Consider the following 57,671-nt stretch of genomic DNA (forward strand, 5'->3'; position numbering starts at 1 on the left):
GAACAATCGGCCGAGAAAACGACTTGGATTTCTCACCCCATTAGAGTATATTTCTAGGCAAGTTAAACAAATTTACTTGGCGACTTAAATTCGCCACTGAAAACTTATTCGCCCTATCGGATATGGGGAAAAATGGAAAAATTGGATGTCCTGCTGAAAATTATGTATGTCCGTCTGATATTTAAGTAGCTTGAAAAATTCTGCGATTATTGATTCGCAGGGTTTTTATATTTTTAAGTTGTTTGGAAATTTCTAGGGAGACTTGGGGGAGATTCATGACCAACGGTATGATTTATAAAATAGCTCTATGGGTTGCGCTGTCTGTGTCGCTGTGTTTTGCGGTAGAATCGCCTGATTCCGATGAATTTGATCCGGTTTTTGCCAACTTCTGCTTTTACAAGGACACGAGTGTCTTTGTAGGGAGCGATAGCGGATTTGTGTTGACGTATTATGAGATGCTGGATGACATCTCCTTTACGATAGAAGGCCGAAGTGTAAAGACTTTTGCTTCTTTTGAAGCGGATTTGATTGGTCTTGATATGAGTAAAATTCAGATAAATCCTTTTGCTGGTACATCGGGTTCTCGTTGCTTAAGAAATGATGCTTGTTCTTTTTCTTTATCGGTTGCTCCGTATGATTTGATTGATTTTTATTTTAAGGGGAGCGATTCTCTTTATGTGCGCGCTCTTTTCGGTGTAACTCAGAGAATGAAATGGACATATGAATTGGATATTGGAAGGCAAAAACAGATTTTTTCTGGTGAAAACGATATCAACATATCCGGTCTTTGCGACAGGGAACAGCTGGAGATGATCAAGAATCGAAGGAAATCTGCTTCCACGAAAGAACTTATGAAAGTGAAAGAGTGAAAATGTGAATTCGCCTTTTGCTTCATTGATTGTTCTTGCTGCCTATGTTATGGAGAGGCGGCGCAACATAAAAGGGGCTCGGTCGTTAATGACCGGGCCTCTTTTAATATTTCTGTCGGAGCTTCTTATTTCACGATCACCTTGGTGATGTTGTAGCTGGCAGCAAGCTTGCCAGTGATATTGCCGATGAAAGTAGTGCTTTCGGAACTTGTGGCGACGATGGCGCTGCTGTTGGTACCGGCCTGGAGCTGGCCGTATTGACTGACGGGGCCGACTCGCCCAAAAGTGCCGGGTACGGCTGGCTATGGCCGGACTGATAAGGGACACGTTTTCCATACCAAGGATGGTGTAGACGCATATAACGCCATCGATGCCGACCTGGTCTGCACCAAGGAAGGGGAACTGTGGATGGCTTTCGGTTCTTTTGGTCTAGGAATTCAGTTGATTAAATTGGATGAAAAGACCGGTTACCAGGCCGAGGATGACAAGACTGTCTACAACATTGCCCGCCGCACCAGTAAGGCCAGCGGTGGCGCTGAAGAAGGCCCCAGCCTTATTGAACATAACGGTCCGTATTTCCTGTTTACTGCTTGGGACTATTGCTGCCATCAGAAGGATGAAATTGAACAGACCACCTACAAGACTGCCTATGGTCGCGCCGACAAGGTGACTGGACCTTATGTGGACCGTGCCGGCTACTCCATGTTGAACGGCGGTGGAACTCTCTTGCTGGAACGCTATGGCCGTTATGTGGGTCCAGGCGGTGGTGAAGCCTTCCAGGACTTGAACCGTATTCGTTTTGTCCATCATTACTACGACAATGCTGGTGACTCGCGGTACCAAGGCCTCCGGCAATGAATACCTGGGCTATATCAATACCAAGGGCTCCAAGATTCACCTGCCCATGAACATTATGCAGGCTGGCGATTATCTGCTGCGCTATCGTTACGCCAACGGCGGTACGGGTACCGCTACGCATAACGTAACGGTCAACGGCGTGGCTCAGGATGTTAAGCTTCCTGCAACTGGTGCCTGGGGAGAATTCTCGGAAAAGTCTGTAGTGTTGATTCCTGCCACACTTAAGCGTGGCGGCAACTTCATTGATGTAAGTCCTGTGCCCAATGGTTCCAACTTTGCGGAACTGGACCGCATCGACTTCCTCCGCGTTATCCGCGATACCATTCCCGGAAACGGCTTTGATAATGGAATCCGCATCCGTTTGAACGAAAAGGATGAACTCGCCATGAAGGATGGCGGCTACGCCTTGTTCGAAAATGTGGTTACTGATTCCATTGCCAGCAATTCAGTTCGCGTTCAGGTGAAGGGTTCTTCTGGTAAGTTGACTCTTCGTTCAGGCTCCAAGTCCGGTACCGTAATTTCTGAATGTGACTTGGGCAAAGGAATTGCATCTGCTGGTGGCTGGAATGAAGTGGAATGTTCCGCTCTTGGTGGCGACGAGAAGCTGGCTGGCGTGCAGGATTTCTTCCTTACTGCAAGTGAGGTTTCTGGCGAAGTGGCTGTGGGAAACATCATGTTCAAGTCGAAGGCGGTAGAATCGGAATCCAGTTCTAGTGAAAACGCGGAATCTGGCAACACCGAATGTGTTGTTGATGATGGCGAGTGTGGAGGTTCTGCTATTCATGCGAAGGTTTGGCCGGTGGAAGCTCGCTATACGGTTGCCCGCATGGGTGATACTTATAGCGTTCGCTTGAACCGCAATGGTTTCCAGAATGTCTACCTCTTGAATTCCATGGGACAGGTGAAGTAACCTGTTGCCGAGAATTTTAAGATTTCCTAATTTTAAGCTATACGGGAGCTGGTTAAACCGGCTGAGAGGAAATTTCGCCTGGTAGCCGAGTTGGCGCCGCGTAGATTTCGACCGCACCTGATTTGGATAATGCCAACGGAGGTATGATGATTAAAGTAAATGGTATTGACATCGAAGCAGACGGAACCGTTTTTGCTGGCAAGACCGTCGCGGAATACCTTTCCACCACAAATTTCGACTGCAAGCGCATCGCTGTTGAAAAGAATGGCGATATTGTGCCAAAGGCCAAGTATGGCGAAACTCTCCTTGCAGAAGGGGATTCTCTGGAAGTTGTCAGTTTTGTGGGAGGGGGCTAGTTTGGAACCGCGCATGCCCTCACGAGAGGAAATGCTCTCTGCCTTGGTGGAACGTCAGGGGGCGGAAAACGTCCAGAAGTTGCAGGCGGCAACGGTTGCTGTTTGCGGACTTGGCGGTCTTGGTTCCAATGTGGCTATTTCCTTGGCACGTGCCGGCGTAGGCAAACTTATCCTTATTGATTTTGATTGCGTTGACGTGACCAATTTGCACCGTCAGCAGTACAAGGCTTGTCAGGTGGGAATGCCTAAGCCTGTTGCCTTGGCAGAAAACCTTCGTGAAATTGCACCCTATATTGAACTGGAAGTTCATCAGGCCCGAGTGACGGAAGAAAACCTGATGGAACTGGTAGGGAAGGCCGACATCGTTTGCGAGGCCTTTGACAATGCGGAGTGCAAGGCCATGTTGGTGAACGGTGTTCTGGAAAGCAACGCCGAACGATCTGCAAATGCTGCGGAAGGTTCTTCGCCAACTTCGAAGAGTGCTGCGCAGTTTCTGGTGGCGGCCTCCGGAATGGCTGGCTTTGGGGATGCCAACAGCATTCAGACCCGCAAGGTTTCCAAGAAGTTTTATTTGTGCGGCGATGGCGTCAGTGATGTAAATGATGGGGTAGGGCTTGTGGCTCCCCGCGTCATGGCCTGCGCCGCCCACCAGGCGCAAACCGTAGTGCGCTTGATCTGTGGAATGGAGCCAAAGTAGTCCCACTTTTTTATTTTTCAAGAAAAATGTTGAAGTGTAGCTGGTTTCGTAACCCTCGCACCTCGAAGCTGCGAAGCAGCGACCTCAAACCTCAAAGCGCCTTTGGCGCGCCCTAATATATGGAAAACGATAAACTTGTTCTTGGCGGTCATGAGTTCAACTCCCGCTTTATTCTCGGTTCTGGTAAGTACTCCCTGAAGCTGATTGAGGCTGCGGTGCAGTACGCCGGTGCAGAAATCATTACCTGCGCCGTTCGCCGTGCCAATACCAAGGAACACGAAAACATCCTGGATTACATTCCCAAGAGTGCAACCCTTCTGCCCAATACTTCTGGCGCCCGCAACGCCGACGAAGCAGTCCGTATAGCACGCCTTGCCCGCGAACTGGGCTGCGGCGATTTCGTGAAGATCGAAATCATGCGCGACTCCAAGTACCTGCTGCCGGACAACTACGAAACCATCAAGGCTACTGAAATTCTTGCCAAGGAAGGCTTTGTGGTGCTGCCTTACATGCACGCCGACTTGAACGTGGCACGCGACCTGGTGAATGCCGGTGCTGCCGCAGTGATGCCTCTGGCCGCTCCCATTGGTTCCAATCGCGGTCTTTCCGCCAAGGATTTCATCCAGATTCTCATTGATGAAATTGAACTGCCGATTATCGTGGACGCAGGCATCGGTAAGCCCTCCCAGGCTTGCGAAGCTATGGAAATGGGTGCCGCTGCTGTCATGGCAAACACGGCTCTTGCTACCGCCGGTGACTTGCCTCGCATGGCCGCCGCCTTCAAGTCTGCCATCGAAGCTGGCCGCAACGCCTACCTCTCCGGTATGGGCCGCGTGCTGGTTCGTGGTGCCGCCGCCAGCGATCCCCTTACAGGATTCCTGAGAGACTAACAGGTACGAGGTCGCTTCGCTTTCAGGTATGAGCACGTTCGCATCCTGCGGATGCTCACTTTGAGCTTAAAGCAAGGCGGCTTCGCCGCGATTATTTATCTCACAACTCATAGCAGCGAAGCTGCGGGCTGATAACTGATAGCTTATGAACAATTATCACGACGAACGTTATTTTATTGATTCCGATACCTTGTCTCCCGAGGCATTGGCCCGTAAGCACCGTATCGAAACAGATCCTTCCGCGCGCTCCAACCATATGGAATACATGAAGGGCATGGAAGTCATCAAGTCCGACATCCACGACAAGGTCATGGGTCATGTGGATTCCGTAGACTTCAGTAAGTACACGGCCCGTGATGTGCTAGCTGCATTGGACCATCACACTTGCACCGTAGAAGATTTTAAGGCGCTCCTTTCTCCTGCCGCCGCTCCTTTCCTGGAAAAGATGGCCCAGAAGGCAAAGCTGGAAACAAGCAAGCACTTTGGCAATACGGTGTACTTCTTTACTCCGCTGTACATCGCCAACTACTGCGAAAACTACTGCGTCTATTGCGGCTTCAACTGCTACAACAAAATCAAGCGCATGCAGCTCTCCATGGAGCAGATCGAACACGAAATGAAGGTCATCGCCGACAGCGGCATGGAAGAAGTGCTGATCCTTACGGGTGAAAGCCGCGCCAAGAGCAGCGTGGAATACATTGGCGAAGCCTGCAAGATTGCCCACAAGTACTTCCGTATGGTGGGTGTCGAAGTTTACCCCATGAACACCGACGAGTACAAGTACCTCCACGAATGTGGGGTAGACTACGTGACGGTCTTCCAGGAAACCTACGACAAGGACCGCTACGAACAGCTTCACCTGCTGGGTCACAAGCGTATCTATCCGTACCGCTTCGACTCTCAGGAACGCGCCCTTATGGGAGGCATGCGCGGCTGCGGTTTTTCCGCATTGCTTGGCCTTTCCGACTTCCGCAAAGATGCCCTGGCCAGCGCCCTCCACGTGTTCTATCTGCAGAAGAAGTATCCTCATGCAGAAATGAGCCTGTCCTGCCCCCGCCTTCGCCCCATCGTGAACAACGACAAGATCAATCCTCTTGACGTTCACGAAAAGGAACTTTGCCAGGTACTGTGCGCCTACCGCATCTTCATGCCCTTTGTTGGCATTACCGTCTCCAGCCGCGAATCCAAGGAATTCCGCAACGGCATCGTAAAGATTGCCGCTACCAAGGTTTCCGCAGGTGTATCCACAGGCGTTGGCGACCACGAGGAAAAGTACAAGGACAGCGACGACGAGGTTAAAACCAAAACCGCCGACGTAAACGCCGGCAAGAAAACCTCCGATGCCGAGGGCGATGAGCAGTTCGAAATCAACGACAACCGTAGTTTCAACGCCATGTACAAGGATATTAGCGGCGAAGGCCTCCAGCCCGTGCTAAATGACTATTTGTACGTGTAGTTTAAACCATCGGGATGCCGTCGACTTGATTTTTATTTAGATTATTTGCGATGGAACAGGCGCTTTACTGGATTGCTTCTTTGACTTTCGCCATAATTCTGGCGATTTTCTTGTGGCATGCCTATACCTACAAGAACGAAGCCTCGCCTGTAGATAAGGCTTATCGAATTCTTGTTTCCTGGTGCGTGTTCTTTTGCTTGCAGGATGCCCTGTGGGGAATTGCGGCCATGCCCGAAGTTGGCCATCCGTCGCTCCTTTTTGGGATCACTACCGGATTCCATATTTTTACGGTAATCACGGCGTACGTCTGGCTTCATTTTGTTCTGGTTTATCTGGGCAGCGAAATTCACCACAAAAGGCTTTACCGTGCGCTGGTTCTTTTGGCGGTTGTTTTTCAGACAGCCTTGGTAATAAGGAATATTTTCGTTCCCACCATCTTTACCATTGGTCCCAATAACGAATACCGATGCGAAGCCTTTAGGCAGGTTGCGTTCTTTAACCAGTACTTTATCTATGTGTTGATTGGCTTGATTACTGCAATTTCTGCTTTAAGTAAGAAGGGGGATACCCGTAAGCAATATGCCGCCGTCTTTGTTTTCGTGTTGGCTCCCATATTGTGCGGCATATTCCAGTTTTTCTTCCCCAACGCACCTTTCTATGCTGTTGGCTATGCGGTAGGCTGTACAATCATTCACGTATTCATTGCATCAAGGGAGCATAACGATCGCCTGGTGCTTGCATCTACTACCGATGAACTGACCCAGGTGTACAATCGACGCTCCTACGAAGAAGACCTTAAGCGATACGAGGATCATCCCATAGAAGATGACTTGATTCTTTTTTCTGTGGACTTGAATAGCTTAAAACAGGTTAATGATACCCTAGGTCACCTTGCTGGCGACGAACTGATCCAGGGGGCCAGCCTTTGCATTACCAACGCTTTTTCCGGCAGCGGCAAGGTTTATCGCGTGGGTGGCGATGAATTTATTGTTGTTGTACATTCCGATGAATCCGGCAAGAAATATAAGGACAGGCTTGAAAATGAAGTTGACCAGTGGAAAGGCCAGAGAATAAAGGACATGTCTCTTTCTGTTGGTTATGCCGCCAAACGGGATATGCCTAACGCCAGCCTGATGGAATTGAAAAAGTCTGCTGACCAGATGATGTATCATGATAAGGAACAGTATTACAAATCCAAGGGCGTAGACCGCCGAGGACAGCGCGAAGCCTTTGATGCCGTCTGCAATTCCTACACCAAGATTTTGAAGGTCAACCTGACGGCTGATTCCTATGGAATCATCAAGATGAACCAGGATGAGAAAACAGAACAGAAGGGCTTCTCCCATAAGATTTCCGAATGGCTTCATGGCTTTGGAAAGTCCGGGCAGGTTTATGCCGAAGACTTAAACGGCTACCTGGAAAAAACTTCCCTGGAATTCTTACGCAGTTATTTTACGGAGGGTAACACCTCTCTGAGCATTTTCTATAGGCGACTTTCTGCCGATGGTTACCGCCGTGTGATGATGGAAATGATTCCCTCCGATGATTACACCGCAGAAAACCAGACCTTGTATTTGTACGTAAAGGATATTGGCGCAGCCCATGAATCTTGATACCACCCTCTACTTTATTACCGACAGTTCTACCGTTCCCGCCGAAAAGTTCTTGCCTTCTGTGGAGGCAGCCTGCAAGGGTGGCGCCACCATCATCCAGCTTCGCGAAAAGAACAAGTCTACTCGCGAATACATGGAGTTGGCTGCCGCCGTTCATGAAATCACCAGCCGCTACAACGTGCCCCTGATTATCGATGACCGTGTGGACGTTGCTCTCGCCATCGGTGCCGAAGGTGTTCATGTGGGCCAGACCGACATGCCGGTGGCTACAGCCCGTAAGCTCATGGGGCCGGATAAGATTGTGGGTGCTACCACCAAGACTGTGCCCCAGGCTCTTGAAGCTTACGAACAGGGCGCAGACTATTGTGGCGTGGGCGCCATTTATCCCACAACCACAAAGGTCGTCACCATCCTCACTTCCGTGGATACTCTGAAGGAAATCGTGAAGGCGGTTCCCATTCCCGTGAATGCTATCGGTGGCCTGAATAAGGATAACATTGATGTGCTGAAGGGCTCTGGAATCGCAGGCATCTGTGCCGTTTCCGCCATCCAGAAGGCCGCTGATCCCGAAGCTGCCGCCCGCGAACTGAAGGCTGCCTTCCTGGCGCTGTAACCTATTGACGCGGCAGAACTGGCCCGACGAGTCCCGCATCTAGCCCGACGCATCAGCACTTAACCCGACGCTCCTGACTCCAAACTGATATTATGTTTAGACTTTGGCTGACCACTTGTCCCGATGATTTTGCCGGTGAATATGATGACATCGAAGAGATGTTCAAGCGAGGCCTTACCCGCCTGATCCTTCAGAAACGTCGCAATACGCCGGAGTCCTATGAACGTTGGCTCCTGTCCTTGTCCATGGAATACCGCGACCGAATCTGGGTGCGTGGTACTCCCGATCTGGCGGAGCAGTTGGATGTCCGTGGTTGCGTGGCCGAGGCTCAATCCCTGATGGGACCGGTTCCCGAATCCTGGAAACGCGTAAACTGTATCGCTTACTGCCGCGACCTGGAGCAGCTGGCCCAATTGCCCGAATGGGTGTCTGGAGCTCTTGTTGGCCCGATTTTTCAACCTTTATCCGGCCTTGAGCCGGTCAAAACGGTTGGACTAGACCTCCTGCAGTCCCACCTATCTTCTAATCCTCCCAAGTGCCCGGTTATCCTTTTTGGGGGTATTGACGAGGAAAATGTCCACCTTTTCAAGGAACTTCCCAGGGAATTTGGGGTGTCTGGCGCTTCTGTAATCGGTGGAATTTGGAACTACGCCGACTCCATAAATGCCTTTATTAAGCTAAACAGACTGTGCGTTTAATCACAGACTTTGTAAAAGTGTTTACTAAATAATTACAAAATGCGTTTTTTAAGCGAATTTCGCGAAAAATGTTCCAAATTGGAATAAAATAGATTGTTCTATTTGAAATTCTAAACATATATTATGGAACATGGAACGAGCAAGAGCAAAGATTTTAGTTATTGATGATACCAAGACGAATATTGAAGTCCTGGAGGGCATTTTATCTAACGACTATGATATTTTTGTTGCCTTGAACGGAAAAAAGGCTCTTGTTCTTACAGAAAAGGTTAAACCTGACCTGATTTTGCTGGACGTAATGATGCCCGAAATGGACGGTTACGAAACATTACGCCAGATGCATGCCCTAAATTTGGTGAATAATACTCCTGTTCTGTTCTTGACTGCCAAGGCAGATGCCAAAAGTGAGCAGATGGGACTGGATTTAGGTGCCGTCGACTATATTACTAAGCCATTCAATCCTGATTTGGTACGTCTCCGTATCAAGAATCAGTTGGAATTTAAGCAACAGCGTGACCATCTTCATGAACTGGTTGACGAGAAAACCAAGGATCTTCGTAAGACATTGAAGGTCATGTTGACCAGTTTGGGTGCCCTGGCTGAATACCGCGACCCGGAAACCGGCGCTCATATTAAGCGTACCCAGGTGTTGGTCCAGATGCTGGCCGAGAAACTGCAGAACCACCCGAAGTTCAGTCACGCTATTACTAGCAAGGAATATATTGATTTTTACGCTACGGCTGCACCACTCCATGATATTGGCAAGGTGGGTATCCCCGACGATATTTTAAGAAAGCCGGCTAAGCTTACCGATGAAGAAAGGTTGGTTATGAGTACCCATGCCCAGATGGGTTATGACGTACTTCTGAATGCGACCAGGGAACTGAGCAATCATCCTCTGGTCAAGATTTGCGCAGATATTATTTTGAACCATCATGAACGCTGGGATGGCGAAGGTTATCCCAACAAGATTAAGGGAGAAGATATTCCTGTGGGGGCCCGCCTTATGTCTGTGGCGGATGTTTATGACGCTCTTGTATCTCGCAGGCCTTATAAGGAACCATATCCCCATGAAGTTGCCGTGGCCGAAATCAAGGCCGGTAGGGGAACTCAGTTCGACCCCGATGTGGTCGACGCCTTTATGGAAATTGCAGACATTCTTCCCGGTATTTACGAACAGTTCAAGGATGGCGCTCAGTAAGGAGTAGCTATTGACTCATAGTCCTTTAAACGCCCAGCGACGTAGGCTCAGAATCCGAATTCTGACGGTTTTTGCCGTCCCCGTGATTATCGCCTCCATTCTATTGGTCTTCCTTTTCTCATTGACCGTCAAGGAAATGATGATTGATTCCGCATACGCCAATACGGAATCGGCTTTGCAGGACAAAGTTCTCTCTGAAGTGGAAGCCTTGCTGAAAAACGACGAAGATAAATTTGTCGCTGCGGCGAAGCGTGTTCAGAATGCCAAGGAATCGGGAATTCGCTCCATTCTCTACAGGGTCTTGCAGTCTAGTGAAGATCTCGTGGATGTCTACTATGGGGGCAATGAAGGCGAATTTATATCTGCTAGGGGTGTAAAGCTGGAAAGTGGCCAGGCGGAATATCGTACCAAGGCCTGGTATCTGGAGTCTTCCCGTAAGAGGGGGCTCGCTCTAACTGGCCCTACAATCCGTAAGGATTTCGGTAAGCAGGTCATGACCATTTCTTACCCGATCTGGGATAAGAATCAGAAGTTCCGCGGCGCTGTGGCTGCCGATATTGACTTGCACAAGGTTCGACTTTCTCTTGGTGCTGTAGCCAAGGAAGAAGGTGGCATTACCCTTTTGGCCGGTAATGACAACGATAACCTGTTTACCTATTTCCCGTATGAAACCAACCGCGGCAAGGTTCTGCAGGATAGTGTAGAAAACCTGCTTCTGCTTGCCTTGAGCGAGTTTAAGCCCGATACTCTGATGGAAGGGAAAGTTGTCCGTTTTGAATTGACCAACGACCATCGACAGCGTCTGGTGTTCATGGTGGCTCCCATCAAGAAGATGCCCTTCTATGTGGTTCATGTGAGTCAGCAGAACAAGATCGTTGCCGGCGTAGACGAAAATTCCTCCAAGACCTTCCTGTTGGTGGCTCTGGTGGTGCTCCTGTTGATGGGTGGTGCCGCTATCGTTTCCCATACACTGTTTACCAAGTTCATTCAGCGGGACTTGAACGAAAGTGTCAGCTCCAGTACCCTTTTCGATACGCTTCTGGGGAGTGATAATTTTAGGATTATCCTGACGAACGATACCTTTGATATCTTGCATGCCAGCGCCTTTATTGCGGACTTCCTGAATGGTGGTGAAGATTTGAAGGGACAGATCCTGTTCAAGTTCTTCCCGTCGGACCAGTTCAATAAATTTGTGCATCGTGTGGCCATGGGTGGCGAAATGCACGCCAGCGAACGCAAGATTCTTGTGCCTGTGAAGAGTTCTTCCGGGGAAGTGGCGTGGTGGGGCATTTTCTTCCAGGTCCTTGTGGAAGATAACGGCGAAATGCGCTATCTGTTCATGATCAACGATGAAACTAGCGGCATCCAGAAGGATACCATTTTGGATACCATTATGCTTTCCGCAGACCATTCTATCCTGGTGATTTTTGATAGAGCCAAGCGTGTGAAGTACATGTCTAAGCAGTTGGCAGACTTCCTGGGCAAGGAATGGCGCAAGATGATCGGCCTGTCTCTGGATGAATTGAAGGAACAGGGACTGCCTGAATCGGTGATTACATCCTTAAAGGATACCTTTAGCAGGCGTGAAATCTGGAAGGATTCCTTCGTGCTTAAATCCCAGGACGGCAAGAGTGAAACCTGGTTCCGTGGGGAAGGCTGTACATTGATGGTGCAGGGGTCCGTCGTGGGCTACATGCTTACCATGATCGACATTTCTGAAGTGGTGGCTGCCCGTGAAATTGCGGAGCAGGCTACCCAGGCCAAGAGTGAATTCCTGGCCAACATGAGTCATGAAATCCGTACCCCCATGAATGCCATTATCGGTATGGCGCACCTGATTTCAGAAACCCAGTTGGATGAACATCAGAGAGGATTTGTAGACCGTGTAAGTACTGCGGCCAAGTCCCTCCTTGGAATCATCAATAACATCCTGGATTTCTCCAAGATCGAGGCCAAGAAGCAAGAACTGGAAATTACCCAGTTGGTGCTTCGCGATGTGGTCAGCGATGTGGCTGCCCTGGCCGAAGTCCGTATTGCCGGACGTCCCATCGAACTGATTGTGAATGTGGATCCGGAAATTCCTGAAATCTTGATGGGTGACCCGCTGCGCCTTTCCCAGATTTTTACGAACCTGATTAACAATGCTACCAAGTTTACCGAGAAGGGCGATATTTCCCTGATCGTTTCCCTGGAATCCCGCACCGAGAACAGCGTCAAACTGAATTTCTCCGTGAAGGATACGGGTATCGGCATGACTCCGGAACAGCTTGGACGTCTCTTTAACGCCTTTACTCAGGCTGATGGCTCTACGACCCGCAAGTACGGCGGTACTGGCCTTGGCCTGGTGATTTCCAAGTCCCTGGTGGAATTGATGGGCGGTCAGATGCAGGTGGAAAGCGTGGCTGGCGTTGGATCTCGATTCTTCTTCAGTATTACACTCCCTGTTGCGGCCCAGTCTGTGGATCCCAAGTGGAAGAATCAGATTCGCTTTGCCGGAAAGAATGTCTTGCTGGTGGATGATTGCGAAAACCTCCGTGACGTATTGCGCCACTATCTGACCAAGCTAAAATGCATTGTAGAAGAGGCGGAGTCCGTTGACCAGGCCCTGGATCTTATTCAGGCGCATGAAGAGGCTGGCGAAGCTCCCTACGATATGTTCATCGTGGATTATGACATGCCGATCTTGAACGGCTTCGACTTCGTTCATGGTCTCGATGAAAAGATGATCCGGATTCCCAAGGTGTTGATGCACCCCATCCATTTTGACGAAAAGGATCTGACTGCGGCCCAGAATCTGGGATTCAGCAGCTTTGTTCCCAAGCCTCTGCAGATCAGTTCCCTGCTCAGTAGCATGGAAGAAGCCATGGGCTATGAGCTAACCTACCAGAAGGCTGTCAAGAAGGAAAAGAGCAAGATCTACTTTAAGGAAGCCAAGATCCTTCTGGTTGAAGACAACCAGATGAACCAGGAATTGGCGGTGTCCCTGCTGAATAGCGTGGGTCTCAGTTCCATGATTGCTAACAATGGTAAGGAAGCCCTGGACATGCTCCAGAAGGATTCCTTCGACCTGGTTCTCATGGATATCCAGATGCCCATTATGGATGGTCTGACCGCTACTAAGGAAATCCGTGCCCGCGAAGACGAGTACTTCAAGAATGTGCCCATTCTGGCAATGAGTGCCCGTGCCTTCCAGAAGGATACGGAAGAATGTCTAGCTGCCGGCATGAATGCCCATATTGTCAAGCCCATTGACCCCAGCCTCCTTTACGAGGAATTGGCCAAGTTCCTGGCGGTGGCTGCGGAATCCAGCAAGGTGGTTACGGACGGAGATAGTTCGGACCTGTCCCAGGAAGACAGTGAATTCCTTGCCAAGTTCCAGAAGATTCGCGACCTGGATGCCGAAGCGGGTCTGTACCATTCCAATAGCAATAGGAACGTGTTCCTCAAGATTCTGCAGGGCTTTGTCCGCGATTACGGCGGAACATCCTTCAACTTGCGCCAGATGATCGAGTCTGTCCGTTACGATGAGGCTGCACGAATTGTGCATACCATCAAGGGCTTGTGCGGAACCATCGGTGCGAACCATTTGCAGAACCTGGGCGCAACTCTAGAAAGTCAGCTTTCCCAGGGGCAGTGTAACGCCATTGATTTCAGTAACTTTGAGAAGTTGCTTCAGGAAATTACGTCTGACTTGGATGTAGTACTGTCAGGTATTGCGTCTGAGCAGGTTGTTGTCGCCAAGAAGAAAGATCCCAACGCCAAGGAAAAGCTTCAGAAGCTGGTAACGGAACTGAAGGACGCCTTGGATATCTGCTCCGCCACCCGCTGCAAACGCAGCCTGGATGAAGTGGAGGGAATCTCCTTCGAGAACAACCAGGACGTACTTATTGGCAAGCTGAAGGAACTGGTAGACGATTATGACTTTAGCGAAGCCGCCGAAGTTCTGGAAAGTCTGGAAAAGACGATTGCCTAAAAACTAAAGGACCATGGCCGCAATAAAGGCCAGGGCTACGATAATTGCGGCGACGGTGCCTACAATGCCACCGAAGCCGCTTTTCTTTTTGGCATAAGGGCTGTTAGGATCGTCTCCAAATTCATTTTCCAGGATTTCCTCGTAGTCGGGGAGCTCTTCGTCTGCGAATTCGGCTCCATCTTTCCAGCCGGTGTTCTTGTCGCTACCGCAGTGGCGGCAGAAGGTGGCGTCGGGCTTGATTTCGGCCCCGCAGTGAGGGCAAATCATGGTAACGGAATTGTCTTTCATTAGCTCCAATATACAAAAGTTGCGTGAATTATTAATACATTTGTTGAACGTATGCAGAATTTAGACGGCTTGTATTTTTCGTTGCTACGGATTGCCTTGAATGTGACCACAGAATCCTGCTTGCCTCGGGCCTTGTCCGATGATGAATGGCGGTGGGTTCATGATTACTCCGTAAAGCAGTGCCTGGTTGGGGTGCTGTTTCGTGCTGTGGAAAAGTTGCCTCATGATCAGCGTCCCCCTCGAGAACTATTGCTACGGTGGTCGTTTGAATCTCATAAGATTCAGCTGGTAAATGAACGCATGAATAAAACGGCTGCCGATTTAACGGAGATGTTCTGTGGCCGAGGGTTGCATCCTGTTATATTAAAGGGGCAGGCGAATACGCTTCTGTATCCCGATCCGTTTTGCCGTCAGGCCGGCGATATCGATATTTTGCTGGAAGGTGGCCGCGAAGGTGTTTTGCGAACTCTAACGGAGATGAACCTGCACGTAGATGCCGAGGATGATGTTAGCGATCATCATGTGCATCTTGAGCCGGGCCTTTTTGGTGGTATTACGGTGGAAGTCCATTTCTGTCCGACGTCCAGCTTTTCTCCCTATAAGACGAGAGCCATGCTTCGTTTTCTAGATGGTGAGCTGGAAGAACTTCGTTCCTGTGCGGATTGTAGTTCTTGGAAGGTGGCTCAAGGTTTTTGCGTTCCGAGTATTCCCTTTGCCCTGGTAATGCAGTTGTCCCATTTGAGACAGCATTTTTTCAGTACCGGAGTGGGTTTGCGCCAGTTGGTGGACTATCACCAGCTGCTAAAGAATTCTACCGAAGAAGATCGGGTGCGCGTGTCGAAAATGCTGGGTGAATTTGGCTTGTTTCACATGGCCGGTGCCGTTATGTGGTTGATGCGTGAAGTGTTTGGTCTCGGTGAAAATCAGCTACTTTGCCCTGTGGATAAAAAACGAGGGAAGAAACTGCTGAATGTTGTTATGAACGGGGGCAATTTTGGACGATATGCGGCTGATTATCGGGTTCCTGTGCTAAAACGCTGGATTATTGACCGCAAACGTTTTATTTGGCTGTTGAAATTTGATGCCACAGAGGCGATTTGGCATGAATTGCGTTATTGGAAGACCACGATTTCCTTGATTCCTCGAAGAATAAGGCGGGGGAGGGTGGCTCTAGGGAATCGCTAACTTAATGATGAATCTGAAAAGGAGATGGCTTTCGCCATCTCCTTTCAGCTTTTCGGGAGTGTGTATGAAAAAATCCTTGAAAATGCGATTTTTCGGAGCTTTTACGGCTCGGAAACCTGCAGGCTGTAGCCTAAATTGACCTTGCCGCCTGCATTTCGTGTTCTTTGAATCTTGTATTCTACGCGTTCAGCGCCCTTGGGCATGCAAAAGTTGACCTTCTGGTACCCCTTGTTCTTGTGAGATGACGTGTAAGTCTTGATAATTTTGCTGCCAGCGCCAATAATATTGACCGTCAGGGTCATTTCTTGCTGTAATTTATTGCTGTGAGTAGGAGAATCGTCTTGTTGCTGCCAGGTTATAGACATCTGCCACATCTTGCCGGGCTCAACCTCACCGGCATCTTCTATGTAGATGTATTCGCCCTTGCCTTTGGCATCAGGCTTGAAATGCGACTTATTGCCGCCAATCCAGTACCTTGAAGAGGTACCTGTGACAATGCTCATTTTATTCTCCAACAAAACCCAAATGTGATGAATATCACAAATATAGCATAACTATCTAATTGTGGCAATGGTGGTTGGTTAAAATGAAAGAAAAAATGTAGAGAAGGTGAAATCTTTGTAAAAATGGTTTATTTACTTCGAATTTTCGTAGGTTTTTAGTCTGTCCTTAATTTTTTAACTTTATAAGAAAAAAGAAAGTTTTGCTAGGGACAAATTTATAGTAATTTTGCGTTGTCTTGGTAGCATCCCTGCTGAGACTATTACACCTCAAAAATAACCCGTCGACGTTGCTGTCGGCGGGTTCTTTTTTTACCTCTTACTTTGTTTTAATTTTTTATATTTTGATTTTATACAAAAACGCCCAGCCATTCGGCTGGACGCTTTTTTGTTTTGCGTAGGGTATAGCTTGATACGTTGTAATCCGTATTTGGACTACGATTAGTAAAAATCTTATGTGGGGGAAATAGTATAGGTATGAGCTGAGTATACTATCAGCTTTATCTGTAGTTTCTTTGTTGACCTCGATGTAACCCTACGCATTTGTTAGATGCGTTTGCAAATATACAATAGTTTGTTCTGTGCCGCAATGGGAAATGATGGTAATATTTTAAAATAAGATAAATATATTTTGATGTTGTGTGTTGTGTGATATGTTGTATGTTTAGTTTGTTTTGCTTGTTGAGTTCTTTTTGTTGAGGTTTATGCAATCTGTTTTTCAACATTTCTTGAAGAAATCATTAATCGAGAGAGATAAGCTTTTAAAAGTCCCCTATAATCTGAAATCGCCCTATTTTGGTGTGAAATTTGAATTGTTCTATCCGCCAAACGGTTTGTTTTGTTATTTTTTTTACATATTTTTGTGAAATTCACCTTTTTTTTACATCTAGGAAGGAATGGACTATGAAAAAGGCTTTAAGAACGGCTGTTATGGCTCTAGGCTTCGCTGCCGGTGCTGCATTGGCCCAGCCGGGTATTGAAGGCGGAACTGACGGTCTTCATCAGATCAATGCCAAAACCCTTGGTATAGGTAATATGACTTTGGGTACTGGTGGTAATATTTCTACCAGTGCATGGGGTCTTTCTCGTGGCGGCGTATTTGAAATGGATGGCAAGCGTTATTCCTACAACGCTGCTGACTATTCCCAGGCTGGTAACATTTTCTTTGGCATGGGTGTCCTTGACTTCTGGGATATCGGTGTCGTTCTGCCTCTGTACTATGAACACGCCAATTCCGACGGTCCTTCCGGTGATGCAAACCAGTGGACCACCAGCCGTGGTGACCTGGATATGTGGATGAAGATCCGCGCTCCTTTCAAGTCCAAGGTGTTTAGCCTGGCTGCCATGTTGGACTTGTACGCTCCTACAGGTGAAATTGGTGCCGGCGTGCGTCCACGCCATGTGTGGTACTTGAACAGCGAAACTTATACCAGCCCGTTCACTGCTGGTGACTGGACCTTTGCGGCCGGTCTTGTAACAACTTTTGACTTTACCAAAGTTGGTTATCCCTTCCGCGTGAACGCAGCTGCCAGCTATGTCTACCCGGTTGACCTGGCTGAAACCAATGCTCTTGTGTATGCCGCTGGCGTAAACTGGATTCCCAAGAAATGGGTGGATGTGTTCTTGGAATATTCCGGCGAAATGCGTTTGCAGAGCAAGGGTAACCTGAAGTTCAGTCCCATGAATGATCCCATGCTCATTACCCCGGGTTTCCGTTTCCACTTGCCTTATAATGTTGATTTTGCTGTTGGACTTGAAGTGGCTGTTCGTACCTTCAAGAACCTGGGCTTCGATCACGATAAGGAAATAGAAGGTTGCGACGATGTTATCCTTTCCTATATCGGTGAAAATGGCCATACGGCTACTTATTGCTACGCTCCTACTCCCCTTATTTCTGGTGCCGCCGTGCTTAGCGTTCGTTTCGATCCGTTTGGCCCCAAGGACACCGACAAGGATGGTGTTCCTGACGAACAAGATAAGTGTCCCAGCACTGCCAAGGGGATTAAGGTCGGTTCCGATGGCTGCCCCCTGGATAGCGACAAGGATGGCGTGATCGATGATCTGGACAAGTGCCCCAACACTCCGGCTGGTAGCGTTGTGTTCTATGATGGCTGTATCGATACTACCGGTACCCGTCTGAAGGCTGAAGAAGATGCCCGTAACAAGGCTAAGGCTGATTCCGCAGTTAGCGCCAACGCTCGTGCCCTGATCTTGGATTTGGATGGCGATGGCATTCTGGACGACAAGGACAAGTGTCCCAATACTCCGGCTGGCGTTCCTGTTGATTCTACCGGTTGCCCCATGGACTTTGACCACGACGGCGTGAACGACGCCCAGGACAAGTGCCCCAATACTCCGGCTGGTACTCCTGTAGATTCTGTAGGCTGCCCCATGGACTTTGACCACGACGGCGTGCCCGATCACCTGGACAAGTGCCCCAATACTCCGGTAGGCATCGAAGTGGACATTAACGGTTGTAAGATGGACTCCGATAAGGATGGCATCCCCGATACTCAGGACAAGTGCCCCGGTACTCCCGAAGGCATGCCTGTTGACTCTATCGGCTGCTCTCTGGACTTTGACCACGACGGCGTGCCTGACATGAAGGACAAGTGCCCCAATACCTTGCCCGGTATCCGCGTCGATGAAAATGGCTGCCCCCTCGACAAAAAGGAAGACCTTGACCAGTTGAAGAAGGGCATTCAGTTCAAGACCGGTTCTGCAACCCTTACCAAGAGCAGCTTCGGTACCTTGGATGACGTTGCCGCCCTCATGCGCAAGATTCCCAACGCCAACCTAGAAGTTCAGGGTCACACCGACGACAAGGGCTCCGACGAAAAGAACATGAAGCTTTCTCAGGATCGCGCCCAGGCTGTGGTGGATTACCTGATCAAGCGTGGTGTTGAAAAGGATCGCCTCCGTGCTGTTGGCTATGGCCGCACCATGCCTTTGGCAGACAATGTAAATGAAGATGGCCGAGCCCAGAACCGCCGAGTGGAACTGGTTCCGTTCGAAAAGTAATTCTTTTATATCGACATTGAAAAAGAAGCCTCGCTCTAGGCGAGGCTTCTTTTTTGCGTAAAGCTGTAAAGTATAAAGCGAAAAAAGTTCTTTAGTCCTTTTTCGGCATCTGCACGGCGATATGGATGTCCTGCAGCTGCTGCAGATCCACTTCGCTGGGGCACTGGTCCATGGGACTGGATGCGCTGGTGTTCTTCGGGAATGCGATGTAGTCACGGATGGATTCTTCACCTTCCATAGTTGCAACAACGCGATCCAGACCGAAGGCGAGACCACCGTGGGGAGGAGCACCGAACTTGAATGCGTCAACGAAGAAGCCGAACTTTTCCTTAACCTGTTCTTCGGTAAGACCGAGGAGGCGGAAAACCTTTTCCTGAACTTCAGGGTTGTGGATACGGACAGAACCGCCACCGATTTCAACACCGTTAAGAACAAGGTCATAAGCTTCGGCGTTGCAATCCTTCAGGTTGCCGGAGAGCATCATGTCCAGATGTTCGGGCAGCGGGTTGGTGAACGGATGGTGCATAGCCATGTAGCGGCCTTCGGTATCGCTGTATTCGAACATGGGGAATTCAGTGATCCAGACAAATTCGCGCTTCTTCGGGTCACGGAGACCCTTGATGCGAGCCACTTCGAGACGGAGCTGACCCATAGCGGTAGCTGCAATCTTTTCGGGACCTGCGATGAAGAACATCATGTCGCCGCACTTAGCGCCGACTGCGTCACGCAGTTCGTTGAGCTGTTCGGTAGTAAAGAACTTGCCGACCTGGGTTTCCACTTCGTCATTTTCCTTGACGCGCATCCATACGAGACCCTTGGAACCGTACTTAGCAACGTAGGCGGTGAGTTCGTCGATCTGCTTACGGGTGAAGTCCACGCAACCCTTGGCTGCGATACCGCGGATCTTGCCACCAGCGGCAACGCAGTTCTTGAACACGCCGAATTCGCTCTTGGCACCGATTTCGGAAACGTCGTGGATTTCGAGATCGAAGCGCAGGTCCGGCTTGTCGGAACCGTACTTGAGCATGGCTTCTGCCCACTTCATGCGGCGGATCTTCTTGGGAGGTTCGAAGTTCCAGACCTTACCGAGAACTTCGGTAACGAACTTATCGAACATGCCCATCACGTCGTCCTGGTCTACGAAGGACATTTCGACGTCGATCTGGGTGAATTCCGGCTGACGGTCGGCGCGGAGGTCTTCGTCACGGAAGCACTTGGCGATCTGGAAGTAGCGGTCCATGCCAGCGATCATGAGGAGCTGCTTGTACTGCTGCGGAGACTGGGGGAGAGCGTAGAACTTACCAGCGTTCACACGAGAGGGAACCAGGTAGTCACGTGCGCCTTCCGGAGTAGACTTACAGAGAACCGGAGTTTCGATGTTTTCGAAACCGTTTTCATAGAAGAAGTGGTAGACTTCCTTCAGGAACTTGCTCTTGAGCATGAGCTTCTTCTGAATCCACGGGCGACGGAGGTCCAGGTAACGGTACTGGAGGCGGAGGTCGTCGTTTTCCTTACATTCTTCGTTGGGGTCGTTGATGGCCAGGGGAGAAGTGAGGGCTGCGTTCAGGATGGTGAGTTCGCTGATCTTCACTTCGATTTCGCCGGTAGCCAGCTTTTCGTTGGTGTTGCCTTCTTCACGGGCATAGACCTTACCGGTAACGCAAATCACGTATTCGTTACGGAGAGTTTCTGCGTTCTTGATAACGTCGGCATTGTAATCCGGATTGAACACAATCTGGGTCTTGCCATACTTGTCGCGGAGGTCCACAAAAATCACACCACCGTGGTCACGGCGACGATCCACCCAACCACAGAGAGTTACGGTCTGGCCAACATCTTCCTTACGGAGCTGGCCACAGTTATGAGTACGTTTCATTGTATTACCCTTTGGTATAAAAAATCTACGGGCGTAAATATAGAAACAGGAGCGTGGTGTGACAAAAGGCTACTCCGATTTTTTGGATAAATTCGGGCCTTGAAGTTCTTTTTCCTGATATGGATGGACGTCTGATAAAAAAGGTCTAACTTTTATAGATAAGCTTTAAAATCCATAATTAGAAATTCTCTAATGTATAAGCAAAAGTTATAGTTTTTCGTAAACTTTGTATAATAAAATTTAACATTCACGAAATCGGACCTTTTTTTAGAAAAAAAATGAAAAAATCGGAAAAATTTTATGAAAACTGCGACTTTTTGATAAAAAACCTTGTATATTCTTACCGAAATTTTTCAAAAAGTCCCTAAAAAGGGCTTCTTATTGTTATTGGAGATAAAATATGGCAGAAGATTTGCAATACCTTATGGAACGCATCCAGAAGGATGCCGTTGACAAGGCAGAAAACGATGCAGCAGCAATTATTGCTAAGGCAAAGGAAAAGGCGGCAGAAATTGTAAAGGCCGCCGAAGCCGAAGCCCAGGCAAAGCTTGCCAAGGCCGATAAGGACGCAGAAGCATTTACCGAACGTAGCGAACGCACTCTGGAACAGTCCGCACGCGATCTTCTTCTCTCTGTAGGCAAGAATCTTCAGGATATGATTCTTAACCTGCTCTCCCTCCAGGTGGAAAAGTCTCTCGACGAATCTACCGTCAAGGAAATGCTCCTTTCTCTGGCTAAGGGCTACAGCGCCCACGTTGAAGTGGACTTCAGCGAAGCCGACGCCAAGAAGCTTGCTTCCTTCGTCACTGGCGAATTTGCAAAGCAGCTCTCCAACGGTGTAGAAGTTTCTAGCGACAAGGGTGTCAAGTATGGCTTCCGCGTCAAGCTGGACGGTGGCAAGGTCACCCACGAATTTACCGAAAAGGCAATGGCAGACGCTCTTTCTGCATTGCTCCGCCCGCAGCTGGCCAAGGTTGTTAACGCTGCAGCACAGGCAAAGTAATTAAGGCGAATCAATGAGTTCTCCTTCTTATTTAATGGCTTCATTGCCCATGATCAACCTGGGTGACGTTCCGCCCGTGACTATGGATGATTTCCGTAGCCGCTGCGAAGGCGCTCTGGACCAGGCTGAATTGGACGCATTGAACGCCTTGCTTAACGATGAACCCTCTGACGATGAGTTCGTGAAGTCTTATCAGGCTCACGAGATTCAGATGAAGAACGTCTCCGGAAGGCTCCGTGCACAGGCATGGGGTCCCGATGTCCGTTTTAGCGAAAAGTCTTTCGCCGGTTACGACGTCTACTTCGCCAAGATGGTTCAGGATGCATTTGCCAAGTCCAATCCTATGGAAAAAGAGCAGGATCTGGATAAGGCCCGTTTTTGGCTGGTTGATTGCCTCGCCGGTGTAGGGGAGGAAACCGTCAAGCACGTGTATGCATACGCTATCAAGCTTCAAATTTGTACGCGTTGGGCCCGCCTTTCCGAAAAGGCCGGCGACGCAGCTGTACTCAACGTTATTAATGCAAACGATCCTGACTTTGTTCAGGAATGACCGGAGGTCCATTTTCAATGGCTAGTATCGGAAAAATCATCGGCGTCAACGGTAACTTGATTCGCGTCAAGTTCGAAAGCGCCGTGTCTCAGAACGAAGTGGCTTACGCCAAGTTGCCCTCCAAGAACAAGGATGGCAAGTCCGAAATTATCCCGCTGAAGAGCGAAGTGATTCGTATCCGCGGCGACTACGCAGAACTTCAGGTGTTCGAAGATACCACTGGCCTCAAGGCTGGCGACGAAGTCGAATTCACTGGCGAACTGCTTTCTGTGGAACTTGGACCTGGTCTTCTGACTCAGGTGTTCGATGGTCTTCAGAACCCCCTGCCCGAACTTGCCGAACAGTGCGGCTTCTTCCTGCAGCGCGGTAAGTACCTGCCGGCTCTGCCCCGCGACAAGAAGTGGGCCTTTACTCCGGTTGCAAAGGTTGGTGACGTTTTGGTCGCTGGTGACACCATCGGTACCGTACCCGAAGGCGTGTTCACCCACCGCATCATGGTTCCCTTCAAGGTTCTCGGCAATGTGAGCGTAGAATCCGTCGTAGCCGCTGGCGAACACGTCGTCGAAGACGTCGTCGCAGTAGTCAAGAACGAAAAGGGCGAAAAGCTTGAAATCAAGATGGTTCAGACCTGGCCGGTGAAGATGCCTATCAAGGCTTTCGAAGAACGTCTTCGCCCAACCAAGCCCTTGACCATGCAGCAGCGTATTGTGGATACCTTCTTCCCTGTGATGCAGGGCGGTACCTTCTGTACTCCGGGCCCCTTCGGTGCCGGTAAGACTGTGCTGCAGCAGCTCATGAGCCGTTACGCAGACGTGGACATCGTGATCCTGGCCGCTTGCGGTGAACGTGCTGGTGAAGTGGTAGAAACCCTTCGCGAATTCCCTGAGTTGATCGACCCCCGTACCGGTAAGTCCCTCATGGAACGTACTTTGATTATCTGTAACACTTCTTCCATGCCGGTGGCTGCTCGTGAAGCTTCCGTTTACACTGGCGTGACCCTGGCTGAATACTATCGCCAGATGGGCCTGAACGTGTTGCTGCTGGCTGACTCTACTTCCCGTTGGGCACAGGCTCTCCGTGAAATGTCCGGCCGTCTGGAAGAAATTCCGGGTGAAGAAGCCTTCCCGGCTTACCTCGAATCTGTGATCGCAGCCTTCTACGAACGCGGTGGCGTTGTTCGCCTGAAGGATGGTTCCACTGGTTCCGTGACTATCGGCGGTTCCGTTTCTCCGGCAGGTGGTAACTTCGAAGAACCCGTGACCCAGGCTACCTTGAAGGTGGTGGGCGCATTCCTCGGCCTTTCCCGTGAACGTTCCGACCAGCGCCGCTTCCCGGCAATCCACCCGCTGGATTCCTGGTCCAAGTACGAAGGCATCATCGATTCCAAGAAGGTTGCCGATGCCCGCAAGATTCTTGCTGCTGGCGTTGACGTCAACAACATGATGAAGGTGGTGGGTGAAGAAGGTACTTCTATCGATGACTTCATTACTTACCTGAAGTCCGAATACCTCGACTCCGTTTACCTGCAGCAGGATGCATACCATGAAATCGACGCCGCCTGCACTGGCGACCGTCAGAAGTATGTGTTCGGCAAGGTTTATGAAATTCTCAAGACTCCTATGACTTTCGCAGAAAAGGATGTTGCACGTACCTTCTTCCTGAAGCTCACTCAGGCTACCAAGGACTGGAACCGCGTTGCAATGGATTCCGCAGAATTCAAGGAAATTGAATCCAATATTACTGCTTCCGTGAAGGAGGTAACTGTCAATGCATAATGTTGCTTACCATCGTATTGAACGCATCGCCGGTTCTGTGATCTCTCTGAAGGCAGAAGGCGTTGCCAACCAGGAACTGGCTCAGGTTACTAGCTCTTTCGGTACTTCTCTCGCCCGTGTGATCCGTATTGACGGTGACATGGTTGACCTGCAGGTTTTCGCAGGCGCCCGTGGCGTTTCTACCGATTCCGAAGTCCGCTTCCTGGGCGAACCCATGAAGGTTCCTTATTCCGAAGCTCTCCTTGGCCGCGTGTTTAACGGTGCTGGTCAGCCCCGTGATAACGGTCCGGAAGTGGATGGCGAACGTATCGCAATTGGCGGCCCTTCCGTGAACCCCGCAAAGCGTATTATCCCGAAGACCATGGTCCGTACTGGTATTCCCATGATCGACGTGTTCAATACCCTGGTGGTGTCTCAGAAGCTCCCGATTTTCTCTATCGCTGGTGAACCGTATAACGAACTTCTTGCCCGTATTGCTCTGCAGGCAGAAGTGGACGTGATCGTTCTTGGCGGTATGGGCCTGAAGCACGACGACTACCTGTACCTCAAGGACTTCCTTGAAAAGAACGGTGCTCTTAGCCGTACCGTGATGTTCATGCACACTGCATCTGACCCCATTGTGGAATGCTTGCTGGTGCCTGATGCATCCCTCGCCGTTGCCGAAAAGTTTGCAACCGAAGGTAAGAACGTTCTGGTGCTTCTCACCGATATGACCAACTTCGCCGACGCCATGAAGGAAATTGCCATTACCATGGAACAGATTCCTTCTAACCGTGGCTATCCTGGCGACCTCTATTCTTCTCTCGCTAGCCGTTACGAAAAGGCTGTGGACTTCGAAGGTTCCGGTTCCATTACCATCCTTGCCGTTACCACCATGCCTGGCGATGACGTGACCCACCCGGTTCCGGATAACACCGGTTACATTACCGAAGGTCAGTTCTATCTGCGTAAGGGCCGTATCGAACCGTTCGGTTCTCTGTCTCGTCTGAAGCAGCAGGTGAACGGTAAGACCCGTAGCGACCACCGTACCATTATGAATACCATGATCCAGCTCTACGCTTCTTACAAGGAAACCCTTGAAAAGCAGTCCATGGGCTTTAACATGAGTACTTGGGACCAGAAGTTGTTGAAGTACGGTACTCGTTTCGAAAAGGAAATGATGGACCTGTCTGTGAACATTCCTCTGGAACAGGCTCTGGATCTTGGCTGGACCATTCTTGCCGACTGCTTCCAGCCCGAAGAAACCGGTATTCCTTCCAAGATGATTAGTCAGTATTGGCCCAAGAAGGGGTAATTAATGGCTAAAGTCAAGTTAACCAAAAACGCCCTCAAGGCGGAACGCGACGCACTGAAGCGCTTCCAGCGCTATCTGCCCACGTTGTTGCTCAAGAAGCAGCAGCTGCAGATGGAAATGCGTACGCTCCAGGAGAGGGTGATGGCAAAGCGCGACGAGGAAGACAAGCTTCGTAAGAGCATGTCCTCCTGGATTTCGCTGTATGCCGAACCTATCGACTGGTCGAAGTACCTGTCGGTGAAGGAAGTGCGCCAGGGCGAAGGAAATATCGCCGGTGTCCGCATTCCTACATTCGATGGGGTAGACTTCAATGTGACCATCCCTGACTTCTTTACTACGCCGGTTTGGCTGGACGACGGTATCCGCAGCCTGCAGGGGCTTATTTCCCTGCGCCTGGAACGCCGCGTTCTGGAACGTCAGTACGAACTTCTTTCTCAGGAACTTCGTACCACAAGCCAGCGCGTGAATCTTTTCGAAAAGGTCAAGATTCCCGAAGCCAAGGACAACATTCGCAAGATTAACATCTTCCTGGGTGACCAGCAGACCTCCGGTGTGGCCCGTAGTAAGCTTGCCAAGGGCAAGTCTACCGCTCGTGCCGCAGCACAGGATGCCGCAGCCGCTCAGAATAAGGGGGTAGCTGCATGATTACTCCTATGAAGAAAGTAACCATTCTCTGCCTGGACAAGGAACGCGAGGCTTCTCTTGAAAAGCTCCGCGAGATGGGCATCCTTCACGTTACCCCGCTGGTAAATCCCACGGGCGTAAAGCTGAATGCCGCCAAGTCCAAGGTCATGCGAATCCGCAAGGCTCTCGAGGCAATCCCCGCCAAGGCAGGGAAGGATGCTGTTTCTCTGGACGCATCTATCGCTTCTCAGCCCGCAGTCGAAGCCGTGCATCAGATGGTGCAGGTCAAGAAGGACGCTACGGACGAAATCTCCAAGCTCCATAACGACCTGAACCGCCTTGACAACTTCGGCAATCTGGACCCGCAGACTGTTAAGTCTCTGGAAGAGAGCGGTGTTTTCGTAAAACTCTATGAAGTTGATCCCAGCAAGACTATTTCTGCTGATGACGGCGCCGTTGTGTTGCCCTTCGGTCAGAACCTTACTGGCAATCTTTATGCAGTCATTAGCAAGGGTGAAGCTCCCGCAGCCGTAAAGGATGCTGTGGAACTTCCTCTGCCGTCCATGTCCCTGGCTGAAATGCGCCAGAAGCTCTCCGCAGCCAATGCTGAACTTGCAAAGGCCGACCAGACTCTGGAAGCACTTTCCGCCAAGCGTTCCGAAATCGATTCTGAACTGGCTGATGCCGACGAAGAATACGACCTTCAGGAAGCTTCTAGCGGAATGCTCGCTGGTGCAAGCATCGCCATGATCCAGGGTTTCGCTCCTGCAAATCGCATGGGTGAAATTCAGGAAGCCGCAAAGGCTAATGGCTGGGGCGTCCGTGAAGAAGATCCTTCTGACGACGACATGGTTCCCACGCTTTTGACCCACAAGCCCATTGCGAAACCCATGCAGTTCCTGTACGATATTATCGGTATCGTTCCGGGCTACAAGGAAATCGACGTTTCCGCAGTGTTCCTGGCTTTCTTCAGCCTGTTCTTTGCTATCATCGTTGGTGATGCCTTCTACGGAGCTCTGTTCCTGGCACTCACCATCGTTGCCCGTGTAAAGAATCCCAAGTCTAAGAGTACCGGCTTCAGCTTTATGTACCTTATGAGTGGTGCTACCATCGTATGGGGCATCATGAACGCAAGCTACCTGGGCCTTTCTCCGGAAATCGCCCCGTGGGTTGCCAACCTGGATCTTGCCAACGCATCCTTCTGCCCCGAGGGTCTGAAGAATGCCATGCATTGGATCCGTCAGTCTTCCAACATGCAGTTCTTCTGCTTCTGCATTGCAGTGGTCCATCTGACTATTGCACACGTTTGGAATGTGGTTGTCCAGATCCAGCGTAAGAGTACTACAGCTCTGGCTCAGCTTGGCTGGCTGTTCTCCACCTGGTACATGTTCTTCCTGGCAGGAAACATGGTGCTGGGCGAAAAGGTCCCGGAAGTGTTCAGAAACTTCTTCAGCGGTCCTACTTCGGCTCCGATGATCTACGTGCTCATCGCTGGCGTAGTACTTCTGGTGCTGTTCTCTGTGCCCCCTTCCAAGCTCAAGGAAGAATGGATTTCTATTCCTATGCTCGCCTTGAACATCGTGAACAACTTTGTGGATGTGATTAGCTACATCCGTCTGTTCGCAGTGGGCCTTTCCGGTGCTGCCATTGCAGAATCCTTCAGCGAAATGCTTTCGCCTATGTTCGGTTCTGTTGGCGGTCTCCTTGGTGCAGCCATTGTGCTACTCTTTGTTCATGCCCTGAACATTGCACTTGCCGTCATGGGTGTGGCGGTTCACGCAGTGCGTTTGAACACCCTGGAATTTTCTAATGGCCTGGACCTGCAATGGAGCGGTTTTGGCTTTAACCCGTTCAAGAAACGGAAAAACGTTTAATAACAACAAGTAGAGGATAAAAATATGTTAGATCACGAAACCATGGTAACTCTCGGCAAGATGGGTGCAGCAGCAGCTCTCGGCCTCGGTGCTCTCGGTTCTGCTCTTGGTTGCGGTACCGCTGGTATGTCTGCAATCACCGTATGGAAGAAGGCTTACGCTCAGGGCAAGAGTGCTCTCTTCACTCTCCTTGTGTTTGTGGGTGCTCCCATTTCCCAGACCATTTACGGCATGCTCCTGATGAATTTCATCCTGGGCGCTGCAAATGCAGAAAACTTCAACAACTGGGCAGCTTGCCTCGGTGCCGGTATCTTCGGCGGCCTCGGCATGATGGCTTCCGCATGGTTCCAGGGTAAGGCTGGTGCTGTTGCTTGTGACGCTCTGGGCGAAACCGGCAAGGGCATGGTGAACTACCTGATGGTTCTCGGTGTGGTCGAAACCGTTGCCCTGTTTGTCATGGTGTTCGCAACCCAGACCTTCGCTTAAGGATTTTAGTAGTTAGTGGTTAGTGGTTAGTGATTAGTGGCGTGTCTGGTGACACGCGACATAAAAAGAGAAACTTCCTACTTCCTACTTCCTACTTCCTACTTTCAAAAAAAATCCTTAACTAGGAATTGAATATGGATCAAGAAACAATAGTGACTCTCGGCAAGATGGGCGCCGCCGCGGCTCTCGGTCTTTCCGCTGTCGGCTCTGCAATGGGTTGCAGTACTGCCGGCATGGCGGCGATCGGTTCGTGGAAGAAAGCCTACCTTAAGGGGAAGAACGCTATGTTCACCTTGCTTGTGTTCGTGGGCGCTCCTATTGCGCAGACGATTTATGGCATGCTTCTGATGAACACCATCCTGAATGCAGCCAACAAGCCGGATTTCCATAACTGGGCTGCTTGCCTGGGCGTGGGTATCTTCGGTGGACTGGGCATTATGTTCTCCGGCTGGTACGTAGGCAAGGCCGCCTCCAACGCCTGTAATGGCTTGGGTGAAACCGGCAAGGGTCTTGTGAACAGCTTGATGGTGCTTGGCGTGGGTGAAACCGTTGCCTTGTTCATCATGGTGTTCTCGATGATGCTGGTGAGCTAAAAAAGGTATGAGGTACGCTCGTACACTCGCTTGAGGTATGAGGTCGGCCCTTGGCCTTTGAGGCTTTATTAAGAACCTCGTGCAGATTCTGCATGGGGTTCTTTTTTTATGAATTGCAAAAAAAAGAGATTACTGCGGAAGAGTTTTTTTTAGTTATGAATTACGAGATATGAATTATGTTGATCTTTTTCATAGAAGTCAGAAAATTCTAGATTTGGCGGCAAATGTCTCAATTCCTAAAACGCTTTAACAAGTTCCTGGTAATCAATGGCTACATGCCAAAGATTTTCTTGGCTGCGTTTATTGGCTTTGTGACTGGTGTGGTGGCTGTTGCCTTTCATTTTGGCCTTGAGTTTGCCAGCGCACTGGTGCGTAAACCTTGGACCGGTGAGAATGCCTTGCCCTGGTGGACTTTTGCCGTAATGCCTGCGGTTGGCGGCCTCATTGTGGGTGTCATTATTTACGCAATCGCCAAGGCTCCCGAAACGGCCGGCCAGGGTACCGATAACATGATCAAGTCCTTCCATCACGAGGGGGGCAAGATCCGCAAGCGTGTGGCTCCGATAAAATTCCTGACCAGCATTATTACCTTGGCGACGGGTGGCAGCGCTGGTTATGAAGGCCCTATTTCACAAATCGGTTCCGGAATCGCCTCCACCGTTTGTCATGGTTTTAACATGCCCCAGACATTGCGTCGTCAGTTCACCTTGGCGGGAACGGCTGCAGGTCTCGGTGCAATTTTTAAGGCTCCGCTGGCAGGCGCTTTAACTTCGGTAGAAGTGCTTTATCGAGAAGATTTTGAATCCAACGCCTTTGCCACATCCATCGTTTCGTCGGTGGTGGCTTTTACAATCTACATTGCCTTTGTAGGAACTGCCCCGGCTATTGCTGGTGTTCCGATTTTCCCCTTTACCAACGGCGTTGAACTTTTAGCTTGTGCCCTGTTGGGCATTCTCTGTTTCCCCTTTTCTTATTTGTATGTTCGTTGCTACAACGAGTCTGAAACCCGTTTTGCACGCTGGCAGATTCCCAACTGGACAAAACCCGCTATTGGCGGCCTCATGATTTCGCTGCTGGTGCTGGCTTACCCCGAAGTAGCCGGTGGCGGATTTGAATTTATTGGCGAGGTCATGGGAGCTATGTTGCCCCATACCGTATGGGGTGTGATGCTGTTGCTGGGCATTGTGCTGGCAAAAATCTTGGCTACGGGGCTTACGGTGGGTTCTGGCGGATCCGGCGGCGTGTTCGGCCCTTCGCTGTTTATTGGTGGAGTTCTGGGTGCCATGTTTGCGGGCATCTTGGAACTGGTGGCTCCGGGTGCAATCCGCGAACCTGAGATGTTTATTCTGGTAGGTATGGCTGCCTTTTTTGCGGGGGCCGCCAAGGCGCCCATTGCCGGAGTGGTTATGGTCTGCGAAATGACTGGTAGTTATAGTTTGCTGCCTGGGCTTTTGATTGCGGCTGTTATGCACATCTCGTTCTCTCGCGGTTGGAGCATTTATAAAAGTCAGGTGGTGAACAAGTTTGCCTCGCCGGCTCATCGTGGCGACATGGATCAGGATGTTTTACGAATTACCACCGTTGGTGATGTGATTGAACATTGCGAAATGAAGACCCTCCGTGCAGAGGATTCCCTGTTTGATGTTTTGAAGGACATCGAGGTGGATTACGTCTATCCTGTCTACGAAGGAACTTCCAAGACTCCGACAGGATTGTCCAAGCCTCATGATCATTCGGGAACGTACATAGGATTGTTGGACATGTCCATCGTGAAGAACGCCTATATCAGTTCGCCGGACTTGATTCAGCACTTGCTGATTTCTGACTGTACAGTAAAAGCTCCGATGCTGAATGAATCCATGGACTTGCATTCGGCATTGAAGATTTTTGTACGAACGTCTATGAATGAGCTGTGTGTCAAGAATAAGAATGGTGATGTAATAGGCGTGTTGAGTCACGCAGCCATCTTTAAGGCTTACGATAAGATTGTAAGGGATTCGCAGAAAACTGATGAATTATAGAGAAGAAGTGAATGAGTATATGCCTAGTGATGTGATGTGGTCGGACATCTAGACTGTTACGCTGTACACATTCAGGATAGCTTGTTTCAATGTGTGGTCAAAACCTACAGAATAAGTGCTGATGGGACTTACACGGTTGATGGACGTTCTTATGTTGGACTTGTAAGAGCGACGACTGAGATGAATTCTCTTGGTATCTATGTGTACAATATGTATCTGCTGCATAGCACGGGTATTGAGTATTACCATTATGGAGAAAATGGTCAAGAACGATTCTTGGGTGTTCGTGCTTCAACTACATATAATCCCCTGGAACAATTTTATTGAAGTTTACCATCCCGGAGGAATTAGTCCTTGACCTTGTTCAACGTGATGGCTGAAATTGCTCCGGCAGGTGTGTTGCTGTTTGTCAATGACTATTCTAATTATCTTTATGGAGTTTCTTTTAATACGCGAGTGGTGGTGGCTGGGGATTGAACGTACAGTACAATCTGCCTTAGGTTCCTCGCAAGTTCTTAGATAGTATCGCGCAAATCGTCCACTGCGTCTAGATATTCGCTGAGGTTTCGGGCCTTGGCGATTTTCTTTATGATGCGCTTGGGAAGAATGGATTCGGAGTTCTGCGGCTGGGTTTGGGCTGCTTCGGCGGGGTAGGTCCAGAAGGGACGAATCTTGTCGAGAACCTGGGCGTCGTTGTGGAGGCGCTTGCGGTAGTTATCCAGAATGGAATCGTGGATTTTTAGGAGCGCAGAAAGAGGGCTCGTTTGGGACTGCGCAGGGAACTGCGCTTGAAATTGCACGGCGAGTGCTGGGTTGGCCAGGAGCCCGCGGCCGATCATGATTCCCTTGAGGTTTGGGAATCGGCGAGCGATAGCTTGAATGTCTGAGAGGCTGGTGACATCGCCGTTGAATATGACAGGGTGGCGGCACTGGGAATAGAAGGCTTCGAATGCTGCGAAGTCCAGCGCACCCTTGTACTGCTGGATGCCTGTGCGGGGATGCATGGTGATGTGGGCGAGGGGAGTCTCGTTCAGTAGCGGGAGCAAGGTCATGCATTCATCGGGTGCGATATAGCCCAGACGCATCTTGACGCTGAACCTTAAGTCATGCTGACGCAGGTCAGCATCAGCTTTTACTGTACTGGATTCTGCTCCTTTGAAGCTAAGAATTGTAGGGCAACAAGTTGCCGACAATTCTATATCACTACGTTCAGAATGACATTGTTGAGGGGTACTTAAGGATGCGACCTCCTGAAGGATTTCCCTGACGGCGTCTACTCGCGGGAGGATGCCTGAACCGCGGCCCGATTTCGCCTGCATGGGGAAGGGACATCCCATATTGATATCAATCTGAGGGAAGACTTCGTCGGGGGCGAATCCGCAATCCTTTTTTAGCTTTTGAATGTCATCAACTAGTATGCGGAATTCGGCGGCGTCCTTGCAAATGACTTGTGGAACCACGTTGTAAAAATGCGGGGCTTCATCATCGCTTGAACTGTAATCTGCGTTTTCGCAATGGCAGATGTTTGACTGCTGGCTTTTGATGAATTCCAGGTCCTGTTGCAAATCCCGCAGATCTTTTTCTCGGGCGGCACCTTTCTCGACGCGCAAAAATGGGGTGTAATAGGCGGCGATTCCTGACTCACCGGCCATGGGCCCGGCATGCAAAAAATGAGCCCGTCTGTAGGCGGACTCAGTAAAACCTTGTAGCGGTGCGAAATAAACCGGCAACATTTCGGCTTCTCTCATCTCTCGTCTGTAGCGAAGCGTTCTCGCGTCTATATTACGAGCAGCGGAGCACTTGGCCGGGGCGGATGTTGTTGCTCTTGAGGCCATTTAGGCGCTTCAGCTTACCCACAGAAATTCCGTAGCGGCGGGCGATTTTACCCAGACAGTCTCCGCGGCGGACCTTGTAATAGCGGTGCTTGGCCAGTTCCTTCTGGTATTCGTCTTCGACACCCTGAATCTGGGCCTGGTCAATTTCGGTGGTGGCGGCCAGGTAGGTGCCTTCCTGGAAATTGAATACGGTGGTGGGGTCGATATAGACACCGTTATACTTCATTTCGAAGTGGAGGTGGGCGCCAAAGGAACGTCCGGTATTGCCTCCGATGCCTACGGTGTCGCCGGCCTGCAGTTCATCTCCGATGTTCACCTTCCAGCTGGCCAGATGGGCGTAAAGGGTAGTAAGACCGTTGCCGTGATCGATGATGACGTACTTGCCGTAACCTTTACGGCGACCCTGGTTGCGAACCAGCTTGACCTTGCCGGGGAAGGCGGCCACGATGGTGCGGTCTTCGCCATGGCAGAGGCCCAAGTCAACGCCACGATGCATACGGTAGGTGCGGATGCCATAGGGGCTTGCGATGCGGCGGCTTTCGGTGGGAATCATGGCTGTGGTCATGTCAAGAACCAGTTTGCCATCGGTGTCGTTCGAAGTGGAGTCGCTCATGGCGGCGGCCAGTTCGGCGTCCGCTTCTTCCTGGGACATTTCCTTGCCGTCGTCAGTTTCGGAGCTGTCGGATTCTGCTTCGGAATCGGTTACGGCTACGTCGGTATTTGCCTTGTCGGCGGCTTCCACAGCCTCGGTTGTGGCAAGCTTTTCTTCAATTGCTGCTGCTGGAGCGTCTACGTTACCTGCATCAGTAGAATCAATGGCTGGGTTGCCGGAAAATTCACTTTCGGTAATGGTTGCGGTAACTTTTTTTTCGGTTGAGGCCACGGAAGAGGGGTTTGTCGCTTCGGTGACTTCTGTGATTTCGGATTCCAGGATAGCCTTGTCGTCTACAACTTCGGTAAGCTCTACAGTCCCATTTTCTGCAAATAGGGCGACAGGCAATGCAAACAGTGTGACAATTGAACCAAACTTCATAATAGTGGGGGTAAAGATACCTTTTTTACGGTCAATTGTCACGGAGGGAGAGGGGTATGAGGTATGAGGTATGAGGTATGAGGTATGAGGTTCATTAACCTTTAAGCAATTTCGTTTGATTATATGATTATATTTGAGTTAGAGTCCTCTAATTTTTAATTAATAGTTAAACGGACTTTGCCAGCAATTCCCCCAAAAAATTTCAGGTATGAGGTATGGATTAATAAGTTAGGCGCCATTGGTGCGATTATAACAATTCATATCTCATAATTCGTAATTCATAATTTACTATATTTCGCCCCGTCAGGGCCTATCATCCAGGTAGGTTCCTAGTCCGGCCAAAGGATATGCCTGCAAAGTTCAGGTTCGGCCGAAAAAGGATATATAAAATGGCAAAGAAAGTTCAAGACGCCCTCAAAGATATCATCTCCCTCTGCAAGCGCCGCGGTTTCATTTTCCCGGGCTCCGAAATTTATGATGGCCTGGCCAACACTTGGGACTACGGTCCGTATGGTGTTGAACTGAAGCGCAACATCAAGAACCTCTGGTGGAAGAAGTTCGTTACCAGCCGCAAGGACGTGCTGGGTCTTGATAGCTCCATTCTCTTGAACCCCCGCGTTTGGAAGGCTTCTGGCCACGTGGGTAACTTCTCTGACCCTCTGGTAGACTGCCTCGCTTGCCACGAACGTTTCCGTGCAGACCACCTGCTTGAAGAAAAGCTGGGTGACGGCTGCTGCGCCGGCAAGAACTTCGATCAGATCGCCGAAATGATGGTGGAAAACAAGATCGAATGCCCGTCCTGCGGCAAGACCGAATTCACCAAGCCCCGCGCATTTAACCTCATGTTCCAGACCGAAATCGGCGTTATCGAAGGTGAAGGTAACAAGGTTTACCTCCGTCCGGAAACCGCTCAGGGTATCTTCGTTGATTTCAAGAACATCGTCGACAACGTTCGCCCCCGCATTCCGTTTGGCGTGGGTCAGATCGGTAAGTCTTTCCGTAACGAAATTACCCCGGGTAACTTCATCTTCCGTACCCGCGAATTCGAACAGATGGAACTGGAATTCTTCTGCGAACCGGGCACCGAACTTGACTGGTACAACTTCTGGCGTAAGTACTGCTTCGACTGGCTCATCAAGGACCTGGGCGTGAACGAATCCAAGCTCCGCCTCCGCGAACATGCCAAGGAAGAACTTTCTCACTACTCCAACGGTACCACCGACGTTGAATACGAATTCCCGTTCGGTTGGGGTGAACTGTGGGGTATCGCAAGCCGTACCAACTTCGACTTGACTGCTCACCAGAACGAATCCAAGGTCAAGCAGGAATACAATGACCAGGTGAACAACAAGCGTTATGTGCCTTACGTTGTGGAACCGTCCCTGGGTGTGGAACGCTTGCTCCTCGTTCTCCTCTGCGACGCTTACGAAGTCCAGAAGCTTGAAAACGACGAACGTACCGTTCTCCACTTCGACCCGAAGGTTGCTCCGGTTAAGGTTGCCGTGCTCCCGCTGGTCAAGAAGGGGCAGGTCAAGGCTAAGGCTGAAGAACTTTACGAACAGCTGCTCCAGCGCTGGAACGTGGAATACGATGAAACTCAGTCCATCGGTAAGCGTTACCGCCGTCAGGACGAACTGGGTACTCCGTTCTGCGTCACCGTTGACTTCGACACTGTTGGCGAAGGCGAATCCGATCCGGCAAAGCTTGGCTACGTCACCGTCCGTGAACGTGACTCCATGCAGCAGGAACTGGTGAAGATCGACGAACTGGAAGCATACCTGGCTGCAAAGCTCGGTTGTTAAGAGGTATGAGGTCGGGCTTCGCCCTCTGAGGTGCGAGGTCGCGACTTTGTCGCTCTGAGGTTATAGTCAGAGCTTCGCTCTAGAATCTAAAAAGGTCACTCCCGATGTTTTTTCGGGGTGGCTTTTTTTATTTTCGCCTTTTTTGGCGAAAGTGGGCTCCAAAAAGAGTTGAATCCTCTGTTTGGAGTCTATTTTTATAAATAAATTAACTGTTTGCGGCTTTAATTTTTGCTTTGATTGAAATCTATGGATTCCAAATGAGGCTAATTTGCTGTTCTGGAGTCCATAATGCCAATAATAATGGACTGTAAATTCTGTATAAAGTATTTTTCTGGACTCCAATGTTGCAAAAAAGAAAAATTTGGAGCCCATTTTATATAATTTCCGCCACTTGATAGTATATTAAGCTCCATGAACAACCCGAAAATTAACCGCCTGATTGGCTACATTGTTTTGTTTATTGGCTTTTTCCTTTTTTACAAGGGATTCAAGCCTGTGGGTGTGTCGGACAATATTGCCGATGCTGATTTTGTTTTGCTTGCTTTGGCCGCTGGTTTCCTTGTGGGTTCCACTGTGTGGATGATCAAGAAGGTTCGCTGCCCTCATTGCAACAGGCTTTTGCATTTGAAACTGTATAATATTGATGTCTGCCCCCATTGTGGAAAATCTACAGACCCGGATGAAAAATGACTAATCTCAATCCTTTCTTCAAATCTATCATCGATCAGGACAACACCGCCATTGTGGTGTGCGACCTGAACCATACCATTGTGTACATGAATCCTTTTGCCTGCGTGGCCCAGGCCAAGCGTGGGGGAGCCGCCCTTATTGGTCGTTGCCTCATGGATTGCCACAGCCCCGATTCCAGGGAAAAGATCCAGAAGGTGATGGATTGGTTCAAGGCTGACAAGTCCCACAACCGTGTCCATTCCTTCTTTAACGAGAAGCAGGTGAAGGACGGCTACATGATCGCCCTTCGCGATGAGAACGGCGAACTGATCGGCTACTACGAAAAGCACGAATACCGCACCAAGGACGAAACTCCCTTTTACGCCTTTTGATGGTTAAAATCAGCCGCTTTTTGTGATTTATGTTACAATTTGGAATGGGAAAATGCTTCAAAAAAACTTATTTGAAGCATTTTTTGCTACAGCTCCCATATTATAGAATAGATTGTTAGCATAGTTTTACAACCTATTCTTATTGTATGTTGAAGTGGCTGAAAAATTATCTGCTTTATGCGACAGTGGACCCCGATGAACTGACGAAGGTCGCGGATTCCGTTTCGCGGAGTAACCAGAAGTCTCTTGGCGCGTATTCCCTGATGGGGATGTTCTTTTTCGGCGTCATGTTTACCCTGTCTGCGCTTTCTGAAATTGCTTCCCTTAATCACAATGTGGTTGCCTATTCTTCGGCCACGTTGCTCTGTTTCTTCATTTTTATGGCCAACCGGTATTTAACCAAGAAGAATCCCCGGATGGTCATCTTTCTCATGTATGCATTCAACTGGCTCTTGCTTTCCTTTGGACTCTACCTGACGTTTGTGACCTCGCCGGAGCGTATTACGGTTTCGCTTTTGGTAATGCAGATGCTTACCGCCCTGATTTTTACGGATCGCCCTTACAGGTTCCTGATCAGTACGTTGTTGCTGGACGTGGTTTTTGTACCCCTGGCAATTATGTATAAGCCTTCCGAAATTCTGGTGCTGGATATTGTGGACGTGCTGATTTACGGTATCATCGGTCTGGTTGTTGGCTCCTTCATGTCCCGTATGAAGTTCGAACGTTTTGTTCTTGAACGTAAGGTGGGCGAGCTGAACGATGAACAGGGTTTGGCTCATTACATCAAGTCTATGGCCGACATTTACGAGACTGTTGTGCAGATCGACGTAAAGACCGAAACCTTCCGCGCCGTGATCAACAAGACTAACATGGTGGAGTTTGACGGTCATGAGAACTTTGGCAAGCAACTTCTGATTGCCATGAGGGACGCCATTGATGAAAATGGCCTTGAAGCTCTTGTTCCCTACGCCAATATTGCCGCCGTTGCCCAGAGCATGAAGGGCAAGCGAACCATTACTCACGAATTCTTTGGTAAGCGTCTTGGTTGGTGTCGCGGCCGTTATGTGGCCGTGGGTTCTATGTCAGATGATCTTGTTCCCGAGCAGATTATTTTCGCTATCGAAAACATCAACGAAGAAAAGAATAAAGAGAATAAGCTGATTACCCAGGCGCAAACCGATTTGATGACCGGATTGTATAACCGTACCGGTGGCGTCAACAAGGTAAAGCTTTCCTTGCTAGAAAACAAGGTCGGCATGCTCTGCCTGTTCGATATCGATAATTTCAAGTACGTCAACGATACCCACGGACACCAGGCGGGAGACCAGGTTATTATTGCCGTTGCCGAAGCCATGAAGTCCGCTTTCCGCGATGAGGATATCTTGCTTAGGCTTGGCGGCGATGAATTCGTAGTCTACCTGAATGGCGTGGCTACGGAAGATCAGGGGACGCTTGCGATCCGCCGACTTTTTGATGAAATCGACAAGATCAAAATCGACGAAATCCCGGATTATAGGGTGTCGGTCAGTCTAGGTGCCGCCTTCTTCAGGAAGGACTCTAGCCTTGACTTTAACGACCTGTACAAGCAGGCGGATACTTGCACCTACCAGAGCAAGAAAATCGAAGGCAAGTCCTTTACGTTCTTTAGAGATTAGCTTGGATAGAAGTTGTTGAATGTCGCAAGCGTAAAATAAATGGTTCTTTTTCAAAAACAAAAAAAGCTTCTCTTTCGAGAAGCTTTTTAAGCGGGATAGACGAGGCTTGAACTCGCAACCTCCGGCGTGACAGGCCGGTGCTCTAACCAAAATTGAGCTACCACCCCAGTGGTTTGTCTGGTCTTTCAACCGACGCACCAAATGTACTAATATGTTTCTTTGTTGTCAAGGGAATTGCGGCTGAAAATGCAAAAAAATGCGTGAAAATGCAAAAAAAAACGTGCCGTCCAACAATAAAACAGCATCGGCTGATGATAAAAAAAGAACACCTTTCTTTCGAAAAGTGTTCTTTTAAGCGGGATAGACGAGGCTTGAACTCGCAACCTCCGGCGTGACAGGCCGGTGCTCTAACCAAAATTGAGCTACCACCCCAGTGGTGAACCAAAGATATAAATATCCATAAATTTTGTCAAGCCATTCAGACCAAATTAAAATAAAAAACGGTCCCGTTCTTTCGAACGGAGACCGTTTTTAGTTATGAGTTATGAATTACTAATTACGAGAAAGTCTCATAAATCATAATTCACACTTCATAATTGTCTTTAGTCAAAGACTAAAGACTGATCAGACCTTCTGTGTCCTGGGACATTGCGGTGTAGAATGCAAAGCGTGCATCCACTTCCTTCTGGAGGTCGTCGGCCAGCTTCTTAGCAACTTCCGGGTTGTTACGGGTGAGCTGCTTGTAGCGGTTTTCGGTGTAGATGTATTCTGCAACCGGGATAGTCGGGGCCTTGGAGTCGAGAACAAGGGGAGCCTTGCCTTCGGCAGCGAGAGCCGGGTTGTAGCGGAGCAGAGTCCAGTAACCGGAATCCACAGCCATCTTCTGGTGTTCCAGCTGGCTGTTGAGATCGAAGCCGTGGTTGATGCAGGGGCAGTAGCAGATGATCAGAGACGGACCATTGTGGGCTTCTGCTTCCTGGAGAACCTTCAGAGCCTGAGCGTCGTTTGCGCCGATGGCGATACGGCCAACGTACACATTCTTGTAGCTCATGGCGATAAGACCGAGGTCCTTCTTGCCAGCGCGCTTACCAGCGGCAGCGAAGAGGGCAACGGCGCCACGGTTGGTGGACTTGGAAGCCTGTCCACCAGTGTTGGAGTAAACTTCAGTGTCAAGGACGCAGATGTTCACATTTTCACCGGTTGCCATGACGTGGTCGAGACCACCGTAACCGATGTCGTATGCCCAACCGTCACCACCGAAGATCCATACGGACTTCTTGACCAGGTAGTCGGCGAATTCGTCGCGGAGGCTTACGGAAGCTTCGTCGGTTGCACCAGCGAGAGCAGCCTTCAGTTCAGCAACGTTAGCGCGCTGAGCCTGGATGCCGGCTTCGTCGGACTGATCCTGAGAAGTGAGCTTAGCCTTGAGTTCAGCAGGAACGTTCACTGCTTCGAGGAGACTTACAGCCTGGTTTGCATGCTTGGTGATTGCAAGACGCATACCGAGACCGAATTCAGCGTTGTCTTCGAACAAGCTGTTAGCCCAAGCCGGACCGCGGCCTTCCTTGTTCTTTGCCCACGGAGTAGTGGGGAGGTTACCACCGTAGATGGAAGAGCAACCAGTTGCGTTTGCTACAACCATGCGGTCGCCGAAGAGCTGAGAAACGAGACGGACGTAAGCGGTTTCGCCACAGCCTGCGCAGGAGCCGGAGAATTCGAACAGAGGTTCGAGGAGCATAGCCTGCTTGACAAGGTTCTTGTTAACCTTGGTGCGGTCAAATTCGGGGAGGTCAACGAAGAAGTCCCAGCACTTGCCTTCCTGAACCTTGATGGGTTCCTGCGGCACCATGTTGATAGCCTTCTTGCCTTCTTCGTTCTTGTCCTTACCGATACAAGCCTGAGTACAGACGCCGCAACCAGTACAGTCGTAGCTGGAGACGGAGATTGCGAATACGGGCTTTTCGGAGCCTTCGAGCTTGAAGCCCTTGGCTGCGGTAAACTTGAAGCCTTCCGGTGCGTTAGCAACGGCAGCTTCGTCTACAACCTTCACGCGGATTGCAGCGTGGGGGCAGACCATAGCGCACTTGCCGCACTGTACGCAAGCGTCCGGATTCCAGGACGGGATGTTCAGAGCGAGGTCGCGCTTTTCGTACTTGGTAGTGCCGGTGGGGAACACACCGTCGCAGGGCATCTTGGAAACGGGGAGCTTTTCGCCGTTGCCCTTGATGATTTCTGCAGTAACTTCGTTAACGAATGCCGGAGCATTGCCGTGGATCGGAGCGCGGAATTCCTTGGTGCTGGTAACAGCGGCCGGAACCTTGACTTCGAACAGGTTTGCAAGAGAAGCATCGATAGCGTCCCAGTTCTTCTGGACCACTTCCATACCCTTCTTGGCGTAGGTCTTTTCGGCATACTTCTTGATGTACTTGATAGCGGTATCGGAATCGAGAACGTTACCCAGCTTGGAGAAGAAGCAGGTCTGCATCACAGTGTTGATGCGACGGCCCATGCCAGTCTTTGCGGCAACGGCGTATGCGTCGATGACGTACACCTTGAGCTGCTTCTTGATGATGACTTCCTGAACCGGACGGGGGAAAGTATCCCAGACGGTTTCAGCGGAGTGCGGGGTGTTCACCAGGAAGGTTGCGCCCTGCTTTGCATACTTCAGCATATCGACAGATTCGAGATGCGGAGTATGGTGGCAAGCAACGAAGTCAGCTTCGTTTTCACCGATCAGGTACGGAGCGTCGATGATGCTCTTACCGAAGCGGAGGTGAGAAGTGGTCATGGAACCAGACTTCTTGGAGTCGTAAACGAAGTAACCCTGAGCGTTGTTTTCGGTTTCGTTACCGATAATCTTGATGGAGTTCTTGTTTGCGCCAACGGTACCGTCGGAGCCCAGACCGAAGAACATGGCCTGGAAGAAGTCGGAATCCAGCTTGAAGTCGGGATCGATGGGGAGGCTGGTGTTGCAGACGTCATCGTTGATACCAACGGTGAAGCGTGCACGCGGTGCTTCGAGCTTGAGTTCGTCGAAGATAGCCTTGACCATAGCCGGGGTGAATTCCTTGGAGGAAAGACCGTAGCGGCCACCGATCATCTTGGGCATAGCCATCTGGCCTGCCATGACGGCTTCAGAAACAGCGGTAAGAGCGTCCTGGAAGAGCGGTTCGCCTGCGGAACCCGGTTCCTTGCAGCGGTCGAGAACAGCGATCTTCTTGACGGTCTTGGGGAGAGCAGCAACAACTGCTTCCATGGGGAACGGACGGTACAGACGTACGTTTACGAGACCGACCTTTTCGCCCTTGGAGTTGAGATACTTAACGGTGTCACCGATGGTGCAGGTAGAAGAACCCATGGAGATGATGACGCGTTCTGCATCGGGTGCGCCCACGTAGTCAACGATGTGATACTGACGACCGGTGAAGGATGCAACCTTGTCCATGTACTTCTGGACGATTTCCGGAACCTTCTTGTAGAAGGGGTTCACTGTTTCGCGGCCCTGGAAGTAGACGTCCGGGTTCTGGGCGGTACCGCGCATGGTGGGGCGGTCCGGAGTGAGGCAGCGTTCGCGGCAAGCCTTCACGTACTTTTCGTCGATGACGCTACGGATAACGCCGTCTTCGAGGGCTTCGATCTTCATGACTTCGTGAGAAGTACGGAAACCGTCGAAGAAGTGGACGAACGGAACGCGGCTTTCGAGAGTAGAAGCGTGAGCCACGAGAGCCATGTCCTGGCATTCCTGAACGGAGGAAGAACCCAGCATAGCGAAACCGGTCTGGCGGCAAGCCATGATATCGGAGTGGTCACCGAAAATAGAAAGGCCCTGCATAGCGAGAGCACGGGCAGTCACATGGAAGACCGTGGGGGTCAGTTCGCCGGCGATCTTGTACATGTTGGGGATCATCAAGAGAAGACCCTGGGATGCGGTAAAGGTGGTGGTCAAAGCACCGGCCTGCAGTGCACCGTGAACGGTACCGGCAGCGCCACCTTCGGACTGCATTTCAAAAACGCGGGGAACCTGGCCCCAAATATTCTTCTTACCAGCTGCGCTCCAGTTGTCGGCGTGTTCAGCCATAGGACTAGACGGTGTAATCGGGTAGATAGCAGCAACTTCACTAACTGCAAAAGCAACGTTAGCGGTAGCTTCATTACCGTCACACGCAATCATCTTCTTTGCCATGTGTGTCTCCAATTATTGTGTTAATTCAATAAACTTGCGATTTAAAAAAATCCAACGTAAATTTACCCATTTTTAATGTCAAAAAGTGAAATATTTTTCAAAAATTCACTAAAAAATCCACTTTTTTGAACACTCCGTGTAAAGGTCTGCCGGAAAATGACCATTCTGAGGGGTAAACGACCTTTCTAAAAACTTACAAAAAGATTATTTGTGTTCGAAAGGGCGGTTTTTCATCTGATAACTTCAAAAACGTACTTCAAAAAGTATGCTTTGACTACATGCAGCCCTTAAGTTTCATACCCACCTTTAGGGGCTGATCCTTGCCAAGCTTGTTGATTCGTCGAACCGCATCTTCGGAAATGTAGAAGAACGCCGCCACATCGGCTACGGTATCGCCTTTTTTGACGATATAGACATTTTCAATTTTTAGCTTGGACTGGATTTTACGATGGGCTTGAATAGCCTTTTTCTTGGAATATTTTTCTACGCCGGGTTTCAGCTGCCAATGGGGGAAGTCTACAACGGTAGTGGGGTCGATGTTCACGTCGCCGTAGCGGATCTCGAAGTGGAGGTGGGCTCCGGAAGATTTTCCGGTGTTGCCAGCGAGGCCAACGATATCGCCGGGGTAAACCTGGTCGCCAACCTTGACGGTGCGTTCGGCCAGGTGGCCATAAAGGGTCTGCAGACCGTTTTCGTGCTGTACCAGGACGTAGTGGCCGTAGCCGCCCTGATTGTATTTAGAGACGATCACTTCGCCGGGGTAGGCGGCAACCATGGGCTCACCTTTTTCTACCTGGATGTCTACGCCGCGGTGGAGTCGGTGGTCGCGGATTCCGTAGGGGGAGCCGAGACGGGCCTCGTGTGTAATGGGGATGAGCATGGTAGAAAAGTCGAAATACTCGCCGACGGTTTCGGTCTTGGTGGGCTTCTTTTCGCCATTCTTCCTGGATTTCCTGCTCTTTTTGGTGGCGTCCACGAATTCGACTTCAACGCCCTGCTTTTCGTAGAGGAGGGCCTTGGTGAAAGCCTTGGGATCGTCTGACTTTATAGAGACTTTCTTTGTGGAATCGCTGGGGGATTCGTCGTCCTTTGCGATTTTGCCCGAGGATTTCTTGCTGGATTTTTTTGAGGACTTCGTAGACTTCGACGCCTTGGATTTTTTCTGCTTGTCCGTCTGTTTTTCCTTCTGCTTGTCTTTTTGCTTTTCCTTGGACTTTTCTTTCTGGGTGTCCTTCGATGTCTTGGATTCTACCTGGGTGGTGGATTTATGGGAGGATTCTTTGGGGGCAGTCTTTGCCAATGCGGGGCTGAGGAGCGCCGCAATGAGAAGGACTATTAAGACTGCCTTGTTCACCCTGATGCTCCTACTTCAAGAATGCGAAAAATACCGCAGCGATGATACACAGGAACGCCACGATGTGGTTCCACTGCAAAGTTTCTGTGTGGAATACGGTAACCGCAATGACGGTAAAAATGGTAAGGGAAATGGCTTCCTGGATAATCTTCAGCTGCATCAGGCTGAAGGGACCGCCGTTAATGCGGCTGCCGATGGAGTTGGCGGGAATCATGAAGCTGTATTCCAGGAGGGCGACACCCCAGCTGGCAAGGATTACGAGAATCAGGGGCCAGTCGGTGCTGATATGCATTTCCTTGAGCTTCAGGTTGCCGTACCAGGCAAAGGTCATAAAGATATTAGAACAACAAAGAAGAAGAATGGTAAAGATTCCTGCGCGCATTTTTTTTGCCAATGTATTGAATGGTTAAACTTTTTTGTTTGCCCGTTGGACTTCACCACGAAGGCGGTAGGGGCGTCCAGTGGAGTGCTGATAGGCCAGGCGAGCCCGAACTTGTTCCAGGTACTTTATATAGGTCTCACTTTGATAGTCGCGGTAAGTCCAGTCAAAGCTGTGGAAGTGTCCGTCCTGGAAATAGAGGGTAGGTTCCACGAAAATGCCCCGCTGCATGTACACGCGTTGGCGCTGGTCCTTGGTGGTGGCCAAGAAAAACTGCCCGAGAGTCATATAGCCCGGATCCAGATTTACGGGACGCAGGCCCGGTGTGCCGTTCTTTTCGGCGATTTCCAGCTCGATGTCGTTGGTCCAGAGCTTGATATCTACGATTTCAGTACGGTCAACCAGAGTCTCGTAACTGAAGAAGGCGCGGACAGGGGCGGTTCCGATTTCATCTTTATAATAGTTGGTAAAGGTGAAAGGGAAGGGAAGGAGGTTCAGGTCTTCTTCGCCGAATTTCTGACGGAGGGGCTCGCGGACCGCTTCAACGGCGGCTGCGTCCTGAGCCAGGATGCCAACGATGATCTTGACCTTTGCCGGTTCCTTGATTGCGCCCATTGTTAACTCCTCGACCTCTTATAAACCCTTGGAATCTTCTTCGGAAAGCTTGTAGATGTAAGGCCAGTTCTTGCCGGTAATCCACAGGTACTTTCCGTCGTAGGCGATTCCGTTCAGCACGTCCATATGGGGGTACTTGTTTTGCAGTTCGTACACCTTGCGGGACAAGTCAAAATACTTCTTGACGTGACCGGTGGGCAATTCGATGATGGCGATGGCCGCGGTTTGCCAGATGTTGGCGTAGAGGGTGTTGCCCACAACTTCCAGTTCGTTCAGCAACTTGATTGGGTGTCCGTTATCGGTAACGTCGATGACTCCAACCACATAGAAACCGCCCAGCGCCAACTGTAGAAGCTGGCTGGATCCGTTGCTCATGAGCAGGGCGTCTTTCCAGTAGGTCAGTCCCCATCCTTCTGTGGGAATGCGGAATTCGCCTTTCTTGGAAAAAGGTTTGCGGTTGTAGATGAAGGCCTTCTTGGATTTCCAGGTCAGGTAGAAGATGTCGTCACCCACGGCAATGGAACCTTCGCCAAAGTAACGTTCCTGGAGCATGGTGGAATCAAGTACCTTACCTTCCAAGGTTCGACGGTACAATCCCGACTGCCCATATTGTCCTGTAGTTTCGATCAGCTCGTTTCCGTCAAAGAAGAGACCCTGGGTAAAATGAGTCTGTTCGTGGGGAATCGAATCGATGATGGTGGGGACCACGCGGGGGGCTTCGGCAAAACTGGCCGTAGCAAGAATGGCGACACATGCAAGAACGATGGCGGCAAATCTTTTCATGGTGGTATCCGGTTAGTTCCTAAATGTCCACACGATACCGTAGGCGAAGCGGAGCCCTTCGGGAGTGTAACCCGATTCCGGCATGTAGATACTGTGGTTGAAGTTTTCGATTCGGCTGTAAATCTCGAACTGCAGAATCTGCATGCGGGCCTCGAAATCCAGGGCCAGATACTTCTTCATGGGCTCCAGTTCCAGGTTGCCGTTTTCGCCGATGGTGCAGTCGTAATGGTCGCCGAACCACTGCCAGTCAACACGGACACTTACACCCAGGCGGTCGAACACGAATCGGTTCTGCCAGTGGATGCTACCCTTGTAGTAAAGTTCCTGGGTGTCCATAAGCTTGGTGCTACGGTCCAGAGTCTGGCCTCGTTCTATGTAGAACTTCCAGTTGCCCAGGCGGAAGCCAAATTGCAACAGCCAATCCAGACTGGAAACGTGATCGATGTTTGTGTAGGTATAGGCTTCTTCGATGGTGTTGGTGGAGTCTACATGGCCCCACTTGACCCAACGGGGCTTGATCAGGTCGTCTACATGTTCCTTGCGCAGACCCAGCCCGTAAAAGACTTCGCGCTTCTGGTAAGCCAGGTTCACCGTGGTGCGGTTCCTTTCTTCGTACTTCAAGTCGTTACGATGGAAGGCGAGACGTCCTGTTTCGTTAATCTTGATTTGGCCCACGTCGGGGAACTTGTTGTCGTGACGGAAGGCTGCGTTCAACTTCAAATGGAAAGGCAACAGGGCGGTAGCGTCAAAGGAATAGGCCTTGGCGAATTCCTGTTCGTCGTTTACGGAACTGTTGCGCTGCATGCCGGTCTGGGTCCTGAAGTAGAAACGGTGCCACAGGGTGTCCGACAGTTCCAGATAACCCATTTCGCGGTCCTGCAGATAGGTGTAGTGGTCGTCGTTGGCGTCATGGTAATCGGTGTTCAGGAACTCGTACTTGAACTTGATGGCCGGGTTCAGCAAGGTGTGGTAGGCGATACCGAAGTTGCCCAGGATCGATTCATAGTTGATATACTTGGTGGTATCGTAATAGAGAGTGTCTTCCTGTTCTACACCCAGGGTGTCCAGGTACTTCTTGGTGCCGCTGACAAAGTGGGGCAGGGAATCCTCTTCGATTTCGTGATTGCCATAATTGATGTCGGCACTGAACGTCAGATTTTTTAAGGGGTAAAGCTCGATACCCGCTCCATAGGTGGAGGCCTCGATATCGATAGTGTAAGGATTTTGCTGGAATGTCCTGATGGATTTGTCCAGGGAGTCCAGCAGAACCTTATGGTTGGGATTGTCGGCGTTTTCCAGGTAGAGGAAATTCATTCGGGTGTAAATCTTACCCACGCCAAAACGGGCGGTAACCACTGGCTGCAGATGCATGCTGTTCATGGCGATGTTACGGCCTGCAAAGGGAATCTGGCTGGAGTCGCGACCCAGGGAGAAATAGGGGGAGTGGGTCACGTTGGTATAGCTGTATTCCTTGGAATCTACGTCGGAGTGGCTGGCGATACCCAACTCGAAAGTGACGGAGTCGGTGACCAGGCGCTTGAATTCCAGACGCAGGGCGTTTCCGCTAAAGGCGGGGCGTTCCCAGTTCAAGTCGGTAATGGGGGTGTCGACGGCGATCCCCTTACGTTCCTCTACCAGTATGCCGTTCTCGCCATTGAGACCCAGGGTACTTCCATCGTACATGAGACGGGTGGTGTACAGGCCTGCCAACATGCTGGGGTAACGCTGACTGATAGAACCCATTCCCATGGCGTCCGGGTCCAGTTCGGGCCTACCCAGGATCGAGGTTCCCAACATCCAGTAGGACTTCTGGCCAGAAATATCGTAAGTGCGCTGCATGACTTCGGTCAGGGGCAATACCCAGCGGCCCGCATCGGTTTCGCGGGGGGCGGGGTCAATTCCGTTGGGGGACTGGTAGACGGAGTCCTGGGGGGTGGGAAGAGTGTAGCCTAGGGAACGGACCGGTTCTGCAAAGACTGCGACGGCAATCAGCAACAAGAAAAAGATGGCGCGGAACATGTAAGCGGGACCCACTTTTAGTACCATTCGGCGCGAAGCTTTTCGCGGCGTTCACGAAGGGCCTGGACTACAGTGTAAGGCATCTTCATGCAGTTGGGGGCATAAGTACTGCCTTCGGTGTGGAAGTCGCTTCCGCCCGTACCCACCAGGCCGAAACGCAGGGCCATTTCCTTATACTTGCGGCCTACGGCACCCTTCTGGGCGGGGCAGTAGACTTCCATGCCCTGTACGCCCCATTCCACCATCTGTTCGATGAACTCGTCGCTGAGCCCGGACTTGTAGGGGTGGGCAAGAACCGCAATGCCGCCTGCATTTTCGATAAGGCGGATGGTCTGCTGGGGGTTAAGGCCTTTCTTTTCTACAAAGGCGATGCAGCCGTCACCCAGGTACTTGGTGAAGGCTTCGGAAAAACTGCCGATATATTCTTCGGCCACCAGGGACATGGCGATGTGGGGGCGACCGATGACCTTGCCCTTGCAGTAGCTCAGCACCTTCTCGAAAGTGATGTCGATACCCAGGGCGTTCAACTTCTTGATAATGGCCTTGGCTCGGGTAACACGCTGCTTGGCAAAATCCTGGAGCTCCATGTTCAGGGCCAGGTTGGTGGGGTCGCAGTAATAACCCAGAATGTGGATGTCCTTGCCCTGCCAGACAGAAGAAATCTCGATACCGGGGATAATCTCCAGGCCGATGGCCTTGGCCGGTTCCGCAGCCAGGTTATAGCTATCCAGGTTGTCGTGGTCGGTAATGGAAATGCAACGAAGACCTTTTCGCTTGCTTAAGGTCAGAACTTCTTCGACGTCCAGGGTACCATCAGAAAGCTTGGTATGCAGATGGAGATCTGCATAACCGCCGTTTTCGGTAATGATGGTAGAAAAGCCTTTTTGCATTACTTGACCCCGTAATACTGGGCGATGAGGGCGGCCTCGCTGGAAGTGCTGGGCTGCAGGCTCAAGTTCAGGAAGGGGTAGACCTTTTCGGAACAGAAACCGATGCGGCAGTCGGCTCCGCTAACCTTGGCCAGGTAGAGGCGGGGGAGGAAGGCGTCGCCCAGGTAGATGACCACCGAGGGGGCAAATTCCTTGATCTTCTGTTCCATTTCCATAAAAACGGGTTCCTCGAAACGGCATTCCAGGTCGCTAAAGTAGATAGCCTGGGCGCGCTTGGCCGAAACCAGGGCGTGGAGGGATTCGTGGGCCACCAGCAACACATTCTTGAAAAATGCCTGGGGCATCTGGTGCATAAAGGGGGCTACACGCTCCATGTCGCGATGGAGAAAAACCAAAGTCTTGGGGTTGTTCTTCAAAGCCTCGGGGAAGTTAAAAGCTCCGGAATCTTCACCTGCCTTCTTCAAAAACCAGCGGAACAGGGAATCCTGGCTGCTGAAACGCTTAAAAAAATAGCGGAAACGATTGGTAAAGTACGGTGAAGGTTTCAATTTGTCCTCGGAGCGTTAGTGGGCTGAAATATATTAAATTTGGCCTATGGCAAAACCGAAGTTCTACGCAATTAAGACCCCTAGCGAAAGCAAAATCGTAACCACCTGGGACGAATGTCTAAAATTGACCCATGGAGTCAAGGGGGTGCTATTTAAATCCTTCGGTTCCATGGCTGAAGCCGAAGCCTGGATCTCCGGCATGGAAGCCCCTGTTCCCGGAGGAGTCCGCGTATTCGTGGATGGATCCTTTTCTCCCGGGTTCCCCTATTCCGGATGGGCCTTTGTCGTGACAGAAGATGACAAGGAAATCGCCAGAGGGAACGGTCTGACGGCTTTCGAGGCCGAAAGTCGAAACATCGATGGGGAAGTCATGGCCAGCTATCAGGCCATGCGCTGGCTGGACGCCCACAACATGAACGGCGTCATCTGCCACGACTACGAAGGCATCGCCCGCTGGGCCAAAGGCGAGTGGGCCGCCAAGAGCAATATCGCCAAACGCTACGTGACCGCCGCCCAGCCCTTCCTGCACCGCGTAAAGTTCGAAAAAGTTGCCGCCCACACTGGCGTCAAGTGGAACGAACTGGTGGACAAGCTGGCCAAGGAAGCCATCCAGGCTGGAAAAACCGCCCAGAAAAAGTAGGACGGCGGGGCGTTTTTTGCGTTTTTCGCTCAAAAATGCTAGTTAATTTGTTTGTCAGAGCCGTTTCCCCTGACTTCCTTGGTGAAAATTTTTCTGTTAGAGCTGAATCCCGTGGAGGGAATCGTGCAAATTCTTCCGTCGGAGTACAATCCCGCGTTGCGGAAAGTGCAAAATTTTCCGTCGGAGCTCAATCCCGTGTTGCGGAACGCGCAAATTTTCCTGTCGGAGCGCAATCCCGTGTTGCGGAAAGTGCAAAATTTTTTGTCAGAGCACAATTCCCTGGAGGGGAACGTGCAAATTCTTCCGTCGGAGCGCAATTCCCTGGAGGAAAAAACGCAAAATTTTCTGTCAGAGCGGAATTCCGCGGAACGGAAAGAGCAATGCTTTTTGACGGAGACGAATCCCATTTGTGGGAAAGAGGCCTGTCTTGCATCAGTTCCCGTCCACCGTCATAGAAAACCGCAATACATTCCGCTAGACCTAAATGGTAGGACTAACGCCCCTAGTGTTGTGTAAAACACTATGCAATGATGTGATTTTTCTGTAACCTTTGTGATATCTTTCTGTAGTTTTTCTATAATGGAGCGACAATAGCTCCAAGGTGGAGTGGCTATACCCTTTGGGGGTAGAGCGTAGGAAATTGAATTTAAGGAATTGAACCATGAATATCGCAATCGTCGGTACAGGCTATGTGGGCCTTGTAAGCGGTACATGCTTCGCCGAAATGGGTGTGAATGTCACCTGTGTTGACGTCAATCAGGCAAAAATTGAATCCCTTCAGAAGGGTCAAATCCCTATTTATGAGCCGGGCCTTGACGAAATGGTGCTCCGTAACCAGCGTGAAGGACGTCTTCACTTTACAACGGATTTAGCCAGTGTCCTGGACGATGTGGAAATGGTTTTTAGCGCAGTAGGTACCCCTCCCGATGAAGATGGAAGTGCCGATTTGCAGTACGTTTTGGCTGTTGCCCGTACTTTTGGCCAGAATATCAAGAAATATACCGTGCTGGTAACCAAATCCACAGTCCCGGTTGGTACTGCCCAGAAGGTAAAGGCTGCCATCCAGGAAGAACTGGATAAGCGTGGTGTTCAGATTCCCTTTGACGTGGCCAGCAACCCCGAATTCCTGAAAGAAGGCTCGGCAATTGCAGACTTTATGAAGCCGGATCGCGTGGTGGTGGGTGTAGAAACCGAACAGGCCAAGGAAATCATGACCCGCCTGTATCGCCCCATGATGCTGAACAATTTCCGTGTCATCTTTACAGATATTCCTTCTGCAGAAATGATCAAGTATGCAGCCAACTCCATGCTGGCTACCCGCATTAGTTTCATGAACGATATCGCCAACCTCTGTGAATTGGTTGGTGCCGACGTGAATATGGTTCGTAAGGGAATCGGTAGTGACTCCCGTATCGGTAGTAAATTCCTTTATCCCGGTTGCGGTTACGGTGGAAGTTGCTTCCCCAAGGATGTTAAGGCTTTGATCAAGACCGCCGAAAAGAATGGCTATAAAATGGGCGTTCTTAAGGCTGTGGAAGAAGTTAACGAATACCAGAAGACCGTGCTCTTCAATAAGCTTTGCAAGCACATGGGTGGAGTCGAAAACATTAAGGGAAAGACTATCGCCATGTGGGGCCTTGCCTTTAAGCCTGAAACCGATGACATGCGCGAAGCCACCGCCCTGGTCCTTATTGACCTGCTTCTTAAGGCCGGCGCCAACATCCGCGTATACGACCCTGTTGCCATGGAAGAATGCAAGAGAAGAATGTCCGTCGCTCGTCATTCTGAGCGAAGCGAAGAATCCAGTGACGTACCAGCCATCACCTACTGCAACGACATGTACGAAGCACTCCTCGATGCAGAAGCCCTTCTCCTGGTTACAGAATGGAAGCAGTTCCGCATGCCTAGCTTTGGCGTGATGAAGAAGTCAATGAAGAACCCCCTCATCATCGATGGTCGTAACATTTACGACGCCAAGGAAGTCGCAGAGGCTGGGTTTGTTTATGATGCAATTGGGTGCTGATAAATATCGTATGAAAAAAGTAATCACTTACGGGACTTACGACCTGCTACATCAAGGGCATATCAATCTTCTCAAGCGAGCCAAGGCATTGGGAGACTATCTGATCGTAGGTGTTACCAATGACAACTTTGACCGCGATCGCGGCAAACTGAACGTGCGTAACAATGTCCTGGAAAGAGTCGAAGCCGTGAAGGCTACAGGCCTTGCTGATCAAATCATCATTGAAGACTATGTCGGCCAAAAAATTGACGACGTCCAGAAGTATGACGTAGACATTTTTGCAATCGGATCCGACTGGGAAGGGAAATTTGATTATCTGAACGAATTCTGCGAAGTGGTATATCTGCCCCGAACCGAAGGCATTTCCTCCACCATGCTCCGAGCAGAAAGCCAGGACGTGGTGAAGGTAGGCATCATCGGCTGCGGCAGAGTCGCGAACCGTTTCCCATCCGAAACAGGAGTGGTGAATGGAGTATCCATCTCCGCTGCCTACGATATTGATCCGAGCGCCAGCCAAAATTACGCAAAGAAATTTGAAGGCGTTACACCGTATGCAAATTTGGACGAATTCTACAAGAATGTAGACGCAGTCTATATCGCAACACCTCACCTGAGCCATTACGACAATATCAAAACCTCCCTCCAGGCTGGCAAGCACGTTCTGTGCGAAACTCCCATGGTCTTGAACAAGGATCAGGCCAAGGAACTATACAAGTTAGCGGAAAATCAGGGTGTCATCCTGATGGAAGCCAACAAGACAGCCCACTGTCCCGCATTCAACCACCTAATGGTGATGATCAAGTCAGGCCTCATAGGCGAGGTGGTGGACATTGAAGCATCCTTATCCCAGCTGCTAGACAAGAAGGGGCGCGAATTTGATCCAGCCCAGGCAGGTGGTGCCATGTTCGAACAAGGCTCTTATCCCCTTCTTCCCATTCTAAAACTGATGGGAATCAACTACGAAAGCATCCAGTTATTCTCACGTATGGAAAACGGCGTGGATGTTCATACCAAGGGACTTATCAAATATCCCAAGGCCGTTTGTTCTTTCAAGGTCGGGCTGGGTGTTAAAACCGAAGGCAACCTGGTAATTTCGGGAACTAAGGGATACGCCTATGTTCCTGCTCCTTGGTGGAAGACGGACTATTTTGAACTTCGCTACGAAGACAGCAACAACAATAAGAAATTCTTCTATAAGTGGGATGGCTTTGGCCTTCGTTACGAAATCCAGGAATTCATCAGTTGCATCTACAACCATAGGTTCTCCTCCGCCCGACTCCGCCGTAGGGAAAGCATCTGCATGGCAGAAATTATGGAGCAGTTCAGCCAGCGTAAAAACTTTTTTGAGATTTAAAAGAAGGTATTTCTATGATCAACTTTACCGTAGGTCCGGTCCAATCCAGCGATGCTGTTCGAACCGTCGGTGCGGAACAGGTCCCGTACTTTCGTACTGCAGAATTTTCTCAGCTGATGTTCGAGAACGAAACCCTGGTGAAAAAGTTCGCCAAGGCAACCGATGATTCCAAGGTTGTCTTCATTACCGGATCAGGCTCTGCCGGCATGGAAACCGCCATCATGAACACCTTGACCCCAAAGGACAAGGCCATCGTGGTGAACGGCGGTAGCTTCGGCCACCGTTTTGTGGAACTTTGCGAGCTCCATGAAATTCCCTTTACCGAAATCAAGCTGAACGCGGGCAAGGCCATTAAGGCGGAACACCTGGCCGAATTCAAAGGCAAGGGCTATACCACCTTCATCGTGAATAAGCACGAAACATCCACTGGTGTCCACTACGACATGAACCTGATCAGCGACTTCTGCAAACGCAACAACCTGTTCCTGATCGTGGATTGCATCAGCACCTTCCTGGCAGATCCTTTCGATATGGCCGGCCTTGGCGTAGACATCATGATTACAGGTTCCCAGAAGGCCTTGGCCTGTCCTCCGGGCATTTCCGTCATGGCACTTTCCCCCAAAGCACTGAAGCGCGTCGAAGAAGTCAAGTGCAAGTGCCAGTACCTGGACCTGAAACTTGCGCTGAAGAATGCCGAACGTGGCCAGACACCCTGGACCCCTGCAGTAGGCATTCTGCGTCAGATCCACACCCGTCTAAAGGAAATCGAGGCAAACGGCGGAGTGGAAGCGGAAATCGCTCGTACCGCAGCGCTGGCCAATTACTTCCGTGACCAGATCAAGGATTTGCCCTTCGAAATCGTTTCCGAATCTCTTTCCAATGCAGTGACCCCACTTCATCCCACCACAGCATCTGCTTACGACATCTTCCTGAAAATTAAGGACGAATACGGGATGTGGATTTGCCCCAACGGCGGAGATATGAAGGACACCATTTTCCGCGTCGGTCACATTGGTGCTCTTACCACTGCGGACTATGATGACTTAATTGAGGCTTTTAAGGATTTGCAAAGGAAGGGCTTTATCTAATGCATCTTATGTTTAAACTAAAAAGATGCGTTCGTATGTTTTTTGAAACATCTTTTCTTAAAACGTTATACTTTAATTTTAGGGTATTACCATTTAGACAAGCGGTTCATGTTCCTATATATCTTTATCCTCGGGTTGAACTTGTTGGCATTTATCGAGGATGTATTAGGTTTGTAGATGAAAAGAATATTTATGGAGGAATGATTTCTATAGGATATAACAAATATCCAGTTACACCTTCCAAAAAAACATATACTTTATTGCGCTTTGAAACTAAAGGGAAACTACTTTTGGGATCAGAAGTTGTAATAAAAAATGGGTGTGTTATTTGCGTTTATAAGAAAGCTGTTCTAGAAATTGGGAAAAATTTTTATTGTAATTCAAATACATCAATATATTCAAAAAGTAGTGTGTTAATAGGGGATAATTGCAGTTTTGGGTGGAATTGCCAAATTTACGATTCCAATTTCCATTTTATGTATGATGAATCGAAACATTCAATTTCCAAGTGTCACGGGAATGTTGTTATTGGAAATAATGTGTGGATTGCGAATAGTTGTGTCGTTTCAAAAAATGCTGTGATTCCTCCATTTTCTGTTGTGGCAAATGGAAGTTTGGTGAATAAGAACTTTTCAAGTATTGAGTCATTTGGAAATGTTTTTGCTGGAGTACCTGCAAAGGTTGTTGCTACGGGAAAAACAATGATAAAAAATTTGAAATTTGAACATTTTTTGTTGAAATATTTTGATGAACATGAAAATGAGAATGAATATTTTCTAGAGAAAAAGGAAAATAGTTGGTTTGAGAATTGATTTATGGATCAAACTGTAAAAAATCAGACGATAAATAGCGCAAAATGGAACTTTCTTGAAAGAATAGCTGTTCAGGGTATTCAGTTTATTCTTGGCGTTGTAATGGCTCGAATGTTGGTTCCTTCTGATTATGGGGCTGTTGGAATGTTAGCTGTTTTTTTTGCAGTGTCTCAATCTTTTATAGATAGTGGTTTTAGTTCTGCTTTGATTCGAAAAAAAAATCAAAGTGATAGAGATTTCAGTACTGTATTTTACTTCAACATTGTTATTTCCCTAGTCGCCTATGGAATTTTATTTGCAATAGCTCCATGGGTTGGCTCCTTTTTTAATTTGCCAATTTTGTGCTCTGTTTTGAGAGTACAGGCTGTTGTTCTGGTTATAAATGCGTTTATGGCGGTTCAAGTTGCAATGTTGCAAATTAAATTAGATTTTAGGTCTTTAGCCCTACGAAATGTTTTAGCTACACTCGTATCAGGTTTTTGTGGTGTTGCTTTTGCTTATTTGGGATATGGTATTTGGTCGCTGGTTTACCAACAGATAATTGCCGCTGCATTTAATTTGATTTTTATTTGTTGCGTTTGTAGGTGGTTCCCCAAAACCGGTTTTTCTTGGCGTTCATTTAGGGAACTCGGTTCCTTTGGGTTTAAGTTACTAGTTTCAGGATTACTTCATACTTTGTATCTGAACATGACGTCTTTTGCAATAGGTAAATTTTATTCTCCCAAAGATTTAGGTTTTTACACTCGAGGCTCGCAGTTTGCTCAATTGCCGAATAAAACGATAAATGGTGTACTTCATTCCATTATGTATCCCATTATGGCCAAAATACAAGATGATGAAGCACGCCTGATTAATGTTTATCGCAAATATATCCGCATAACCTCCTTATCAATATTCATTTTTTCAGGACTTCTCGTTGCTCTTGCAAAACCAATAATTCTCCTCTGTTTGACGGACAAATGGTTTAACGCAATTATTTTTTTGCAGGCATTTGCTTTTTCGAGTATGTTTGATCACTTAAGTACAATTAATTTGACGTTGTTAAAAGTGAAGGGTCGTTCGGATTTATATTTGAAGTTGGAAGTTATAAAAAAGCTGATTTCGGTGACAATTCTGTTTTTAGCAATACCCAATGGTGTTTTGGCTATTTGCTTGTCTGCAGTTGTATATAATTTTATTGCTGTGTATATTAATAGTTATTACACAGGAAAATTTTTTAAGTTAACGTGCTTCCAGCAATTTAAAGATTATTTGCCGTATCTACTTTGTTGTATCTTTGCTTGTACCCCAGCTTATTTGCTCACGCTCTTAAATATTCCATATTTGATAATGATTTCTGTAGGGTCCATGGTTGCTTTAGGTCTGTATTGGTTCTTACTCCGTAATAATGCTGACATGATAGAAATCATTGGTTTGGCAAAAGACAAATTTAGACGTAAAAGGTATAATAATGTTTGATTTTCTGAAAAATATTGTAGCACGATGCGCAAACAGACTTTGTAAAAAACAAAAAAACGCTATACTTTTTTACCCACATGGGAACTGTCGTTTTGATGGATACGATATATTGAATGGTGAGTCTGATAATGTCTTGTGCTTGTTGAATGACATGCTTCAGGATAGCCGATTTAAGGACTTCCATTTTTTTGTGGTTTATTATCATAAAGATCGTTTAAAATCATATCAAAAATATTGTGAAGCGTTTCATTTAGATCGAATTCATTTTGTGCTAGCTTCCGAAAAAATTTCTGTTATGAAAGCTGTTTTTAAATGTTATACGATTTTTACAGATACAGATTTCACTCGCATTTGTTATCGAGTGTCGACTCAACGTGTTGTGTGCCTTAATTATTTTGGAGGATTGATAAAAAATGAGTTTTTCCGAATAGAAGAAATGGGCGGTTATAAAAGTATGATACGTGAACAAAATAAGATGCATTATCTTTTTGATTACCATTTGTCTATTTCAGACATTTGTTCAAAATTTATTGCCTTAGACAACTGCCATTATTATGGTAATTTCTTGTCGTTAGGTTTTCCTCGCAATGATGTCTTGTTTAAGGACCACTTGAATCTGAAAAGTGAAATTGAAAAAATTGTTGGTTTTAAGTTCAAAAAAATAATTACTTATGTTCCAACGCATCGAGATTATGAAAATAGTAAACGATCTTTTTATAACGAAAAAAACGAATCTCCACGATCAATATGGGGACATGTGTGCGAAAGTGATTTGGTATTGCTTGAAAAAATGCTTGAGGAAACAGAAACTCTTGTTGTTGCCAAAGTTCATCCTGTGCAACAAGCGCAAACATCTGTGATTGTAAAGAAATCAAGTAGACATGTGCTTTTTTATAGTGATTTAGTTGAGAATGT

General features: G+C 49.3%; 48 protein-coding genes, 2 tRNA genes and 1 riboswitch (1 of these 51 running past the window's edge). Of the genes, 34 read left to right on the forward strand and 16 right to left on the reverse strand.

Translation table 11 applies throughout. The annotated features are described in order from the left end of the window. Window positions 1-275 precede the first annotated feature (275 nt). The 12 genes from BUB94_RS12330 (at window position 276) to BUB94_RS12385 (ending at window position 14,134) form a co-directional block, all read left to right on the forward strand. Window positions 276-869 carry a hypothetical protein gene (locus BUB94_RS12330; RefSeq protein ID WP_088666018.1) on the forward strand — a complete coding sequence of 198 codons (594 nt, stop codon included), beginning with the start codon at window positions 276-278 and terminating at the stop codon, window positions 867-869. A gap of 285 nt (window positions 870-1,154) precedes the next feature. Further along, window positions 1,155-1,727, forward strand: a complete 573-nt coding sequence (locus tag BUB94_RS17210; protein ID WP_073237495.1) for a family 43 glycosylhydrolase — start codon at window positions 1,155-1,157, stop codon at window positions 1,725-1,727. Then, on the forward strand, window positions 1,690-2,637 hold the full coding sequence (locus tag BUB94_RS17215) for a carbohydrate-binding protein (protein WP_073237497.1): 948 nt from the start codon (window positions 1,690-1,692) through the stop codon (window positions 2,635-2,637). Before BUB94_RS17210 ends, BUB94_RS17215 begins: the two co-directional genes overlap by 38 nt. 31 nt (window positions 2,638-2,668) lie before the next feature. Next, window positions 2,669-2,800, forward strand: a riboswitch (TPP riboswitch). Then, window positions 2,784-2,993, forward strand: a complete 210-nt coding sequence (thiS, locus tag BUB94_RS12345; protein WP_170932259.1) for a sulfur carrier protein ThiS — start codon at window positions 2,784-2,786, stop codon at window positions 2,991-2,993. (Overlaps the previous riboswitch by 17 nt.) A 13-nt stretch (window positions 2,994-3,006) precedes the next feature. Further along, window positions 3,007-3,690, forward strand: a complete 684-nt coding sequence (thiF, locus tag BUB94_RS12350) for a thiamine biosynthesis protein ThiF (protein ID WP_175549731.1) — start codon at window positions 3,007-3,009, stop codon at window positions 3,688-3,690. Window positions 3,691-3,809: 119 nt separating this feature from the next. Next, the gene (locus BUB94_RS12355; protein ID WP_073159283.1) at window positions 3,810-4,580 is read left to right on the forward strand and encodes a thiazole synthase; all 771 of its coding nucleotides are present in this window, start codon (window positions 3,810-3,812) and stop codon (window positions 4,578-4,580) included. 145 nt (window positions 4,581-4,725) lie between these two features. Next, on the forward strand, window positions 4,726-6,036 hold the full coding sequence (gene thiH / locus BUB94_RS12360) for a 2-iminoacetate synthase ThiH (RefSeq protein WP_073237501.1): 1,311 nt from the start codon (window positions 4,726-4,728) through the stop codon (window positions 6,034-6,036). A 50-nt stretch (window positions 6,037-6,086) separates the two neighbouring features. Beyond that, entirely contained in the window at window positions 6,087-7,649 is a 1,563-nt protein-coding gene (locus tag BUB94_RS12365) for a GGDEF domain-containing protein (protein WP_073237503.1), read from the forward strand. Beyond that, a complete protein-coding gene (thiE, locus tag BUB94_RS12370; RefSeq protein ID WP_073237612.1) occupies window positions 7,639-8,262 on the forward strand; it encodes a thiamine phosphate synthase in 624 nt (207 codons plus the stop codon). The genes BUB94_RS12365 and thiE overlap by 11 nt, the downstream gene beginning before the upstream one ends. Before the next feature lie 92 nt (window positions 8,263-8,354). Continuing rightward, window positions 8,355-8,960 carry a thiamine phosphate synthase gene (locus tag BUB94_RS12375; RefSeq protein WP_073159273.1) on the forward strand — a complete coding sequence of 202 codons (606 nt, stop codon included), beginning with the start codon at window positions 8,355-8,357 and terminating at the stop codon, window positions 8,958-8,960. Window positions 8,961-9,090: 130 nt separating this feature from the next. Continuing rightward, the gene (locus BUB94_RS12380) at window positions 9,091-10,161 is read left to right on the forward strand and encodes an HD domain-containing phosphohydrolase (protein ID WP_073159271.1); all 1,071 of its coding nucleotides are present in this window, start codon (window positions 9,091-9,093) and stop codon (window positions 10,159-10,161) included. A gap of 10 nt (window positions 10,162-10,171) precedes the next feature. Continuing rightward, window positions 10,172-14,134, forward strand: a complete 3,963-nt coding sequence (locus tag BUB94_RS12385; RefSeq protein ID WP_073237506.1) for a response regulator — start codon at window positions 10,172-10,174, stop codon at window positions 14,132-14,134. A 3-nt stretch (window positions 14,135-14,137) separates the two neighbouring features. Here the strand turns inward: BUB94_RS12385 and BUB94_RS12390 are convergent, their stop codons facing one another. After that, window positions 14,138-14,422 (reverse strand): zinc ribbon domain-containing protein, encoded by a 285-nt coding sequence (locus BUB94_RS12390; protein ID WP_249506250.1) that lies wholly within the window; start codon window positions 14,420-14,422, stop codon window positions 14,138-14,140. Window positions 14,423-14,473: 51 nt separating this feature from the next. On the opposite strand from BUB94_RS12390, the gene BUB94_RS12395 reads away from it, so the two are divergent. Then, on the forward strand, window positions 14,474-15,607 hold the full coding sequence (locus BUB94_RS12395; RefSeq protein WP_073237509.1) for a nucleotidyltransferase family protein: 1,134 nt from the start codon (window positions 14,474-14,476) through the stop codon (window positions 15,605-15,607). A 101-nt stretch (window positions 15,608-15,708) separates the two neighbouring features. On the opposite strand, the gene BUB94_RS12400 is transcribed toward BUB94_RS12395, so the two are convergent. Then, window positions 15,709-16,110, reverse strand: a complete 402-nt coding sequence (locus BUB94_RS12400) for a hypothetical protein (RefSeq protein WP_073159265.1) — start codon at window positions 16,108-16,110, stop codon at window positions 15,709-15,711. Between the two features lie 900 nt (window positions 16,111-17,010). Here BUB94_RS12400 and BUB94_RS12405 point away from each other — a divergent pair. Beyond that, entirely contained in the window at window positions 17,011-19,128 is a 2,118-nt protein-coding gene (locus tag BUB94_RS12405; RefSeq protein ID WP_073237511.1) for an OmpA family protein, read from the forward strand. 91 nt (window positions 19,129-19,219) lie between these two features. On the opposite strand, the gene aspS is transcribed toward BUB94_RS12405, so the two are convergent. Continuing rightward, window positions 19,220-21,004: an aspartate--tRNA ligase gene (gene aspS, locus BUB94_RS12410; protein ID WP_073159262.1), complete on the reverse strand. Its 1,785-nt coding sequence runs from the start codon at window positions 21,002-21,004 to the stop codon at window positions 19,220-19,222. A 400-nt stretch (window positions 21,005-21,404) separates the two neighbouring features. Between aspS and BUB94_RS12415 the strand changes: the two genes are divergently transcribed. The 9 genes from BUB94_RS12415 to BUB94_RS12455 all read left to right on the forward strand — a co-directional run bounded on the left by BUB94_RS12415 (window position 21,405) and on the right by BUB94_RS12455 (window position 31,224). Next, window positions 21,405-22,007 carry an ATPase gene (locus BUB94_RS12415; protein WP_073159260.1) on the forward strand — a complete coding sequence of 201 codons (603 nt, stop codon included), beginning with the start codon at window positions 21,405-21,407 and terminating at the stop codon, window positions 22,005-22,007. Between the two features lie 13 nt (window positions 22,008-22,020). Further along, complete coding sequence (locus BUB94_RS12420) at window positions 22,021-22,557, forward strand: DUF2764 family protein (RefSeq protein ID WP_073237518.1); 537 nt, start codon at window positions 22,021-22,023, stop codon at window positions 22,555-22,557. Window positions 22,558-22,574: 17 nt separating this feature from the next. Then, window positions 22,575-24,332, forward strand: a complete 1,758-nt coding sequence (locus tag BUB94_RS12425; protein WP_073237522.1) for a V-type ATP synthase subunit A — start codon at window positions 22,575-22,577, stop codon at window positions 24,330-24,332. Continuing rightward, window positions 24,325-25,626, forward strand: a complete 1,302-nt coding sequence (locus BUB94_RS12430) for a V-type ATP synthase subunit B (RefSeq protein ID WP_073237525.1) — start codon at window positions 24,325-24,327, stop codon at window positions 25,624-25,626. Before BUB94_RS12425 ends, BUB94_RS12430 begins: the two co-directional genes overlap by 8 nt. Window positions 25,627-25,629: 3 nt before the next feature. Beyond that, window positions 25,630-26,271: a V-type ATP synthase subunit D gene (locus BUB94_RS12435; RefSeq protein WP_073237528.1), complete on the forward strand. Its 642-nt coding sequence runs from the start codon at window positions 25,630-25,632 to the stop codon at window positions 26,269-26,271. Continuing rightward, window positions 26,268-28,124 (forward strand): V-type ATP synthase subunit I, encoded by a 1,857-nt coding sequence (locus BUB94_RS12440; protein ID WP_073237532.1) that lies wholly within the window; start codon window positions 26,268-26,270, stop codon window positions 28,122-28,124. Before BUB94_RS12435 ends, BUB94_RS12440 begins: the two co-directional genes overlap by 4 nt. 24 nt (window positions 28,125-28,148) lie before the next feature. Continuing rightward, on the forward strand, window positions 28,149-28,610 hold the full coding sequence (locus tag BUB94_RS12445) for a V-type ATP synthase subunit K (RefSeq protein WP_233488164.1): 462 nt from the start codon (window positions 28,149-28,151) through the stop codon (window positions 28,608-28,610). A gap of 134 nt (window positions 28,611-28,744) precedes the next feature. After that, window positions 28,745-29,203 carry a V-type ATP synthase subunit K gene (locus BUB94_RS12450; protein ID WP_073159250.1) on the forward strand — a complete coding sequence of 153 codons (459 nt, stop codon included), beginning with the start codon at window positions 28,745-28,747 and terminating at the stop codon, window positions 29,201-29,203. Between the two features lie 224 nt (window positions 29,204-29,427). Continuing rightward, on the forward strand, window positions 29,428-31,224 hold the full coding sequence (locus tag BUB94_RS12455) for a chloride channel protein (RefSeq protein ID WP_083538274.1): 1,797 nt from the start codon (window positions 29,428-29,430) through the stop codon (window positions 31,222-31,224). Window positions 31,225-31,272: 48 nt separating this feature from the next. On the opposite strand, the gene BUB94_RS16490 is transcribed toward BUB94_RS12455, so the two are convergent. The 3 genes from BUB94_RS16490 to BUB94_RS12465 form a co-directional block, all read right to left on the reverse strand. Beyond that, entirely contained in the window at window positions 31,273-31,473 is a 201-nt protein-coding gene (locus BUB94_RS16490; protein WP_139260219.1) for a hypothetical protein, read from the reverse strand. Between the two features lie 266 nt (window positions 31,474-31,739). After that, entirely contained in the window at window positions 31,740-32,876 is a 1,137-nt protein-coding gene (locus BUB94_RS12460) for a tRNA-dihydrouridine synthase family protein (protein WP_175549730.1), read from the reverse strand. A gap of 130 nt (window positions 32,877-33,006) precedes the next feature. Further along, window positions 33,007-34,092, reverse strand: coding sequence for a peptidoglycan DD-metalloendopeptidase family protein (locus tag BUB94_RS12465; RefSeq protein ID WP_073237540.1), 1,086 nt, complete (start codon window positions 34,090-34,092; stop codon window positions 33,007-33,009). 389 nt (window positions 34,093-34,481) lie between these two features. Between BUB94_RS12465 and BUB94_RS12470 the strand changes: the two genes are divergently transcribed. The 4 genes from BUB94_RS12470 (at window position 34,482) to BUB94_RS12490 (ending at window position 38,610) form a co-directional block, all read left to right on the forward strand. After that, the gene (locus BUB94_RS12470) at window positions 34,482-35,894 is read left to right on the forward strand and encodes a glycine--tRNA ligase (protein ID WP_073237542.1); all 1,413 of its coding nucleotides are present in this window, start codon (window positions 34,482-34,484) and stop codon (window positions 35,892-35,894) included. Window positions 35,895-36,305: 411 nt separating this feature from the next. Next, window positions 36,306-36,584 (forward strand): hypothetical protein, encoded by a 279-nt coding sequence (locus BUB94_RS12480; RefSeq protein ID WP_073159243.1) that lies wholly within the window; start codon window positions 36,306-36,308, stop codon window positions 36,582-36,584. Next, window positions 36,581-36,955, forward strand: coding sequence for a PAS domain-containing protein (locus BUB94_RS12485; RefSeq protein WP_073159242.1), 375 nt, complete (start codon window positions 36,581-36,583; stop codon window positions 36,953-36,955). Before BUB94_RS12480 ends, BUB94_RS12485 begins: the two co-directional genes overlap by 4 nt. A gap of 146 nt (window positions 36,956-37,101) precedes the next feature. Then, window positions 37,102-38,610 (forward strand): sensor domain-containing diguanylate cyclase, encoded by a 1,509-nt coding sequence (locus tag BUB94_RS12490; RefSeq protein ID WP_073237548.1) that lies wholly within the window; start codon window positions 37,102-37,104, stop codon window positions 38,608-38,610. A gap of 91 nt (window positions 38,611-38,701) precedes the next feature. On the opposite strand, the gene BUB94_RS12495 is transcribed toward BUB94_RS12490, so the two are convergent. From BUB94_RS12495 to BUB94_RS12540, 10 genes are all read right to left on the reverse strand, one after another. Further along, window positions 38,702-38,777 (reverse strand) — tRNA-Asp (locus BUB94_RS12495). 189 nt (window positions 38,778-38,966) lie between these two features. Next, window positions 38,967-39,042 (reverse strand) — tRNA-Asp (locus tag BUB94_RS12500). Between the two features lie 181 nt (window positions 39,043-39,223). Then, window positions 39,224-42,793: a pyruvate:ferredoxin (flavodoxin) oxidoreductase gene (gene nifJ, locus BUB94_RS12505; protein ID WP_073237551.1), complete on the reverse strand. Its 3,570-nt coding sequence runs from the start codon at window positions 42,791-42,793 to the stop codon at window positions 39,224-39,226. Between the two features lie 274 nt (window positions 42,794-43,067). Continuing rightward, window positions 43,068-44,147 carry a peptidoglycan DD-metalloendopeptidase family protein gene (locus BUB94_RS12510; RefSeq protein WP_073237554.1) on the reverse strand — a complete coding sequence of 360 codons (1,080 nt, stop codon included), beginning with the start codon at window positions 44,145-44,147 and terminating at the stop codon, window positions 43,068-43,070. Between the two features lie 10 nt (window positions 44,148-44,157). After that, window positions 44,158-44,529, reverse strand: coding sequence for a DMT family protein (locus BUB94_RS12515; protein ID WP_073159235.1), 372 nt, complete (start codon window positions 44,527-44,529; stop codon window positions 44,158-44,160). Window positions 44,530-44,553: 24 nt separating this feature from the next. Further along, window positions 44,554-45,141 carry a DUF4416 family protein gene (locus tag BUB94_RS12520; protein ID WP_073237559.1) on the reverse strand — a complete coding sequence of 196 codons (588 nt, stop codon included), beginning with the start codon at window positions 45,139-45,141 and terminating at the stop codon, window positions 44,554-44,556. Window positions 45,142-45,159: 18 nt separating this feature from the next. Next, window positions 45,160-45,924 (reverse strand): glutaminyl-peptide cyclotransferase, encoded by a 765-nt coding sequence (locus BUB94_RS12525; protein ID WP_083538276.1) that lies wholly within the window; start codon window positions 45,922-45,924, stop codon window positions 45,160-45,162. Window positions 45,925-45,936: 12 nt separating this feature from the next. Next, complete coding sequence (locus BUB94_RS12530) at window positions 45,937-47,970, reverse strand: hypothetical protein (protein WP_254793733.1); 2,034 nt, start codon at window positions 47,968-47,970, stop codon at window positions 45,937-45,939. Further along, entirely contained in the window at window positions 47,961-48,833 is an 873-nt protein-coding gene (locus BUB94_RS12535) for a PHP domain-containing protein (RefSeq protein WP_073159231.1), read from the reverse strand. The genes BUB94_RS12530 and BUB94_RS12535 overlap by 10 nt, the downstream gene beginning before the upstream one ends. Continuing rightward, window positions 48,833-49,381 (reverse strand): hypothetical protein, encoded by a 549-nt coding sequence (locus BUB94_RS12540; RefSeq protein ID WP_073159229.1) that lies wholly within the window; start codon window positions 49,379-49,381, stop codon window positions 48,833-48,835. The genes BUB94_RS12535 and BUB94_RS12540 overlap by 1 nt, the downstream gene beginning before the upstream one ends. 46 nt (window positions 49,382-49,427) lie before the next feature. On the opposite strand from BUB94_RS12540, the gene BUB94_RS12545 reads away from it, so the two are divergent. The 7 genes from BUB94_RS12545 to BUB94_RS12580 all read left to right on the forward strand — a co-directional run. After that, entirely contained in the window at window positions 49,428-50,021 is a 594-nt protein-coding gene (locus BUB94_RS12545) for a ribonuclease H1 domain-containing protein (protein WP_073159227.1), read from the forward strand. Between the two features lie 661 nt (window positions 50,022-50,682). Then, entirely contained in the window at window positions 50,683-52,044 is a 1,362-nt protein-coding gene (locus tag BUB94_RS12555; protein ID WP_073237565.1) for a UDP-glucose dehydrogenase family protein, read from the forward strand. Between the two features lie 10 nt (window positions 52,045-52,054). Next, window positions 52,055-53,398: a Gfo/Idh/MocA family oxidoreductase gene (locus BUB94_RS12560; RefSeq protein ID WP_073237568.1), complete on the forward strand. Its 1,344-nt coding sequence runs from the start codon at window positions 52,055-52,057 to the stop codon at window positions 53,396-53,398. Window positions 53,399-53,412: 14 nt separating this feature from the next. Then, complete coding sequence (locus BUB94_RS12565) at window positions 53,413-54,486, forward strand: pyridoxal-phosphate-dependent aminotransferase family protein (RefSeq protein WP_073237571.1); 1,074 nt, start codon at window positions 53,413-53,415, stop codon at window positions 54,484-54,486. A gap of 35 nt (window positions 54,487-54,521) precedes the next feature. Continuing rightward, on the forward strand, window positions 54,522-55,298 hold the full coding sequence (locus BUB94_RS12570; protein WP_170932356.1) for an acyltransferase: 777 nt from the start codon (window positions 54,522-54,524) through the stop codon (window positions 55,296-55,298). 3 nt (window positions 55,299-55,301) lie between these two features. After that, the gene (locus BUB94_RS12575; RefSeq protein ID WP_073237577.1) at window positions 55,302-56,756 is read left to right on the forward strand and encodes a lipopolysaccharide biosynthesis protein; all 1,455 of its coding nucleotides are present in this window, start codon (window positions 55,302-55,304) and stop codon (window positions 56,754-56,756) included. Then, a protein-coding gene (locus BUB94_RS12580) for a CDP-glycerol glycerophosphotransferase family protein (protein WP_073237580.1) crosses the window boundary here: on the forward strand, window positions 56,749-57,671 show its 5' portion. 343 nt of this gene lie beyond the right edge of the window; only the first 923 of its 1,266 coding nucleotides appear in the window; it begins with the start codon at window positions 56,749-56,751; its stop codon lies off the right edge, out of view. The genes BUB94_RS12575 and BUB94_RS12580 overlap by 8 nt, the downstream gene beginning before the upstream one ends.

It is taken from the genome of Fibrobacter sp. UWH9 (assembly GCF_900129715.1).
GTDB lineage: Bacteria > Fibrobacterota > Fibrobacteria > Fibrobacterales > Fibrobacteraceae > Fibrobacter.

Excerpts from the sequence above, each read along its gene's own strand:
- BUB94_RS12330 (WP_088666018.1), top strand. The coding sequence starts at position 276 with ATGACCAACGGTATGATTTATAAAATAGCTCTATGGGTTGCGCTGTCT.
- BUB94_RS17215 (WP_073237497.1), top strand. The coding sequence starts at position 1,690 with ATGCTGGTGACTCGCGGTACCAAGGCCTCCGGCAATGAATACCTGGGC.
- thiS (WP_170932259.1), top strand. The coding sequence starts at position 2,784 with ATGATTAAAGTAAATGGTATTGACATCGAAGCAGACGGAACCGTTTTT.
- thiF (WP_175549731.1), top strand. The coding sequence starts at position 3,007 with ATGCCCTCACGAGAGGAAATGCTCTCTGCCTTGGTGGAACGTCAGGGG.
- BUB94_RS12355 (WP_073159283.1), top strand. The coding sequence starts at position 3,810 with ATGGAAAACGATAAACTTGTTCTTGGCGGTCATGAGTTCAACTCCCGC.
- thiH (WP_073237501.1), top strand. The coding sequence starts at position 4,726 with ATGAACAATTATCACGACGAACGTTATTTTATTGATTCCGATACCTTG.
- BUB94_RS12365 (WP_073237503.1), top strand. The coding sequence starts at position 6,087 with ATGGAACAGGCGCTTTACTGGATTGCTTCTTTGACTTTCGCCATAATT.
- thiE (WP_073237612.1), top strand. The coding sequence starts at position 7,639 with ATGAATCTTGATACCACCCTCTACTTTATTACCGACAGTTCTACCGTT.
- BUB94_RS12375 (WP_073159273.1), top strand. The coding sequence starts at position 8,355 with ATGTTTAGACTTTGGCTGACCACTTGTCCCGATGATTTTGCCGGTGAA.
- BUB94_RS12380 (WP_073159271.1), top strand. The coding sequence starts at position 9,091 with ATGGAACGAGCAAGAGCAAAGATTTTAGTTATTGATGATACCAAGACG.
- BUB94_RS12390 (WP_249506250.1), bottom strand. The coding sequence starts at position 14,422 with ATGAAAGACAATTCCGTTACCATGATTTGCCCTCACTGCGGGGCCGAA.
- BUB94_RS12395 (WP_073237509.1), top strand. The coding sequence starts at position 14,474 with ATGCAGAATTTAGACGGCTTGTATTTTTCGTTGCTACGGATTGCCTTG.
- BUB94_RS12400 (WP_073159265.1), bottom strand. The coding sequence starts at position 16,110 with ATGAGCATTGTCACAGGTACCTCTTCAAGGTACTGGATTGGCGGCAAT.
- BUB94_RS12405 (WP_073237511.1), top strand. The coding sequence starts at position 17,011 with ATGAAAAAGGCTTTAAGAACGGCTGTTATGGCTCTAGGCTTCGCTGCC.
- aspS (WP_073159262.1), bottom strand. The coding sequence starts at position 21,004 with ATGAAACGTACTCATAACTGTGGCCAGCTCCGTAAGGAAGATGTTGGC.
- BUB94_RS12415 (WP_073159260.1), top strand. The coding sequence starts at position 21,405 with ATGGCAGAAGATTTGCAATACCTTATGGAACGCATCCAGAAGGATGCC.
- BUB94_RS12420 (WP_073237518.1), top strand. The coding sequence starts at position 22,021 with ATGAGTTCTCCTTCTTATTTAATGGCTTCATTGCCCATGATCAACCTG.
- BUB94_RS12425 (WP_073237522.1), top strand. The coding sequence starts at position 22,575 with ATGGCTAGTATCGGAAAAATCATCGGCGTCAACGGTAACTTGATTCGC.
- BUB94_RS12430 (WP_073237525.1), top strand. The coding sequence starts at position 24,325 with ATGCATAATGTTGCTTACCATCGTATTGAACGCATCGCCGGTTCTGTG.
- BUB94_RS12435 (WP_073237528.1), top strand. The coding sequence starts at position 25,630 with ATGGCTAAAGTCAAGTTAACCAAAAACGCCCTCAAGGCGGAACGCGAC.
- BUB94_RS12440 (WP_073237532.1), top strand. The coding sequence starts at position 26,268 with ATGATTACTCCTATGAAGAAAGTAACCATTCTCTGCCTGGACAAGGAA.
- BUB94_RS12445 (WP_233488164.1), top strand. The coding sequence starts at position 28,149 with ATGTTAGATCACGAAACCATGGTAACTCTCGGCAAGATGGGTGCAGCA.
- BUB94_RS12450 (WP_073159250.1), top strand. The coding sequence starts at position 28,745 with ATGGATCAAGAAACAATAGTGACTCTCGGCAAGATGGGCGCCGCCGCG.
- BUB94_RS12455 (WP_083538274.1), top strand. The coding sequence starts at position 29,428 with ATGTCTCAATTCCTAAAACGCTTTAACAAGTTCCTGGTAATCAATGGC.
- BUB94_RS16490 (WP_139260219.1), bottom strand. The coding sequence starts at position 31,473 with ATGGTAATACTCAATACCCGTGCTATGCAGCAGATACATATTGTACAC.
- BUB94_RS12460 (WP_175549730.1), bottom strand. The coding sequence starts at position 32,876 with ATGGCCGGTGAGTCAGGAATCGCCGCCTATTACACCCCATTTTTGCGC.
- BUB94_RS12465 (WP_073237540.1), bottom strand. The coding sequence starts at position 34,092 with ATGAAGTTTGGTTCAATTGTCACACTGTTTGCATTGCCTGTCGCCCTA.
- BUB94_RS12470 (WP_073237542.1), top strand. The coding sequence starts at position 34,482 with ATGGCAAAGAAAGTTCAAGACGCCCTCAAAGATATCATCTCCCTCTGC.
- BUB94_RS12480 (WP_073159243.1), top strand. The coding sequence starts at position 36,306 with ATGAACAACCCGAAAATTAACCGCCTGATTGGCTACATTGTTTTGTTT.
- BUB94_RS12485 (WP_073159242.1), top strand. The coding sequence starts at position 36,581 with ATGACTAATCTCAATCCTTTCTTCAAATCTATCATCGATCAGGACAAC.
- BUB94_RS12490 (WP_073237548.1), top strand. The coding sequence starts at position 37,102 with ATGTTGAAGTGGCTGAAAAATTATCTGCTTTATGCGACAGTGGACCCC.
- nifJ (WP_073237551.1), bottom strand. The coding sequence starts at position 42,793 with ATGGCAAAGAAGATGATTGCGTGTGACGGTAATGAAGCTACCGCTAAC.
- BUB94_RS12515 (WP_073159235.1), bottom strand. The coding sequence starts at position 44,529 with ATGCGCGCAGGAATCTTTACCATTCTTCTTCTTTGTTGTTCTAATATC.
- BUB94_RS12520 (WP_073237559.1), bottom strand. The coding sequence starts at position 45,141 with ATGGGCGCAATCAAGGAACCGGCAAAGGTCAAGATCATCGTTGGCATC.
- BUB94_RS12525 (WP_083538276.1), bottom strand. The coding sequence starts at position 45,924 with ATGAAAAGATTTGCCGCCATCGTTCTTGCATGTGTCGCCATTCTTGCT.
- BUB94_RS12530 (WP_254793733.1), bottom strand. The coding sequence starts at position 47,970 with ATGGTACTAAAAGTGGGTCCCGCTTACATGTTCCGCGCCATCTTTTTC.
- BUB94_RS12535 (WP_073159231.1), bottom strand. The coding sequence starts at position 48,833 with ATGCAAAAAGGCTTTTCTACCATCATTACCGAAAACGGCGGTTATGCA.
- BUB94_RS12545 (WP_073159227.1), top strand. The coding sequence starts at position 49,428 with ATGGCAAAACCGAAGTTCTACGCAATTAAGACCCCTAGCGAAAGCAAA.
- BUB94_RS12555 (WP_073237565.1), top strand. The coding sequence starts at position 50,683 with ATGAATATCGCAATCGTCGGTACAGGCTATGTGGGCCTTGTAAGCGGT.
- BUB94_RS12560 (WP_073237568.1), top strand. The coding sequence starts at position 52,055 with ATGAAAAAAGTAATCACTTACGGGACTTACGACCTGCTACATCAAGGG.
- BUB94_RS12565 (WP_073237571.1), top strand. The coding sequence starts at position 53,413 with ATGATCAACTTTACCGTAGGTCCGGTCCAATCCAGCGATGCTGTTCGA.
- BUB94_RS12570 (WP_170932356.1), top strand. The coding sequence starts at position 54,522 with ATGTTTTTTGAAACATCTTTTCTTAAAACGTTATACTTTAATTTTAGG.
- BUB94_RS12575 (WP_073237577.1), top strand. The coding sequence starts at position 55,302 with ATGGATCAAACTGTAAAAAATCAGACGATAAATAGCGCAAAATGGAAC.